Genomic DNA, 42,807 nt, shown 5'->3' on the forward strand with positions numbered 1-42,807 from the left:
GAGCGCAACCTTGCCAAGGTTGAGGTCATCGGTTCGAACCCGATGTATCGCTCCAGCTTTCTTCTAAAAAGCTATTAAGACTCTTTAAACCACCGTGTTTTTCTTTAGATCACAGAGTTTAAAGACGACCTTAAGGGTCACGCTCTTTCTTTAATGCTGCGAAGCATAATCCCCCCAAAAAGCAAATAATCCTCCATCATGGTGGATATTTTTTTGTCTTAAATTTTTCTTAGCAACTGGAATGCTAGTAAACATCAGGTCTCTGAAGCAGATACTTGAGGTTTTTCATATCTATAAACAGACTTATCCACAAAATGTTAGGTGTGGATAACTTGGTTGATAAAGTTATTTCAGTCTTAATTCTTTATATATCCCTAAAAGATCTTTCTTGTTTTCAATATATTAGCTGAATCGTAGCGATCGTAACTTATTGTTTTTTATCAAGTTGAATGCTTATCTTGAATTTAACAAAAGATCGTTAACTTGTTGTTTTTTGATCTTAATCATTTATCGGTACTGTGTTTAACTTTGTGAGGGTGTCGGAAGTTTACGAGAAATCTGAATTTTTTCCACATTGTTAAAATTGAGAACAAGGTCAAACATTGTTCTAAAATTATGTGCAACGGGTTGTCTTAAATGTTGGACTGCTGATGTGGTGTAACTAGACAACCCTTGATACTTAAAGGGCTAGGCATCTCTTGGAAGGCCTTTCTCAACAATACGTATCAATCTGTGCTTTTTCGTGGCGATTTTGCTGCTATTTTTTTGCACACAGTTATTTTTCTGCATAGAGCTATCTTGTTGCACACTGCTAACGTTAGGTAACTGCTGTAGTTGTTTATTCAAAGCCCACTCAATATGCACATCCAACATATCGCTTTTCCCTTGATGAGATTCCAGTGTTTCAACAATGCGTTGTTGAAATGGTGCATTGCCCATCGCAACAAATATATTGCGTAACCACTGGGTGTGGCCAATACGTCTGATTGCTGAGCCTTCCATCTTCTTTAGAAAGGTCGCTTCATCCCAACTTGAAAGCAAAACCAGATCGGCTTCTTGGAAATCTTCTCTGCGGTGAAAGTCTGTTTGCTCTGTGAGTTCAGCATGGCGATTCCACGGGCAAACTAACTGGCAGTCATCACAACCGTAGATACGGTTACCAATGGCGTCTCTAAATTCTTCCGGGATCACACCATCGTATTCAATGGTTAAGTACGAAATACATTTTCGAGCATCCACGACACCATCAGCAATAATGGCGCCCGTGGGACAAGAGGTGATACATGCGGTGCATTTGCCGCACTCATCGACACTAGGTTCATCCACAGGAAGCGGGATGTTAACTAAGAGCTCCCCTAGGAAGAACCAAGAGCCAGCGTCTTTATCAAGAATTAACGAGTGTTTACCTGTCCAACCCAACCCCGCTTTTTGAGCGAGCGGTCTTTCCAAAATAGGCGCTGAATCGACGAAAGGACGTGAGTCTAAACCTTCGACTTCCTTCTCGATTCTTTGTCCTAGCTTTTTCAATTGGTTACGGAACAATTTATGATAATCGCGGCCTAAAGAATAACGGCTGATATAACCTTGAGTGGCATCGCTTAGGTTAGAGGCAAACTGCGCTTCTGGTGGTAGGTAGTTCATTCGGGCGCTGATCACTCGAATGGTGCCAGGATGAAGCTCATTAGGGCGAGCTCGCATCATTCCATGTCGAGCCATCCAATCCATTTCGCCGTGATTACCAGCATCTAGCCATGCTTGAAGAGGAGCTTCGTGTTCACTTAAATCAACATCGCAGATGCCAACTTTTTGAAAGCCTAACTCTTTTCCCCAGATTTTAATTTTTTCAGCAAGATGGTCTAGATTCATGGCTTAATTCTTATTTTCTCTGTTTTACAATTAGAGATAAGGCTAATTAAAATTAGGTTCGGCAAAAATGGGGGCGGATCTTAACGGATCTTAGTGGTATTGACCAGAACAGACGCGTTTTAAGCAGTATTTTTCATAGAACTTACACTTGAGTGCTTGTCTCCCAAAAGCATCACGGTTTACTATTCTTGTTCTTTTGATTTTTATATAGTCAACGATCGATTTTTTAGAGAACGTATTCATGAGCACGAAACAATTTACTTTGAAAGATGAACAGGCAACGATTCAACTAGGAACGGAGCTGTCCAATCTTTGCTCACAGCAGACGACTATTTATCTGCATGGTGATCTTGGCGCAGGTAAAACGACTTTTAGTCGTGGCTTTGTAAAAGCACTTGGCCATCAAGGAAATGTAAAAAGCCCAACGTATACTCTAGTTGAACCTTATCAACTTGCCGATTGGCAGGTGTATCACTTCGACCTATATCGCCTAGCCGATCCTGAAGAACTCGAGTTTATGGGGATTCGTGATTACTTTACGCCAGATGCTATCTGTTTGGTTGAATGGCCTGAGAAAGGCTATGGGATGCTACCAGAAGCGGATTTGGACATTGATATTCGTTACCAAGACGATCACCGTATTGTTTCTTTAACCGCTAATAGTGAATACGGGCAGCGCTTACTTAGTCAGTTGGAGTTATGTTGATTTCTAAACGCCTTATTTCAGCAGTGGCCATGATGGCTGCTGTTTTTTCTATACTGTTTTCTTCACTTGTTTCTGCAAACTCATTGAAAAGTTTAAGGGTTTGGCCTTCTCCAGAAGAAACTCGTGTGGTTATCGACTTAAAATCAGAAGCGGACTTTAGCTATTTCACCCTGAGTAGCCCGAGTCGTTTAGTGGTCGATTTAAAAAATACCAACCTTGCGACTAAGTTACCGGTCGTGGTGAAAGATAGCCCTGTTCTATCTAAGATTCGTAAGAGCTCACCGCCAGACAAAAGCACCTATCGCTTGGTTTTTGAGTTAAAGAAGTCGTCTAAAGCAGAGTTGTTCAAACTGAGCCCGACTCCGGGTGGTCAGTATGGACACCGCTTGGTGATCGACTTACCTCATGGCGCTGCAAGTAAAGCGACACCGACGCCGAGTAAGCCAACGGTAAACAAAGACATTAATCAGGTGAAGCGTCAGAAAGACATTCTGATCGTGATTGATCCTGGACACGGTGGCGAAGACCCTGGTTCAATCGGTCCATCTCGTAAATATGAAAAGAATGCGACTCTCAGCATTTCGAAAAAACTCGCCGCCCAGTTGAATGCCGTCCCGGGGATCAAAACTCGTATGACACGTAATGCTGACTACTTTGTAAACCTGAATCGACGTGTTGCTATTGCTCGTGAGAATGAAGCTCACTTGTTGATCTCTATTCACGCAGATGCGTTTACGACACCACAACCAAGAGGTGGTTCGGTGTTTGTGTTGAACACTCGACGTGCCAATACTGAGATTTCGCGTTGGATTGAGAATAAAGAGAAACAGTCAGAGTTGCTCGGTGGCAGTGGTGCTGCGTTCACTGGCAATATTGATGATAAGAACGTAAACCAAACCCTGCTTGATCTGCAGTTTAGTCACTCTCAAAAAGAGGGTTATAAACTGGCAACGGCGATTCTATCTGAAATGGGTAAAGTGGCGAAGCTGCATAACAGTAAGCCGATAAACACCAGCTTAGCGGTATTACGCTCACCACAAATTCCATCGGTGTTGGTCGAGACGGGCTTTATTTCAAACCCGACGGAAGAGAAGCTTCTTTTCCAACGTTCGCACCAAGACAAGCTGGCTCGTGCTGTGACTAAAGCCGTTGTTAAGTATTTGAAAGCTAACCCGCCAGAAGGGATTATCTTGTCTAATGCAACGTCATCAACGGGCAGCGTGAGCCAGCATAAAGTGTCTCGTGGTGAGTCTTTATCGGTGATTGCGAGCAAATATGGCACCTCGACGCAGGCCTTGATGAAACTGAACAATCTGAAATCAAGCAGCCTAGCAATTGGTCAAGTGCTTAAGATTCCAGGCAGCGCTTCAAGTTCATCATCAAGCAGTGCTGTTAAAACTAAGACCATGACTCACACGGTTAAGTCTGGAGAGTACCTAGGTAAGATCGCCAGCCGCTATAAAGTCTCGGTGGCTGATATTAAACGTGAAAACCGCTTAAAATCAGAAACGGTGAGAGTGGGTCAGAAGTTACGTATTACGGTTGAAGTAAAAGACATACCTCTGCGCAAACACAAAGTCGCAAGAGGTGATTACCTAGGTAAGATAGCCTCTAAGTACGGTGTGAGTGTTGATGGTATCCGTAAAGCGAATAACCTACGTTCTGACAGCCTAGCGGTGGGGCAGGTGTTGATTATTCCGCACAAATAAGCTTTTTAACGCAGACATGTTTCCATCAATGGCAGTAAGGTAGCTATAAATATGACGATCAAAATACTGCCAGCTCGATTAGCTAACCAAATCGCAGCGGGTGAAGTGGTAGAAAGACCGGCTTCTGTTGTGAAAGAGTTGGTTGAGAACAGTTTGGATTCCGGCGCGACACGTATCGATATCGATATCGAGAAAGGTGGCGCTAAGATGATCCGCGTTCGTGACAACGGCAAGGGCATTGTAAAAGATGAGCTTGCCTTAGCGTTGAGCCGTCATGCTACCTCTAAGATCCACACCCTTGATGACCTCGAGGCGATCGTCAGCCTCGGTTTTCGTGGTGAAGCGCTCGCGAGTATTAGCTCTGTTGCGCGTTTAACCATGACTTCACGCCCTGCGACTCAAGATCAAGCTTGGGCAGCACACAGTGAAGGCCGTGACATGCAGGTGAAACTGCAGCCTGCGGCGCATCCCATTGGCACCTCGGTTGAGGTGTTGGATCTGTTCTTCAATACGCCAGCACGCCGCAAGTTCTTACGCACCGAGAAAACCGAATTCACGCATATCGATGAGCTGCTTAAACGCATTGCATTGAGTCGCTTTGATGTGACGATTAACCTTCGTCATAACGGCAAAATGATTCGTCAGTACCGAGCTGCCAAAACACAAGTTCAAGCAGAAAAACGCATCGCTGCGGTATGTGGCAATCCTTTTGTTCGTCATATGCTTAAGATCGAGCTAGAACATCAAGGCCTAAAACTTCATGGCTGGATCACCACGCCTGAAGGAGCAAGGCAGCAAAGCGATCTGCAATACTGCTATGTGAATGGTCGTATGATGCGCGACAAGCTGATCAATCATGCGATTCGCCAAAGCTATGAGACCAGCCTTCGTCCAGATCAATTCGCAACGTATGTGCTATTCATTGAACTCGACCCGCATCAAGTGGATGTGAATGTTCACCCTGCTAAACATGAAGTGCGTTTTCATCAAGCGCGTCTTGTGCATGACTTTATTTACCAAGCCTTGAGTGATGGTTTAGCACAGAGCAAGCAGATCCATGCTGCGCCATTAAATCAGTCGGCTTTTCATCAGTCAGAAGTGACACGTCATCAACAAGATAGTACGAGCTCTGCAGTTGATGGTGTTGCAAGTTTCACTGAGCCTGAAAACTCGCTACCTAGTAGCGCGGATCAAAGTCAGGTCTCGGAAAGGGTGCGACACGCTATTGAGCAAACGCCAACTTACCCAAGAAAAGCCGAATCAGAACAGGTTTATGATAACCCTCAACACTGTGTTAATGATGGTGGGCGACACTATGTTTCATCAACTAGCCCAAGCTCATCAACAGGCCGAAGCTCGTCTGCTAGTGAAAGCAACTTTACAGGCTCTCCTCGCCAAGAGTGGATAGAGTCTCGACCTGAACCGAAGAAAGAAAAAGAGCCCCATCAGCATCATGGTGAACCTGCGCCCTCAAAGCGCGAAGTTAAGGCCTATAAAGAACTTTTAAAAACGCCAGACTTTGATAAACCCACTGTGGATCTCATCCCTCCTCAAGAACAGGTGACAGAAGCAGAGGTGGTTCAACAGAAACCAATCCACTCGAAACCACGAACACCCGTGACGGACTTAGGGAAAGCGGTCTCGATTGTTGAGCGTCAGTATCTCGTGATGGGCAATAAGAACGGCAGCGTATTGGTTTCCTTGGCTAAGGCTGAGTTATTGCGTGTTGTTGGGCAGCTTGATACTCGAGGTGGCGCGTTAAAAAGCCAACCGTTATTGGTTCCGTTATCTATCAAGCTTGGTAGTGAGTTGGTTGAGGTTGCGAAGGCGCTGAATCCAACATTGGCACTGCTGGGTATTGAGCTTAAAGCTCGAAACAGTGAAGCCGTGATGGTGATGGGCGTGCCTTCCCCTTTAAGGCAGCAAAACTTACAAATTTTGATCCCAGATCTGTTATCTTACGCGGCTTCATTAAACGCTCAGATAGTTGATAATCACTCGGCTAATGCTTCCAGCGACCTGTTGCCATCATTGGTCAACTGGATCGGGATTCAAACGGCACAAGTAAAAAGCGACTACACTTTATCTGAAGCGGTTCAACTAGTTGGGGAACTTGAACAACTTTGGCATGGTCTACTTCCATTAGATGATCCAGAGTTTGTTAATCCTATCGACTTTTCAGCGACTATAGCCGCGTTTACGGTTTAACTTTTTGCGACGACATTGATCTTCGCAACGATACGTATTTTTGCGACAAAAAAAGCCCTTTGCTATAAAGCGCTATAACAGAGAAACCAATACAAAATATCATGACTGAAAAATTACCTTTAGCGTTGTTTTTAATGGGCCCAACGGCGTCAGGCAAAACAGATTTAGCTATCCGCTTACGTCAGAAGTATCCGGTAGAGATCATCAGTGTCGATTCGGCATTGGTCTACAAAGACATGGATATCGGCACCGCTAAACCGGATGCGGAAGAGCTTGCGCTCGCGCCTCATCGCTTGATTGATATTCTTGATCCAAGCGAAGCGTATTCTGCGGCAGATTTTCGTCGTGATGCGATCAATGAAATGAATGCCATTGTAGCGGAAGGTAAAATCCCGCTACTTGTTGGTGGCACAATGCTTTACTACAAGGCATTGTTGGAAGGTTTGTCGCCATTACCTGCGGCGGATCAAGAGATTCGTAAGCAGATTGAAGCGGAATCTATCGAACAAGGTTGGCAGGCATTGCACGATCAATTAAGAGAGATAGATCCCGTATCCGCTGAAAGAATACACCCAAATGATCCACAAAGGCTTTCAAGGGCATTGGAAGTTTACCGAATTTCGGGTAAAACATTAACAGAGCTAACTCAAACGAAAGGCGATAGCCTGCCATTTCGTGTAAAACAATTTGCAATAGCTCCCAAGGAAAGGACTGAACTCCATCGTCGTATTGAACTGCGTTTCGAGAAGATGATAGAAGCGGGATTTGAAGATGAAATGAAGGCGTTGTACGCCAGAGACGATCTTCACCCTGAACTTCCATCGATCCGATGCGTTGGTTATAGGCAGATGTGGGATTATTTAGACGGTAATTGTGATTTAGACGAAGCGGTTTTCCGTGGTGTCTGTGCAACCCGTCAGTTGGCCAAGCGACAAATCACCTGGTTGCGCAGTTGGGATGATTTAACTTGGTTAGATAGCGAAAACATTGATCAAGCGTTAGAAACTCTTTCAGATGCAATAGCATCTGATTAGTATTGCTGTGTATAATGTGATCGCTTTTGCGTGAATATACTCTGGAAAGGATCCGTTATTGAGGCTTTTAAAAAATCACAGCCTTTCAATAACAACGGAGTTTTTTTATTCATTTAGCTCAGATGCAAGGCCGCACCTTTTTGTGCACCACTAGCTAAATAATTACAACAAAATACAAATAAGGAAAATAAAATGGCTAAGGGGCAATCGCTACAAGACCCATTCCTAAATGCACTCCGTCGTGAGCGCATTCCAGTCTCTATCTATCTTGTTAACGGCATTAAGCTGCAAGGTCAGATCGAGTCTTTCGATCAATTCGTGATCTTATTGAAGAACACAGTAAACCAAATGGTTTACAAGCATGCGATTTCTACTGTGGTACCTGCTCGTGCAGTTAGTCACCACAGCGGCGAGCAACGCACGCCATCTGATCGTCCAGAGAAGACTGAAGATTAATCGTTCAATTGATACAGCTTGCGCTGTAATAAGGAGTTGGTTGCTTGTTTGACCGTTATGAATCCGGCGAGCGAGCCGTACTTGTTCATATCAACTTCACGCAAGAGGGAGAATGGGAAGACCTAAGCGAATGTGAAATGCTGGTCTCCTCAGCGGGGGTAGAAACGCTACAAGTGATTACTGGTAGCCGACAATCCCCACTCCCTAAATACTACGTTGGAGAAGGTAAAGCCCTAGAAATCGCACAAGCTGTTCAGCTGACCGGTGCTGAAATTGTGATTTTTAACCACTCCCTCTCTCCTGCCCAAGAGCGAAACCTCGAACAGTTGTGTAAATGTCGTGTGATTGATCGCACGGGTTTGATCTTAGATATTTTTGCACAACGTGCGCGAACTCATGAAGGTAAGCTACAAGTTGAGCTCGCTCAGCTTCGTCATATCTCTACTCGATTGATTCGTGGTTGGACTCACCTTGAAAGGCAGAAAGGTGGTATTGGTCTTCGTGGTCCAGGTGAAACTCAACTGGAAACCGATCGACGTTTGTTGCGTGACCGTATAAAAGCAATACTGCGTCGTTTAGCGAAAGTGGCTAAGCAACGTGAACAAGGACGACGTGCTCGTAATCGAGCTGAAATCCCAACAATTTCTTTGGTTGGTTATACCAACGCAGGGAAATCAACACTTTTCAATCGCATCACAAGTGCTGGTGTTTATGCGGCAGACCAACTGTTTGCAACCCTAGACCCAACATTACGTAAGATTGATTTGGCAGATGTCGGGCCTGCAATTCTCGCAGATACCGTAGGTTTTATCCGTCATCTACCACACGACTTAGTCGCTGCGTTTAAGGCAACATTACAAGAGACGCAGGAAGCTGACATTTTGTTACATGTTGTTGATGCCAGTGATGACCGTTTTCGTGAGAACATTCAGGCTGTTCATGAAGTATTAGAAGAAATTGATGCTCATGAAGTGCCAACCCTTGTAGTCATGAATAAGATTGACTGCATGGAAGACCAAAAACCTCGAATTGAAAGGGACGAAGAGGGCGCACCTCGCGCTGTTTGGGTTTCTGCAATGGAAGGAGAAGGTATTGAACTGCTGTTTGAAGCTTTAACCGAGCGTTTAGCGAGTCAGATGGTTCAATTCCGGTTGTGTATTCCACATCAACATCAGGGCCGTATTCGTAGCTTATTCTTTGAGATGAAATGTATTCAACAGGAAGAATATGATGACAATGGTAACTTGTTGATAGATATTAGAATGCAACAAATAGATTGGTCTAAACTCGAAAAAAGAGAAGGGGCGCTCTTAGGTGACTTTATCGTTACCAAAGAGACTGCTACAGTATAACGTCATATCAATGATGGAGTTTTCTAATGGCGTGGAATGAGCCTGGAAATAACAACAACGGCGATAATAACGGCCGCGATAACGACCCTTGGGGTAAGAACAATAATCGCGGCGGCCGAGATCAAGGACCGCCAGATCTAGACGAAGTGTTTAGTAAACTAAGTCAAAAGTTAGGTGGCAAGTTTGGTAAAAAGGGTGGTAGCGGTAACGGACCATCTATTGGTGGTGGCGGTGCAATTGGCTTTGGTGTCATTGCCGTTATTGCGATTGCTATCTGGTTCTTCGCTGGTTTCTACACTGTTGGCGAAGCAGAAAGAGCAGTAGTACTTCGATTGGGTCAGTTTGACCGTATCGAAGAGCCTGGTCTTAACTGGCACCCACGCTTCATTGATGAAATCAAAGATGAACAACTGGTAAACGTTCAAGCGATTCGTTCTCTACGTGCTGCTGGCACGATGCTAACGAAAGATGAAAACGTTGTGACCGTTGAAATGGGTGTTCAATACCGTGTTTCTGACCCATACAAGTACTTGTATCGTGTAACGAATGCAGACGACAGTTTACGCCAAGCAACCGATTCTGCGCTTCGTGCGGTAATTGGTGACTCACTAATGGATAGTATCCTAACAAGTGGTCGTCAACAGATTCGTCAAAGCACTCAAGAAACGTTGAACCGTATTATTGATAGCTACGACATGGGTATTCTGATTGTTGACGTGAACTTCCAGTCAGCACGTCCACCTGAGCAAGTGAAAGATGCATTTGATGATGCTATCGCGGCTCGTGAGGATGAAGAGCGTTTCGAGCGTGAAGCTGAAGCTTACCGAAATGACATTCTTCCAAAAGCAACAGGTCGTGCTGAGCGTTTGAAGAAAGAAGCGGTGGGTTACTCAGAGCGCACAGTTAATGGTGCTCTAGGTCAAGTGGCTCAGTTCGAGAAACTGCTACCTGAATACCAAGCTGCTCCTGAAGTAACACGTAACCGTATGTACCTTGATACAATGGAAAAAGTGTACTCAAGCACATCGAAAGTCCTGATTGATTCTGAATCAAGCGGTAACTTGCTATACCTACCAATTGATAAGCTAGGCGCACAAGGTGGTTCTCAGTCGGGCTCTCGCCCTGCAAAAGCATCATCAACTTACGATCAAATTGAGTTAGAAACTCAAGCGGATCCTAAGCCTAGCACTCAAACTCGTTCAGACAGTTCACGCCAAGGGAGATACTAATAATGCGTAAATTAATGATCCCTGTATTAGTTGTGACGATTGCCCTTCTATTGATGTCACTATTTGTGATTCAAGAAGGTGAGCGTGGCATGGTAATTCGTTTTGGTCGAGTTCTCGATGACAACGGCGTATCACGAATCTATGAACCAGGCCTGCACTTTAAACTGCCTATGTTTGATCGCGTAAAAGTACTTGATGCTCGTATTCAAACGATGGATGGTCGTTCCGACCGTTTCGTAACATCAGAGAAAAAAGACGTTCTAATTGATACCTACGCAAAATGGCGTATTGCTGATTTTGGACGTTTCTATCTGAGTACCGGTGGCGGTAATATCATGACGGCAGAAGCACTTCTTGAGCGTAAAGTGACAGATGTTCTTCGTTCTGAAATTGGTGCTCGTGAAATTAAGCAGATCGTGTCAGGTCCTCGTAATAAGGACATCCTGCCAGACTCTGCTGATAGCGAAGTCGTCACAACGGTAGCGGCTGCAGAAGCTCTAGAAGTTGATGGCGAACGCGACAAGATCATGGAAAACGTTTTGTCTGGAACGGCAGAAAGTGCGATGGCTGATTTAGGTGTTGAAGTTGTTGATTTCCGAATGAAGAAGATTAACCTTCCTGACGAAATCAGTGAATCTATCTACCGCCGTATGCGTGCAGAACGTGAGTCGGTTGCTCGTAGACACCGTTCTCAAGGTCGTGAGAAAGCAGAAGTTATTCGTGCTCAAGCTGAGCTAGAAGTGGCAACAGTTCTTGCTGAAGCTGACCGTACAGCTCGAATCACTCGTGGTGATGCAGATGCAGAAGCAGCTAAGATCTACTCTGATGCGTTCAGCAAAGATCCTGAGTTCTATGGCTTCATGCGTTCATTGCAAGCTTATGAGACATCATTTAGCGATAAGAGCGACATTCTAGTACTGGATCCGAAGACTGACTTCTTCCAATACATGAATCAAGCAAGCGGCGCGCCAGCAAAATAAGCTGATGCGTTAGCGAATGCTTAGCTCAATAAGCAAAATACGTTAAAACTTAAAAGGCTCCCATTGCGGGAGCCTTTTTGTTTTCTATGACTTATTTCAGGACGAGACATGCTTGCAGACTCACTATTAGGGCGCGAAAGAAGGCGCTTAACAGAGTGGTACTTATAAACAGATTAGTACTTATAGAAACTAACGGTAGGTCATGAAAGCGATAACGGCGCCAGCGACCACAAGACAGCCGCCAATGCGGCGCAGTTGCGTGTCTGGTTGTTCGCTCAGTTGCGCAACCATGTTTCTCCAGCCATTGGGTGCAATCAAGGGGCCAAGCCCTTCAACAATAAGTACGAGCCCAATAGCGAGCCAAATTGATTGAGACATGCTTCTGCCTTTTGTCTGTAAAAAGGCAATGATATCAGTATCTTTACACATTCGCCTTCAGTTGTTGGTGGTTTATTTTTGTACAGCATTAACGTTTATGAACAAAAAGTGACTGCAAGAAGTGTGATTCAGTGCTAGAATCCATTTTTAATTAGCAACAGAAATTGGAAAGATGGGAAATAACGTAGTCGTTCTAGGCACCCAATGGGGTGATGAAGGTAAAGGTAAAATCGTTGACCTTTTAACTGAAGATGCAAAATACGTGGTTCGCTACCAAGGCGGTCACAATGCAGGTCACACACTTGTAATTGACGGTGAAAAAACCGTTCTTCACTTAATTCCATCAGGTATCCTACGCAATAACGTTAAATGTGTTATTGGTAACGGTGTAGTATTATCGCCTGACGCACTTCTAAAAGAAATGAAGCCTCTTGAAGATCGCGGTATTCCAGTACGTGAACGTCTTTTCATCTCTGAAGCTTGTCCTCTAATTCTTCCGTACCACATTGCTATCGACAACGCGCGTGAAATCGCTCGTGGCGCTAAAGCTATCGGTACAACGGGTCGTGGTATCGGTCCTGCTTACGAAGATAAAGTTGCTCGTCGCGGTCTACGCGTTGGCGACCTTTTCGATAAAGAAGCATTCGCTGAGAAGCTAAAAGAAGTTATGGAATTCCACAACTTCCAACTAGAGCACTTCTACAAAGCTGAAACAGTAAGCTACGAAGAAGTTCTTGAGCAAGCGATGAGCTACGCAGACATGTTAACTGCGATGGTTATCGACGTAACTGACGAACTAGACGCAGCACGTAAGCGCGGCGACAAGATCATGTTCGAAGGTGCTCAAGGTACGCTACTAGATATCGACCACGGTACTTACCCATACGTAACGTCTTCTAACACGACTGCTGGTGGTGTTGCTGCAGGTTCTGGTTTTGGTCCTCGTCACATCGGTTACATCCTTGGTATTACTAAGGCTTACTGTACTCGTGTTGGTTCAGGTCCATTCCCAACTGAGCTATACGATGGCCTTGATAAGCAAGACCCAGTTGGTAAGCACCTAGGCGATGTTGGTCACGAGTTTGGCGCAACGACTGGTCGTCTACGTCGTACTGGTTGGTTCGATGCTGTCGCTATGCGTCGTGCAATCCAAATCAACTCTCTATCTGGTATGTGTCTAACTAAACTAGACGTTCTAGATGGCCTAGAAGAACTAAAAATCTGTACTGGTTACAAGATGAAAGATGGTTCTATCCTAGAAGTTTCTCCAATGGCTGCTGAGTCATTCGAAGAAGCGACGCCAATCTACGAAACAATGCCTGGTTGGTCTGAAAACACATTTGGTGCTAAATCTATCGACGCGCTTCCACAAGCTGCTCTAGATTACATCAAGCGTATCGAAGACCTAACTGGTGTTCCAATTGATATCGTATCAACTGGCCCAGATCGTAACGAAACTATCATCAAGGTTCACCCATACGGCGCGTAATGCCTGTTGAGTGATTACCACAGCACGTAAAGTGCTTGATAATTAAATCGTTTCTAAAAGCCGACTTTCTTAAGTCGGCTTTTTAATACCTGCAATTTAGCCACTCACTCTTTGATGGTGATCTTTTAAGCGTCATCAGGCAAAATATTGCCCATTAGCGGCAAGTTTTGTCTAAAGCCATCAAGGTTGTTGCCGATACAGATATCATGGAAAGTGAAGTTCACCCTATTTTTTGCGTCTACCTCGGTAGCCAATAAGAAATAGATAACTTTAGCGACAAATAATTGAGTGCAGGTATGAAGCTACGAATTGTGGCAGCTTCATTAATAATGGCGCTGAGCTCACCCTTGAGTCATGCAAATTTGGCTGATGTGGGAGAGCCCGTTCCAATATATACAGAAGCTGAACTGATTAAATTAATCGAAAATAATCGACATCTAGAGCGTGTGAAAGCGGATAAGTGCCAGCTAGTAGAAGATATCGTTGCTCGTGCAACGCGTATTAGTTTGCCTTCTTATGAGTTTTTATACGGTGATATGCTGGCGTGGGGTGTGTGTGTTCCACAAGATGTAGAGCTTGGTCTTTACTATATGGAAAACGCAGCGCATCAAGGTTTACCCGCAGCACTAGAGCAACTGGGTCGTTATTATTCTCGTGGAACCTTGGTTCAACAAGACAAAGAGCGTGCAATTCCGTACCTACGCGAAGCGGCTTCTATGGGTAACTTAAGTGCGAGCATCCACTTAGCAGAACTCTTGTTACGTGACTACGGCAGTCCGTTGGATTATGAAGATGCTTACCGTTGGTTGTATAACTCGGTAACCGCAGACCAAAGACAGCACAGGCGTATCACTGTGCTTCGCAGCGGTCTGGAGCAGAGAATGCCAGACAATATTATTGCTCGAGCGAAACGTCGAGACGTGTTCTGGTAATTACGAATATAAATTAAGGTTGATGGCTAACGACTGCACTCGTTAATCATCTATCTTGATCTTGAAAGATATCGATATAAAAAGGCCTCGTAGGTAAATACCTATGAGGCCTTTTTTGATCTGAACTGCTTTAGATTTAACAGAAAGCGCAGTGATTTATAGTCCTAGCCGTTATTGAACAACTTCACCAGATTCAATCACCGTTTTACGAACGACCTTGGTGAAATCGAGTGCTTCCTGGCGGATCTCATCTTCGTCTACCGTTAGCATGTCGCGATCTTGCATGATGATCTTGCCATCAACGATGGAGTGGCGAACGTTACCAGAGTTAGCTGAGTACACTAAAGCTGAGTATGGGTTATAGACCGGAATCATGTTTGGCGCTTTTGTGTCGATCACTATGATGTCGGCAAGCTTGCCTGCTTCAAGAGAGCCGATCTTATCTTCCATATGTAGTGCTTTTGCTGCGCCCATTGTCGCCATGTCGATCACTTTGATCGGCGGCATTGCTGCACGATCTTTGTTTACTAGTTTGTGAACTTTAGCCACTTGGTTGAATTCATCAATGGTGCTCAATGTGTTACCTGACATTGGACCATCGGTACCCAGACCAATACGCACGTCTTCGTCATACATCTTAAGGGCAGGGGATACGCCTTTCGCTGATTTGATATTGGCACTCATGTTATGAGCGACACCCATGTCTGACTTTTTCACCAGTTCGATATCATGGTCATCAACCAAGATCATGTGTGCACCCACCAAGTTTTTGTTCAATGCGCCAATGCTGTCCATGTATTGAACCGGTGATAGCCCATCTGAACGCTCTGCGATTTTCTCTTCTTCACGGTGCGATTCTGCAAGGTGAATCATTACTGGTACATCTAACTCTAAAGAGAGTTTGGAAATTTTCTGCAGGATCTCAGTCGTATTTGTGTAAGGCGCATGTGGGGCAAACGCTGGCGTGATTCGCGGGTGATCTTTGTATTCTTCAATGAAGTTCAATGCGTACTTAATGCCCTCTTCAGCGTTGGCTGCGTCAGCGACTGGGAACTTAATCACGGTTTCACCAAGAATGGCACGCATACCGATCTTATCGACGGTTTTCGCTACTTCATCTTCAAAGTAGTACATGTCGGCATAAGTGGTTACACCGCCTTTTACCATTTCGACGTTACCTAGGTTGGCACCAATACGTACCATGTCTCGTGACACCAATTTCTTCTCTAGAGGGAAGATGTAACGGTGAAGGCGATCTGGCACATCATCTGCCAAGGAACGGAAAACTGTCATTGATACGTGAGTATGAGTATTGATGAGACCTGGCATAACGATATCGCCATCAACGTCCAACACTTGTTTCGCTTGGTACTGCTTCTCTAGTGAAGCATCACCTACCGCAATGATTTTGTTGTCTTTCACGACAACCGTCCCGCTCTCATAAACCGTTTTATCTTGGTTCATGGTGAGAACCATCGCATCGGTAATCATCAGGTCGGCTTTTTCCATTGCTGAACTTGCAAAGGGAAATAGAGCTAGGCTTGCCATTGCTGAAGCCAATAAGGTGCGTTTTAGTTTCATATCAATACTCAGAACAGGAGTTGGTAAAGTGCGTGGATAATAGTGTATTTCATTCATGGCGCAAACGTTTGTTTTATCGTTTGCGTGAAATTTTGATGATAGTCCGCGGCTATGAAGTGATGTTTCATTAGATGAAAATAGTTATCAATCTGATGTTATTTGAGGGTTTTCCAAAGCATATCTGTAGGTTACCCCTAGCATCAGATATACTAGGGGTATATACCTTCCTTGCTTAAGCAGGCCCGCCTATGTCAAAAAACACACCAACGTCAGAAAACACGACAGCGACAACCACTGTTGATCCTTTTGCCGACCGAGAGTCGAAAAATTACGAAAACCCAGTACCAAGCCGAGAGTTCATTATTTCGTTTCTAACAGAAGCGAATATTCCAATGAACCGTAACGATCTATTCGAAGCTTTGGGTCTGGCTGGAGAGGAACAATACGAAGGGCTGCGTCGTCGTTTACGTGCAATGGAGCGTGATGGACAGCTTATCTTTACTCGTCGTCAGTGCTACGCATTGCCTGAGAAGATGGAACTGATCAAAGGCTATGTGATTGGTCATAAAGACGGTCATGGTTGGGTTCGTCCAGACGGTAGTGTGGGTAAAGACAATGATATCGTGCTGCCGCATCACCAGATGAAAACCATCATGCACGGTGATTACGTATTGGTTCAACCTACTGATAACAGTAAACGTGGTCGTCGTGAAGGTCGTTTGGTTCGTGTTCTTGAAGAGCGCACAACTCCACTTGTTGGTCGTTTCTTCTTAGAATATGGCCATTCTTACGTGGTTGCTGATGATTCACGTATTAGTCACGACATCCAGATCCCTACTGAGCATAAAGGCGGTGCTCGAATGGGTAATGTGGTTGTGATTGAAATTACGGATCGCGGTGGTCGTTCTCGTAACATGATGGGTAAAGTGACCGAAGTGCTTGGTGAGAACATGGCACCGGGTATGGAAACGCAGATTGCGATCCGTACTCACCAGATCCCACAAGAGTGGCCTGAAGCGGTAGATAAGCAAATCGAAAACCTCGGTGAGCATGTTCCTGAAGAAGCAAAAGAAGGACGTGTTGATCTACGCAAACTACCATTGGTTACGATTGATGGTGAAGACGCGCGTGATTTCGATGATGCGGTTTACTGTGAAGCGAAGAAAGGCGGTGGCTGGCGTTTATGGGTAGCGATTGCTGACGTAAGTTACTACGTTCGCCCAGATACAGCGCTAGACAAAGAAGCGATTAACCGTGGTAACTCGGTATACTTCCCGTCACAAGTAGTCCCAATGCTGCCAGAAGTGCTTTCAAATGGTTTGTGTTCATTGAACCCTCAAGTCGACCGTTTGTGTATGGTGTGTGAGATGACTATCTCAGACAAAGGTAAACTGTCGGGTTACAAGCACTACGAAGCGGTAATGAATTCTCATGCTCGTCTTACTTATAACAAAGTAGGTGCGATTTTAGATGGCAATGAAGAATTACGTGAGCGTTACGAACCAGAAGTGCCACATCTTGAAGAGCTTCATAAGATGTACAAGGTGCTTAAGAAAACGCGTGACGAGCGTGGTGCGATTGAATTTGAAACGGTAGAAACTAAGTTTATCTTCAATGCGGATCGTAAGATTGACCGTATTGAGCCGGTAATTCGTAACGATGCACACAAGATCATCGAAGAATGTATGATTCTTGCGAATATCGCCTCGGCATCTTACGTAGAAAAAGCCAAAGAGCCTGCGCTGTACCGTGTTCACGATACTCCGGGTGAAGAGCGCTTAATGGGCTTCAAGAGCTTCTTAAGTGAATTAGGTTTAACGCTGGAAGGTGGCCTGTCGCCATCTCCGGTCGATTATGCACAACTGATGCAACAGATTAACGAACGTGAAGACCGTGAGTTAATCCAAACAATGCTGCTGCGCTCAATGAAGCAAGCGGTATACAACGCGGATAACGCGGGTCACTTTGGTTTAGCTCTTAAACGCTATGCTCACTTTACCTCGCCAATTCGTCGTTACCCAGATTTGCTATTGCACCGTGCGATTAAGTACCTTATTGCGAAAGAAGAAGGTCGTAACAGCGAACGTTGGACGCCAACCGGTGGTTACCACTACACTTTCGATGATATGGACTTCTACGGCGAGCAGTGTTCAATGACTGAACGTCGTGCTGATGACGCTACACGTGAAGTGAACGACTGGCTGAAATGTGAATACATGCAAGACCATGTCGGTGAAGTGATGGATGGCGTGATTGCCAACGTGACTGGCTTCGGCTTCTTTGTACGTCTAACTGAACTGCACATCGATGGTCTGGTACATATTTCTGCGCTAGCGAATGACTACTATCAATTTGATGCTGTTGGTCAGCGTCTGGTTGGTGAAAGCTCAGGTAATATCTACCGCTTGGGTGATTCGGTCAAAGTGAAGGTTTCGGCGGTTAATTTAGAAACTCGTCAAATCGACTTTGATTTAGAAGACACCGATCGTCAGCCGCGTGGTAAAGGTAAAACCGCCAAGAAGCGTGCAGCTGAAGCGATGAAAAAGGCGAAAAGCAAAAAGCGTTCAGCGGTGAAGAGCAATAAGCCGGGTGTCGCTGCAACGCCTTTAGTTGAGCCAACTAAACGACCAGACGGAAGTAGCGAAAGCTCAGCTAAGAAGAAAAAGCCCGCGAATAAAACCGGTGCTGCTAAAGCTCGTGCTAAGAAAAAGCGCGCAGCAAGCCGTAAGCCAAAGGCTGATAAGTCTTAAGTTATCGTTTTATAATGACAGCAAGGCTTAACGTCTAACGGATTTAAATGCGAGAGTATCAGGCGGAAGATGCATGCTCTCGGAATAAACAACACAGAGGTGGGTGCATCGGGTTTGATGCCTTCATCTCTGAGCAATAAGAGTAACCAGAGACAATGAGTAACGAATTTATTTACGGTATTCACGCGGTGAAAGCCGTACTAGAAAAAGATCCAGCGCGCTTTATTGAAGCGTACGTGCTTAAAGGCCGTCAAGACGATCGCCTTCTTCCATTACTGAATCAACTGCAGCAATTTGGCGTGTCGATTCAACAAATGGGCCGCAAGCCGCTTGATGAAAAAGCACAAGGTGCGAATCACCAAGGTCTTATTGCTAAGGTGAAGCCTGCTAAGCAGCTTAATGAAACACACCTAGACGATATCCTTGCGCAGCACGAACAGCCTCTGCTGTTGGTTCTAGACGGCGTAACAGACCCTCACAACCTAGGTGCTTGCTTACGTAATGCAGATGCCGCAGGTGTGGCCGCTGTTATCGTTCCTAAAGACCGTTCTTCTCCGCTAACGGCAACCGTAAGTAAGGTTGCTTGCGGCGCAGCAGAAACGGTTCCGCTAGTACGAGTGACTAACCTGGCTCGCACAATGCGTGCACTGCAAGAACAGGGTGTATGGTTTGTGGGTACCGCAGGTGAAGCGACACATGATATCTACCAAGCGAAGCTAACAGGCCCTCTTGCAGTAGTTATGGGCGCAGAAGGTGACGGTATGCGCCGTCTAACGCGTGAAACCTGTGACGACCTGATTAAGATCCCAATGGCAGGTAGTGTGTCGAGCCTAAACGTTTCGGTAGCGTCAGGCATCTGTCTGTTCGAAGCGGTACGTCAGCGCCTAGCTCAATAGTGTTAAGCTGAGTCAAAAGACAAAACGACTTTAAGTCTATGAATTTATTAGCGCTCACCACTTGCTGGTGGGCGTTTATTTTTAGGCTGTAATAGCAAAATCCATCGGTTTGTCGGATGGCTAGATGGCGACAGAAAAACTGTTTCATTATTAGCCAAATACCGCTTGCCAATATCGGGTTCTTTCTATAATATTTGCCGTCCTTAAAACTCGGTCATTTTTCTTTAGTTCCTTGCTTCCCTTGGACGACCGAGCCTTTCGTGGAAGCTAATAATCCGTAAGGAGCAACCAAATGCGTCATTATGAAATCGTATTCATGGTTCACCCTGATCAAAGCGAGCAAGTTGCTGGCATGATCGAGCGTTACACTGGTTCAATCACTGAAGCTGGTGGTACTATCCACCGTCTAGAAGACTGGGGCCGCCGTCAAATGGCTTACCCAATCAACAAACTTCACAAAGCTCACTACGTTCTTATGAACGTTGAAGCTGGCCAAGAAGTGATGGACGAGCTAGAAACTGCTTTCCGTTTTAACGATGCAGTTCTACGTAACATGATCATGCGCACTAAAGGCGCTGTGACTGAGCAATCTATCATGCTTAAGCAAAAAGAAGAGCGTGCAGAGCGTGCTCCTCGTCGTGATGACCGTGAAGAACGTGCACCACGTCGTGAAGAAGAAGCTAAGCCAGAAGCTGCTGCTGAGTAATTCTTTTTTGGCCTTTTAGGTCATTAAATTTTATTCAACTCGTTTAGGTATTCTCACTACAAGCATTTGCTTAGACTTATTTATAAGTTCGTGTGAGTACCGCATTATTAAATTTAGATCAGGAGATAGCCCATGGCTCGTTTCTTCCGTCGTCGTAAATTCTGCCGTTTTACTGCAGAAGGCGTACAAGAGATTGACTACAAAGACGTAGCAACTCTAAAAAACTACATCACTGAAGCTGGTAAAATTGTACCTAGCCGTATCACTGGTACAAGTGCTAAATACCAACGTCAGCTAGCTCGCGCTATCAAGCGTTCTCGTTACCTAGCACTACTACCGTACACTGACAAGCATCAGTAATCGGTAATAGTTAATAATAGTTTAAGAGGACTAAGATAATGCAAGTTATTCTACTTGATAAGATCGGTAACCTAGGTGGCCTTGGCGACCAAGTAAACGTTAAATCTGGTTACGCTCGTAACTTCCTTATCCCACAGGGTAAAGCAGTTATGGCAACTAAAGACAACGTTGCTATGTTCGAAACTCGTCGTGCAGAACTAGAAGCTAAAGTTGCTGAGCAACTAGCTGCTTCAGAAGCTCGCGCTGAGAGCGTTAACACTCTAGAAGGCGTTACAATCGCTTCTAAAGCTGGTGACGAAGGTAAACTATTCGGTTCTATCGGTACTCGTGACATCGCTGACGCTATTACAGCGGCAGGTGTTGCAGTAGCTAAGAGCGAAGTACGCCTACCTGAAGGCGCTCTACGTAACATCGGCGAATTCGAAGTAAGCATCCAACTTCACTCTGAAGTTTTTGCTACTGCGAAAATCGCTATCGTTGCAGCTGAGTAATTTCAGTACCAAGACGAATTCTTTCTTTTGAAAGTTTTAAACACCAGCTTCGGCTGGTGTTTTTTTATGTCTGGAATATAGGAAAATATAGGGAAGGGTTATGGTAAGTAAAAAGCTTACGGTGATCCATAAGCTCTTATTGCTGAACGGACAGTGCCGTTAAGAATGGAATTGCTCTTAAGGTTAGAATTAGTCTTAAGGTTAGAACTGGAAGAGCAGGTTAATCGACAGCACAGAGTCTTCTTTGCTTAACCCTTCAGGCACCTTATCGTGGTACTGGCGAGAATGAGCGATCTTAAGTGCGATATTGTCAGTAATATCGTTGATGGCTTCGAGTTCGGTATCAAACTTTAAGTTACTGTGGCCAGACACTAGCGTCACGTCTGCCTTGAGCTGCAAATTCTTCAACACCTGCCAAGACGTATTCACGTTACCACGGAAAATTGCTTCTTCAACAATATCTGGGAAGATGATGTCATCATCGTCTATTTCATCGAGGTTTGGCTCTTGGTAACGAAAACCTGGGCCCATTTCGACTTCCAACACAAACTCTTCGGTATTTGAAAACTGGTAACCCAGACCACTCGAAATTGTATAGTCCTTAAAGTAAGCACTGTATCGAGAGTCGACTCCTTTAAAGCTGCCGTAAAGGTAGGTTTTAGGGCTTAACTTGTAGTCACTCTGAGCCGAGTAAGTTGATTGCCTTTTGTCTTCTTCACCATCTTTATAGAGGTTATAGTATTTCCATTCACCACTGGTTCTATGACGACCAGCCGTGTACTCACCGTTCAGGCGTGCGTTAAGCGCTCGTGAATCAGAATTACCAGTATGCGACTGATATCCAAATTCGACTTCCGTTTTTAGCGGGCTCGGCAGTTCTGTATCACTCGTATCACTCGGTGCGATATCCAACTCTTTTTCTTCAGGTGTTGGCGCAACGACGACCGGCTCTGCAGTAGGTTCTGGTACTACTATAGAGTCGAGGATTGCATCAACAGAGGCTTTAGCATCATCAGCTAAGGCTAACGGAGTGCTCAGGAGACCGATGCTTAGAAGACTAGAGCTTAGAAGACCAGTGCTCAGAGCCAATAATTTGGACACGCATACCTCAGTTATACAGTGAATGAATGGCGGGATCGTAATGCTACCCTTGGTTAATTCCGTCAGCAATAAGTAAATTCTTCCTGAAGAATAAAACAAACTCATAGGATCGGATTACAAACGGATGTTCTTGGGTATAATGAACGATCATTATTAGTTATTGAGTGTAGTCATAGTGGATACCAAAAGTCAGAAATCAGCCAACGATCAGGTGGACGCCATCAAGGTCCCGCCACATTCATTAGAAGCTGAGCAATCTGTTATTGGCGGTTTGTTATTGGATAACGAACGCTGGGATACAGTTGCCGAAAAGGTTGTGGCCAAAGACTTTTATAGCCGTCCTCACCGTCTGATCTTTGAAGCGGTAAAGGATATCCTTGAAGAAAGCTCTCCTCTGGACCTTATTACACTCTCTGAACACTTAGAGCTACGCGAGCAACTTGAAGAAGTGGGTGGCTTTGCTTACCTAGCTGACCTAGCTAAGAACACACCAAGCGCGGCTAACATCAATGCGTATGCAGATATTGTGGCGCAACGTGCACTCGTTCGTAGCCTGATTGGTGTCGCGAATGAAATTGCTGATTCTGGTTATGATCCTCAAGGTCGTACATCGGAAGAACTTGTTGATCTGGCTGAAAGTAAAGTCTTCGCGATTGCTGAAGGCCGTGCAAGTGAAAATGAAGGTCCACAAAACGTTGATAGCATTCTAGAGAAGACACTAGAGCGTATCGAGATCCTGTACAAAACGCCGCAAGATGGTGTGACAGGTGTCGACACTGGCTTCAACGACCTCAATAAGAAAACAGCAGGCCTACAAGGTTCTGACTTAATTATTGTTGCTGCTCGTCCATCGATGGGTAAAACCACGTTTGCGATGAACTTGTGTGAAAACGCAGCGATGAAGCAAGACAAGCCGGTTCTGATCTTCTCTCTTGAGATGCCAGCCGAACAGCTGATGATGCGTATGCTTGCGTCACTTTCTCGTGTAGACCAAACCAAGATTCGTACCGGTCAATTGGATGATGAAGATTGGGCGCGTATTTCATCGAGTATGGGTATTCTTATGGATAAGAAGAATATGTATATCGATGATAGCTCGGGTCTGACACCAACAGAAGTACGCTCTCGTGCTCGACGTATTGCTCGCGAGCATGATGGTATCTCTATGATCATGATAGATTACCTTCAATTAATGCGTGTACCTTCGTTATCTGATAACCGTACTCTTGAAATCGCCGAGATTTCTCGCTCATTGAAAGCGCTCGCAAAAGAGCTCAACGTGCCGGTAGTGGCACTTTCTCAGCTTAACCGTTCCCTAGAGCAACGTGCTGATAAGCGCCCAGTTAACTCGGATTTGCGTGAATCAGGTTCGATTGAGCAAGATGCCGATTTGATCATGTTCATCTATCGTGATGAGGTTTATAACCCAGACAGTTCACTGAAAGGCATCGCTGAAATTATCCTTGGTAAGCAGCGTAACGGTCCTATCGGCTCGGTTCGTCTGACATTCCAAGGGCAACACTCCCGATTTGATAACTATGCAGGCCCTGCATTTGATGATGAGTAATCGCTAATGACTTACATGAAAGCGGCGACGGCGAGCATTGACTTAAACGCGCTCGAACATAACCTGAACCAGATAAAGTCGAAAGCGCCTCAGTGCAAGGTAATGTCTGTTGTGAAAGCCAATGGCTACGGACATGGCTTATTGCATATCGCCAAACATTCAAAAAATTCTGATGCTTTTGGTGTGGCGCGTATTGAAGAAGCATTACAGCTTCGTGCTGGTGGTATAGTTAAACCTATTTTGTTGCTGGAAGGTTTTTACTCTTCGGGTGACTTACCAATTCTAGTGACCAATAACATTCAAACCGTGGTGCATTGTGAAGAGCAATTAAGCGCGCTAGAGAATGCCGATTTGGAAACACCCGTTGTGGTATGGTTAAAAGTCGACAGTGGTATGCATCGTTTAGGTGTTCGTCCTGAGCAATACCAAAACTTTGTTGAGCGTTTGCATCAATGTGCGAATGTAGCTAAACCTCTTCGTTACATGAGCCACTTTGGTTGCGCTGATGAGTTGGATAGAAGCACGACCGTTGAGCAGACTGAGCTTTTCTTATCTCTTACCGATGGTTGTGAAGGGGAGCGTTCACTTGCTGCTTCTGCGGGTCTATTAGCTTGGCCTGATAGCCATCTTGATTGGGTTCGCCCCGGAATCATCTCTTATGGTGTTTCTCCGTTTGTTGATAAATCAGCGCAAGAGCTGGGCTTTTTGCCGGTGATGACTCTGACTTCACACTTAATTGCGGTTCGTGATGTGAAGGCTGGTGAAAGTGTGGGTTATGGTGGTAACTGGACCAGTGAGCGTGATACCAAGGTTGGTGTTATCGCAATTGGTTACGGCGATGGTTATCCTCGCACTGCACCTAACGGCACCCCAGTATTCGTTAACGGTAGAAAAGTACCAATCGCAGGGCGTGTCTCCATGGACATGCTAACGGTTGACCTTGGTCCTGATGCTACGGATAAAGTGAGTGACGAAGCGACGCTATGGGGTAAAGACTTACCTTCAGAAGAAGTGGCTGAACATATTGGCACTATCGCTTACGAACTCGTGACTAAACTGACGTCTCGCGTGGCGATGGAATACGTAAAATAGATATGTTCAAGCGAACTTCTCGATACTGGTTAATGTCAGCAATGGCATTACTCGGTGTTAGCTTTTCTTCTTCTGTTCTAAGTGAAGAAAAAGACTCCGCTTTTGTTCCTTTCTATTTCAGCACCGAAACCATGGGTAATACCTTTGGGGTTGCTGGTGTCGCAAAGGGCGTTTGGCAACCTCAAGCTGCTCTGTTTGGTATGGCGCTTTATTCAGACAAAGACAGTTACGTCGGTTTTCTATCGGCCTTTAATTATGCCTTGTCTGAGAATGTCTTGTTTAGTACTCAGATGTACCAAGCGCGCTTCAACGACAATCCTTATTATATTGGCTCTCAAGGCGATAACGATTCATCTATCGATAACAAAACCATTGCCGATGGCTTAGAGCAGAATTATCAGTTTGAATTTAAGTATCTGCTGCCTTGGGGCAATGTTGCAGAGCATGGCTTACTCGGCGCGTTTCAGCCAATCAAAGATGTCAGTTTTGCTTCGCCAGTTGAATCGGGTGTCAGTTCGATTGTCTTTACGCCTTTTTATACCGCTCGTGAGCTGGAAGGTTTAAATAATACCGAGGAGGCGACCGGTTTTAGTTTGGCGTTCGATTGGGATAATCGTGATAGTACACGTAACCCAACCAAAGGCTCTCATACTAACCTTGAGTTCACCACCGGTGCCGATAGTTGGTCTAACGACGATTTGTGGCTGAAATGGACTTTTCAAAACAGTCAGTACTTCGCTTTAGGTCCTCTAGGGGACTTGTTCGACCAACAAGTTGTGGCACTCGATTTCTATACCGCTGATACACCAACCTGGGATAACTGCTCTGGGCAGGATTGCGCTCGTCCACCGGAAACAGAACAAGCTCGGCTCGGTGGTTTGTATCGTTTACGTGGCTATACTGGAGGTCGATATCATGGGCGATCTGCGGTTCACTATTCTGCAGAGTATCGAGTGCTCCCAGATTGGCAGCCACTCGGTGATATTCCGCTAATCAACTACTACGACCTGCCTTGGTGGCAATGGGTCGCATTCGCCGAAGTAGGGCGTGTGGCTGATGAGTACGATATCAAAGAATTGCACACAGACATGAAATGGAGTTTAGGCGGCGCGGTTCGTTTTCAAGTGGAAGGCATTGTTGTTCGTGCCGAATTAGCGCGAGGCGGTGATGAAGGGACCTTTAGGGTTATGATAAACCAGCCCTTCTAAAGCTTTCGGCCTACAGTAGGCCAAATACTATCTTGATAAGAGTGGTCGTGGAAACACACCACTCTTTTTGTATTAAAAAAGCATTGTTTTTATTAATAAAATCTTGCTTTCAGATTGTCTACTCACCTTGAATAGTCGCAATCACTGTGCGGCTGCCACCACAATCACGGTGTTCACCCAAGTATATGCCCTGCCATGTTCCCAAAGCTAAACGACCGTTGGTTATCGGAATTGTCACACTGGTGCCAAGTGTCGATGCTTTAATATGAGCAGGCATGTCATCATCACCTTCATAGGTGTGTCTGTAATAAGCGGCTCGCTCGGGTACGAACTTATTGAAGTGTGATTCCATGTCGCGGCGAACCGTCGGATCGGCGTTCTCATTGAGTGTGAGGCTGGCAGAAGTATGTTGAAGAAAAAGATGTAATAAACCAACAGATAGAGAATTGATATCGTTTATCTGTTGTTCAATTTCATCAGTAATGAGATGAAATCCACGCTTTCGTGCATTTAGGTGTATAGTCTTCTGAATCCACATACGCCATCCTTTATAATGTGTTTGGAAAAAAAGTGGTTTAACGCTATCTTTTGAACTTGAATTTATCAGCTATCGCTCACATTTAATTATGTTAGAGCCTGAGTCAGCATCGATCTCTCTATCAGGAAATCGAATCCTGATTTATCTCAAGGTGGCGCTCTTCATATACGGCATAATACGTCGTGAAAAAAAATTACAAAGAATCTTTCAGTGGTGATGCGGTCTGGTCATCATAGAAAAATATAAACTTTCGCCTAATCGGGGGTTCTATTCATCACTTAGGTGACGTCTAGAATAAAACCTACAGTAATATCGGGATAGATACCATGTTGAAAAATATCAACCCAACGCAAACACAAGCGTGGAAAGCTCTAACTGCACATTTTGAGTCTGCTCAAGATATGGATATGAAAGAACTATTTGCTCAAGATGCAAAGCGTTTCGAGAGCTTTTCTACTCGTTTCGGTTCGGACATCTTAGTGGATTACTCTAAGAACCTTATCGACGCTGAAACGATGCAGCACCTATTTGCTCTTGCAAATGAGACTGAAGTTAAGTCTGCAATTGAAGCTATGTTTAGCGGTGATGCAATCAACAAGACTGAAGGTCGTTCAGTACTTCACACTGCTCTACGTAACCGTAGCGATAAGCCAGTAATGGTTGATGGCAAAGACGTAATGCCAGCAGTTAATGCAGTACTAGCAAAAATGGAACTGTTCACACACCGTATCGTTTCTGGTGAGTGGAAAGGTTACACAGGTAAAGAGATCACTGATGTTGTCAACATCGGTATCGGCGGTTCAGACCTTGGTCCATACATGGTGACTGAAGCACTAACGCCATACAAAACGCGTCTAAACATGCACTTTGTTTCGAACGTAGATGGTACTCACATTGTTGAGACACTTAAGCCTCTGAATCCAGAAACAACGTTATTCTTAGTGGCATCTAAAACATTTACCACTCAAGAAACAATGACGAACGCGCACTCTGCACGTGATTGGTTCTTGGCTGAAGCAGGTGACAACGCGCACGTTGCTAAACACTTCGCTGCACTATCAACTAACGCAACTGCGGTCGCTGAGTTTGGTATTGATACTGACAACATGTTCGAATTCTGGGACTGGGTTGGTGGTCGTTACTCACTATGGTCTGCGATTGGTCTGTCTATCTCTCTTTCTATCGGCTTCGATAACTTCGTTGAGCTATTAGATGGTGCTCATGAGATGGATAACCACTTTGCTTCAACTGAATTTGAAAGCAACATTCCTGTTATCCTTGCGCTTATCGGCGTTTGGTACAATAACTTCCACGGCGCTGAGTCAGAAGCGATTCTACCTTACGATCAATATATGCACCGTTTCGCTGCATACTTCCAGCAAGGCAACATGGAATCGAACGGTAAGTTTGTAGACCGTGAAGGCAACCCAGTAGAATACCAAACTGGTCCTATCATCTGGGGTGAACCAGGTACAAACGGTCAGCACGCTTTCTACCAACTGATTCACCAAGGCACTAAGCTGATCCCATCTGACTTTATTGCTCCTGCTATCAGTCACAACCCAGCATCTGATCACCACCAGAAGTTGATGTCTAACTTCTTTGCTCAAACTGAGGCGCTTGCTTTCGGTAAGACAAAAGAGACAGTAGAAGCTGAATTCCTAGCGGCGGGCAAAACAGCAGAAGAAGCAGCTGAACTTGCGCCTTTCAAAGTGTTTGAAGGTAACCGTCCAACGAACTCAATTCTTGTTAAGCAAATCACTCCTCGCTCTTTAGGTAACCTAATCGCGATGTACGAGCACAAGATTTTCGTTCAAGGCGTAATCTGGAACATCTTCAGCTTCGACCAATGGGGTGTAGAGCTTGGTAAGCAACTAGCAAACCAAATTCTTCCAGAGCTTGCTGACGATGCTCAAGTAACCTCTCACGACAGCTCAACAAACGGTCTAATCAATGCATTTAAAGCGCTTAAAGCTTAATTGAGTTGATAGCCTGAAAAGAAGCGCCAACCTTCGGGTTGGCGTTTTTGTATCTGTAGAGCAAGCAATGGTTAAATCGCAGGTAATAAAAAAGGCTGACGTATCTGTCAGCCTCTTAAATACAGTGTTAGCCTTCTAAATATTTACAGTGGCTACTTCTATTCGAAACAGATCTCGATGAAGGCATTACCCCATTGAGATGAGAAAGGCATGATGATGATTGCTCCTTCACATTTGTGACGGATAGTATGTCCTTTGCCTGAAACGACGATTGGCGTGGCCATATCGAAGTCAAAGCCGCTTTCTGCAAGAATACGTTTTGCACCGCCAGTCACCATGTTGGTGATTTCACCGACCATATCAGTGACTTCTTCGTTCAAGCCGTTTGGTCGTTCACCTAGCATGTTTTCCATGATTTCAAGAGCGAGACCTTCATCGAAGGTGATCGACATTGAACCACGAGATTGTGTACCCACCATGCCAATTAGGCCGGATACATCACCACGAGCGATCTCATCTTTCTTAACTCTTGGTTTTTGTGGCTTTAATTCTAGAGAAGCCATCGTTTTTAATACGTTCATCAAAGAAGCTAAAAACGGGTTTACAAATTCAGCGCGCATAATGTTCTTCTATAATCTTATTCTTTCATATCGGAGGAGCAAGTCTGGCAAATGCCATGCGATTCAATGACTTGATTTGTCAATTGAAAACCGTGCTTCTCAGCGTTACTAGCGAGTAGAGTAACAAGCGCATCGTCTTGCAGTTCTACCACTGTGCCACATTTATCGCAGATCAGTAGTTGAGAGAAATGTTTATGGGCATTGCAAGAACAGCAGCATATAAAGCTATTGGTTGACTCAACTCGGTGAATGAAACCTTGTTCCAGCAAGAAATCCAAAGCGCGATAAACTGTAGGTGGCTTGGCTTGCGGTTCACTGACTTTCAATTGCTCTAATAATTCATAAGCACTGGAGGCTTTTTTATTAGAGAAAATGAGCTCAAACACTCGCTTTCTCTGAGGCGTTAATCTAACTCCTCGCGATGCGCATATCCCTTCAACTTGCTCTATTAATGTGTGGTCCAAATTTTTCACCATTCAATCGGACATCCCTAATCAAACCTTGTTTCTAGGTTACTACGTTTTGGGAGCCAATGATTTCTATTAAAGTCAGGTACAGAGCGTATTGTGACCCACGACTTTGAATAAGACAAGGTAACTCAAAATGACAGTGTGACTCAAGGCATAACTGATTAATGAGGCTGAATTAGAGGTCTGGTGAATAGGTTTATAAAAAAGTGTGAGGCAAAGTTCATATCGTGTGATGTATGTTGGTGTGCAATGTGTTTTTTCACTCGGATTTTAGATTATCGAGACAAATGTACCGTGTGATATAAAAAAGGCCCAATAAATGTTGGGCCTTACATAAAATAGCGTTAGTAAAAAATAGTTAATTTACTGGGGTGCTATCCCAGCGGGTATTGTATTTTACAGATTCTTGGTAACGGCTATCCGTCTTGCCAATAAAGCTATAAACACTATTTGGAGTTAACGTCAGGTAATGAGGAAAGGTAATTGAAGCATTACCCATAGCATCATTGAAACACTGGTTGCTCCCCCAACCCCACCAATAACTAGCTTCGGCACCGTCGCTTAACCAAAAGTTCTCAAAGTTATCTTCAAGCACTTCACAGGTAACAGCATCACCATTCATTGCGTTTTCAAACTTAATGATGGCTCTAGAGTCAGTCAAACTGATACTAACCTGACCGAGCTGAGACTCGTATTCTTGTTCTGTCGGTAAGTAAAAATCAAAAGTGTTTTCAGTTTGATTATTTGAGCTTGATTGAGCATTTAGGCGCTCTTCTACCGCACTTTTATCTGTAAAGTGAGCTTTGCGAGAGCCATGAGCAATAACTGATAGAGCGCCCGATGAGAGGTCACTGGCATCTCCAATTACGGTATAAATTGTTGAGTAAGTGTCAGCTTGAACAACCATTACTGAGTTATCTTCATCAATGGTATATTTACCTACCTCAATCAAGTCAGCATCTGTGGGGCAAGTGGTATTGTTCGATGGATTACGTTTATTCCAGTAGTAAATGCCATCTTCAAATTTGACTGCATCACACCATACAACGCTATGCTCTAAAGATTCCCCATCACCAGTAGATGACCCAGATTCTGTCATATAGAACGTTTTGCCGTCCAGTAAGTTTGGGTCAAGGAGCTCTGGTAATGTTGGCGTAGGCTTAGGTTGTGTTGAGCTTGGGTCCCAAATCGCATTGATACTACGCAATAATGATTCATCGGGTGATTCGAGAACAATATCTACCTTTTCTCCGTCTTCATCTCCATGCTGAGCAACAAGAATTCGTAATTCACCATCATTAAATTGGCGCATATATTGTTGTTCGTAGTCGGCAAAGTTCATTCCTTTGTAAGTCAATAGCTCTTTACCATCATCTGACGTTGAAATTTCCCAAGTACCAGTCCAAATCATTGGCAATAAATCATCATCATAGGCTTCTAACTCACGAGCAGTAAAGATTCCTGACTTTGTCACGTCTGCAGCATAAATATTCTGTTGATTAACTGTGAAGTTTGCACTGCGTAAGCGTAGTGCTACATCAGAGTCGTTTTCCCAATCAATGCTTTGATAAACGGTGTTATCCATCGCAGGGACAGGTAGCATCGCGCTGAATGGCAAATCTTGTGTGGAGTCTAACCAATACAAACCACCTCCAAGTTCATAAACAATTTGGTAGTCCCCATTGTTTTCTGATGTATAAACAGGTGTGTAGGTATCTCCGTCACCAAGTAATGTGCCATCCGACTGGATTTCAATAGGCCAGCAATGCTCGCTATTTGGATCGATAACAAGTGTTTTATTTTCAGGCAACTCTAGTTCAGCAAGTTCTTCAGGAGTCTTAATATCCTTGCTTTTCTCCCAGCAGAAGTAGTGCTGATCTTGGTCTTTCATCAGCGAAGCCCAACCCATCTCTAGGTCATGCTCATCTTCACCAATCTCACCCATGCGCCACTCACCGCCAATAAAATGCTTCTCTTCAAAGCGAGGGGTTGGAGCGGGTACTACTGGGTCTGTAGGTTCAGAGGAATCCTCTTCTGCCACCGGTACATCAAATTCGGCCAAAACTAGGTCATGCACACCATCATCAGCAGAAATATCGAGATCAGCATTACCTTGAGTCGTAGGAGTGCCTATTAGTGAAAGAGTTGTCCCGTTAATTGTTGTATTAACACCTTCGATAGTGTTTTGCGCTGTCAGGGTTAATGCATCATCATCACTAAACAGTTGGTCGAGACTAATATTGCTATTCACAGCTTTACCAACCTGCAAATTAAGTTCTGTTAGCTCATCTGCTATGCGCTGTTGCTCTTTTTTGTTTAACTCAGGAATAGTATTTAGCGCTTGCGCAACATTTAGATTCAGCTCTGTGCTAACTGAAGGGTGGTAACCATCATTCGCAGTAACGTTGAATGTAAATGTACCTTCTTGTTCTGGTGTTCCAATAATATGCAGCTCAGCGCTTTCGTTATCAGCGTTGATACTCAAACCATTCCCCGTGAGGTCTGTTACGTCGTAAGTCAGTTCGTCGTTGTCTGCATCGATAAACAAGTCGTTAATCGATACACGTTCATCAACACTTTGGGTTGCTGTTAGATTTAAAGCATCAAGGTCGGACTGTACGGTATTGTGCTCATTCAAGATTGGCGCAGCATTTGGTGTTGTTGCTGATACATTTAGCACTAATGGGTAAGAACGAGATGCTTCATCAGATGCATAGATCAACACATCGTATACACCAGCTTGAGTGGGAGTAACCGTTAAAGTTGTACCACCGTTCGTAATATCAGCGCCTGCTTCTGCTTGTGCGTCAACGGTATACACTAAGGAGTCGCCATCAGCATCAATGAAAAGTGCACTTAATTCATAGTTGCGTGATTGACCAAGTTCGAAGGTGACTGGTTGAATGTTGGTGTCTTCAGCTTGGGTAGGGCGATGGTTAGTCTCAATACCTTCATAGCCGTTCTCACCAGTATGAACGATCGGAGAATAATCATCACTTAGCTCCTGGGTCTCATCGGCAATAATGTCTGACGTTTCTTGTGAAATATCTGAAACAACATTTAGCTGCTCTTCAACGTCAAGCACGTCGTCATTGTCAACTAACGTTTCACCAACAACGTTGACCGCTTTAGCTTTTTCTGCTTCTTCACCTTCACCTTCAGCCACTGCAACGTAATCGCCAAAGATATCTTCAGAGGTATAAACCACATCATCATTAGTATTGAAAGATTCAACAACAGCTTGTTCTGCTTCTTCTTGAGTCATTTCGACGCCATTTTCTTCGGCATGCTCAATTTGTTCAACAACGAGGTTAGTCATTGGACTGACAACCACAGGTTCGTTAGCACTTTCTGGTACTGAAGGAGCCGCAAGGGTAAATTCATCAACAACAACGCCGCGGGTCATATCAATCGTTTCATTTGCAATGGCTTTAATGCACACTTTTTGATCGACAATGTCATCAGTAAGATCGAGTGTCAGTTGACCACTTTGATTGGTTCTACCTACAAACGAGTCACAGTTGTCTCCAATATAAACTTCGGCATTATTTAGGTAGCCATCAATGGCTGTGATTGTGAACTGTGGTGTTGGTGTTGGTGTTGGTGTTGGTGTTGGTGTTGGAGAAGAGTTTGAGTCATCGCTCCCACAACCTGTTAACGCCATTGAAACTGCCGCTGCCAGCAAGCTGATTTTTTTCATTACTCGTACGTCCTTCGTAGGTGAGCCTTTAGTGTTTGGTTTATCAGGATTTAAATGAAATATAACCATTTAATAAGATCGCGAAGTCTACGTTTTTGAGGGTGAAATTTGGCACTATCAAATATAAATAACTTTATATCTATCTGGAGGGAATTCAGCCTGTGAATTTTGGAATATAGCTTTTGGTTGATGCAGTCGAGGAGGGAGCAATAAGACACAGATTGTTAATTGACTAACTAAATCAGCGTGGTGTAACGAGTTGAAAGTGAATGAAGTCAACTTTCTGAAGGGGCATTACTGATACAATTAAATATAAAAATATTTATATTAATAATCCATATGAATTTTAATGAGTACTATTTGCTGGCTGTTTTTGCCGCGGTAGTGGAAGAGAGACAATATACCAATGCGGCGAAGCGGTTAGGGATAACTCAGCCATCGGTGAGCCAAAGCATTTCAAAGCTGCGAGATATCTATAACGATCCACTTTTCATTAGGGAAAAGTTAGGCGTTAGACCGACAGCTTTTGCGTTAGAAATTTACCCAGATATTGCTGATGCAATTTTAAAGTTAGATGCACTATCTGCGACGAGGACTCGATTTGATCCTAGTTTGAGTAAGCGTGTATTTAAAATATCAACCATTAGTCTATTTGAGCACACTTTAATCCCCGAGATGTTTAAGGAAATTGAAGATGAGGCGCCGAATGTGACGATTTTAGTTGATAATCACAGTACAAAAGAAACCAAAGACATGCTGAGACAAGGTACTATTGATCTCTCAATAGAAGGGTCTTCTGATACTGAATCATCAATACTTTCCCACATGATTTATGATGATGAGTTAGTTATCGTCTGTCGGGAAAATCATCCTGCATTTTCTGAAAGTACGATCAGTAAGAGTGAGTTTCTAGAACATCAACACGTTACACTTTCTAGTTTCTCCGGTAATCATAGTTTCTTCGAGAGTTTATTACCCTCGAGCGTCCAACTGCTGCAAAAGCGAAAAGTGAAAAGGCAAGTTGCGAGTTATTGGGGGTTACTATCTTCTGTTCAAAGTAGCAATAACCTGGCTATTTTTACTCGTAAAATGGTGGAAAAAAACTCGGACGTATTTAATTTAAAAATTTTGGATAACAATTTTTTAGAGCAGAAAGTTGAGGCTTGTGTGTATTGGTCAAAAGCTAGGAACCTTGACCCATCTATTATTTGGTTGACGGAAAAGGTTAAGGCTGCCGCTATTAATGCCTTATCTTGTTAGTTGGTGGTACTGCGATTGTGCCAGTGATATTCGTGTAGATAGAAATTATCGAGACTATTTAGGAACTCATGATTTGGTAATTAGACCTAGGATGAAAGGGAACGTGCCAAGCCTGCTTATGATTGAAGCAATGCTGGTAGGGCTGTATAATCCCCCGCCTTATGTTGATCAGAGGGTGATCACTCATTCTCTCAACACTAAGAACAGCTAACACGTAAAGCGGTGTGCTATGAGCTATATCGTTGAATTTCTAAGAGGTATCAAGTATGCATCCATCATCCCGCTTATCCGTTGCTCCAATGCTCGATTGGACTGACCGCCACTGTCGTTACTTTCACCGTTTGCTTTCTCAGCAGACTCTTCTGTACACGGAAATGGTAACAACGGGCGCGATCTTACATGGTAAGGGCGACTTCCTAGAATATAACGAGCAAGAACATCCTCTTGCACTTCAACTCGGTGGTTCAAACCCGGTTGATTTAGCTGCTTGTGCCAAGCTTGCTGGTGAACGTGGTTATGATGAAGTAAACCTTAACGTAGGTTGTCCTTCAGACCGAGTTCAGAATGGTCGCTTTGGTGCTTGCCTAATGGCTGAGCCTGAGCTGGTGGCAGATTGTGTGTCGGCGATGAGAGAAGTCACAGATATTCCAATTACCGTGAAAACGCGTATTGGTATCGACGACCAAGATTCTTATGAGTTCTTAACTAAGTTTGTTTCGACGGTTTCTGAAAAAGGCGGCTGTGAGCAATTTACTATTCATGCTCGTAAAGCATGGTTGAGTGGCCTTAGCCCGAAAGAGAACCGAGAGATTCCACCGCTAGATTACGATCGCGCATACCAAATCAAGAAAGATTTCTCTGATCTTGTGATTGCCGTGAATGGTGGCGTTACTACTCTTGAGCAGACTAAAGAGCACTTGCAACACCTTGATGGTGTGATGATCGGCCGTGAGGCTTACCATAGCCCGTTTATCTTGGCTGAAGTCGATCAGCAGATCTTTGGTTTAGACACGCCAATCAAGAAGCGCTCACAAGTGGTTGAAGAAATGTACCCGTACATTGAACGTGAGCTTTCAAATGGTGCAAGCTTAGGGCACATCTCTCGTCATATGCTTGGTTTGTTCCAAAGCATGCCGGGCGCAAGACAATGGCGTCGTTACATCAGTGAAAACGCACATAAAAAAGGTGCGGGTATCGAAGTGATGCAGACAGCATTGGCTAAGATCCCTAAAGAGCTAAACGTATAACCTCCCACGAGGTGGAAAGTTCGAGCTTAAAAGCCTAAGCTTAAAAACTTAAGGTTAAATTCGCCATCAGAGGCTAAATTTACCATTGATAGTTTCTTAAAAAGCCACGCATTAATATATGTGGCTTTTTATTTGCCTGATAAGTAAGGGTTTTATTGATTTTATTAACTTGGTATGGAAGCTGCAATGTTAGAAAGTAGGAAAGATAGGTCATTAACTCATTAGGGAGACCATTATGTTTGAATTAATCTTTGTTCTTATTTTCGTTGCCACTCTACTTGTCACTGGTATTACGTTTATGACGGTATTGGCTGCAACCGGAGTCGCGTTAGCTGTCATGTTGGTCTTAGGGATGATGGGGGTTGTGTTTAAGTTGCTGCCTTGGCTAATTGTGATTGCATTGGGTATCTGGTTTTTCAAAAACTTTGTACACAGTTCTAACCAAAGACGTTACTAAGGTCATGGTGTCGTCAAATCTTTGATCGTCAGCGGTTTATCGTTTGAGAATTTAAGATGTGTGATAGAATTTTCCCCAATAATCTATGAATGTGCATACAATTAGCACAACGATATGGAATTGGAGCTATCTCAAATGAATAAAATGCCATTAATTGCTTTAGTGGGAATGCTATCTTTAAGCTCGGCAGTGTCTGCTGAAGAAGAGTTTTCTTACACGGCTAAAGTCGGTGCCGATATGTGGTGGGGAAGTACAAAGCTAAACGAAGTTAGACAAGATGATGATTCTAACTCACCTTCGTTGTATTTCGCATTTGAGCATAATGCCCCGATGCTACCAAACGCTAGCTTTCGCTATACTTCTGTCGATGCGGATTCATTGGCCTTCGATAAGTACGATTACACCTTCTATTACACGTTGTTAGATCACAAGCTGATGAACTTCGATGCGGGTGTGACGTTTACTCAGTATTCAAATTCGAATTACATCGAACCGAAAACAGGTGGCGCTCAAACAAGCTTTGATGAATTTACTTGGAGCTTTTACGGTAACGCAGAGATCAACGTTCCTGACACTAACTTCGATATCATCGGTACGATGGAGTTCGGTGATAGCAGTGGTATTAAGAGCACTGATTTGATGGCGGGTGTCCAGTACCGAATTCCAGTATCAGAATCTGAAATTGCCCTGCGTGGTGGTTACCGTGTGATCGACCTTGATTCGGAAGAGTTATTCTCTTCAGAGGTTGGCAAAGAGTTTGTCATGGTTGATGGCTGGTTTGCTGGCGCTGAAGTGCGCTTCTAGGCCATATAAAGCAAATTTAGAACGAATTTTGAGAGCGCCACTTTATTAAGTGGCGTTTTTTTATATCTATTGGTTATATCCAAGTGGCTTCAAGATGCTGGATTCAGAGCGTTGTCATTGAGCCCCTAATTACCGAAAGTAAGTAAGGAAAACGACGCAGCGTAATAGCTGGCTCTTTCCAAGTTGTTTGACGCAGCAATCGGTTCAATGACACGCTCCCAAAGGGCGAGTTGCCTTGGCTTGTATACTTTGTTGTCGATTCTTGATTTAGGCCCACTAGACCTTTAAATCGTCGCCGCGTCTACAAACCAAGTCATTCTCGCTGAACCAAGCATCTTGAGGTTACTTGGGTATATATCTTTCTGGAATTAGTTAGCACATTCATCACTTTCGACCATCCTTTATACAGAGAGCTAATTAGCGTCTATTCTTATAAGGTCTATGTTGTGAGGTCAAAGCAAGGGATGGAATATGACACTCAATGAATTACGAAATTTATATAGAGAAAATCTGTTAGTTGAAGCGATCATAGAGCCCTCAATTCAAGAAGGGTCTTGGGTTGTGGAGTTTCGCCATATGGGAGGTGGCTTTGTTCTGCTTACTGATGTTCATGGTGAAGAGTGCCATTACGCGGATTTAGACTTAGCATCTAAATCGGCAATGGCGGTTGGCTTTCAGCAAGTGCGTATTGAAAACCAGTAAGTCAATTTAGGTTTCAATCGGTTTTTACTTCCAAAAAGTTATAAAACATACTTTTCTATTCTTTCTTGTTATTAAAAGGAGTGGTTAATCTATCGTCACGCAATGATTAGGGATGTCGTGACCATGTCTTTAAATAAGAAAGAGTCTTCACAAAATAATAATGCACAGCCTGGGGCTAATGAGTTACCTGGGCTAGCAGCACCACTTAATGACCAACAATTGGGTCATCTTCAACACACTGTTTCTGAGTTATCTTCACAACAACTGGCATGGGTCAGTGGTTACCTTTGGGGAGTTAGCCAAGCTCAGCCTGTCGGTGCAGCTGCGCCAATCGCTCAAGCGGCTGCTGCAGTAGCGGCTAAACCAGCGGGTAAGCTCAGCATTATCTTCGCATCTCAAACAGGTAATGCTAAAGGTGTCGCTGAATCGCTTGAGGCAGAAGCTAAAGCCTTAGGTATTGCTGTCGAGCTTTTCGATGCAAGTGATTATAAAGGTAAGAACCTAGCCAAAGAGACACACGTCATTTTTGTGGCTTCAACCAATGGTGAGGGCGAAGCCCCTGATAACGCTATTGAGTTGCATGAATTCCTACAATCGAAGAAAGCGCCAAAATTATCAAACCTACAATACGGTGTGATTGGTTTAGGTGACTCAAGCTATGAGTTCTTCTGCCAAACGGCTAAAGACTTCGATAGCTTCCTCGCTAAGCTTGGTGCTAAATCGTTTGTCGACCGTCTTGATTGTGATGTTGATTACGAAGAATCAGCAACGGAATGGCGCGCTAAAGCATTAGAGCAAGTAAAAGAGACGCTATCGACAGGCACTGAAGCCGATGTGGTTCAATTACCAGTCGGTCAAGCGGCTGCCGGTCATTCGCAATACACCAAACAAAACCCATACACCGCGACACTATTGACGAGCCAAAAGATCACCGGCCGTGATTCGGGCAAAGATGTTCGTCATATCGAGATTGATCTTGATGAGTCGGGTATTACTTACCAACCGGGTGATGCGCTAGGCGTATGGTTTGAAAACAGTTCAGAACTCGCTAATCAGATCCTTTCTAAGGTTGGGTTATCTGGTATCGAAAGTGTTGATGTCGATGGTGACAACTTATCTGTCCACAGCGCACTCGTTAGTAAATTCGAGATTACATCTTCAAACCCTCAACTTGTGTCTAAGTTTGCTGAGCTATCGGGCAGCAAGAAGTTGATCAAGCTGGTGGAAGATAAAGACAAGCTTCGTGAATATGCGGGTAACACTCAAATTGTCGATGTGCTAGCAGAGAAGAAAACCAAGCTATCAGCTGATGAGCTAATCGGTCTTCTACGTAAGTTAACTCCACGTCTCTACTCTATTGCATCAAGCCAAGCTGAAGTGGATGAAGAAGTTCACTTGACGGTTGGTTTGGTTGAATACCAAAAAGGCGATGAATCTCGTTTAGGCGGAGCTTCTAGCTTCTTAGCTCAACGTCTTGAAGAAGGCGGTGAAGTGAAGGTGTTTGTTGAGAACAACAATAACTTCAAATTACCACAAGACGACAATACACCAATCATCATGGTCGGCCCGGGTACCGGTATCGCACCGTTCCGCAGTTTTGTTCAAGAGCGTGAAAACAATGATGCTGAAGGCAAAAGCTGGTTGTTCTTCGGTGACCGTACCTTCACTCAAGATTTCTTATATCAAGTTGAATGGCAGAAGTACCTTAAGTCTGGTGCGCTAACCAAGCTTGATGTTGCCTTTAGTCGTGACCAAAAAGAAAAGGTTTATGTTCAAGATCGCTTAATCGAACAAGCAGCTCAGGTTTGGCAATGGCTTCAAGAGGGCGCGTACCTTTATGTATGTGGCGATGCGACTCGAATGGCGAAAGATGTTCATGAAGCGTTAGTTACAATTGCAGAAAAACATGGCAATCAGAGCCGCGAGCAAGCTGAACAATATATTAATGATTTACGTAAAGCGAAACGTTACCAAAGGGATGTGTACTAATGAGCAAGCAAGTAATAGAGCAAGAAGTGCTAGGTCAAGTACTGGGACCTTTGGCTGACAACGAGCGTTTGAAGCGTGAAAGTAAAAATCTTCGCGGTACGATTGAACAAGATCTCCAAGATAGAATTACGGGTGGTTTTACTGCTGATAACTTTCAGTTGATTCGTTTCCACGGTATGTATCAACAAGACGACCGTGATATTCGTAATGAACGTACCAAGCAAAAGCTAGAACCTTTACATAACGTCATGCTGCGTGCGCGTATGCCTGGCGGGATCATCACTCCTAAGCAATGGTTAGCGATTGATAAATTCGCAGATGAAAGCACCTCTTATGGTTCTATCCGTCTAACGACACGTCAAACCTTTCAGTTCCACGGCGTGTTGAAGCCGAACATTAAGTTAATGCACCAAACACTCAACAGTATTGGTATTGATTCCATTGCGACGGCGGGTGACGTAAACCGAAATGTTTTGTGTACGACAAACCCGGTTGAGTCCGAGCTCCATCAAGAAGCCTACGAGTGGGCGAAAAAGATCAGTGAACATCTATTACCTAAGACTCGTGCTTATGCCGAAATCTGGTTAGATGGTGAAAAGCTAGCAACAACGGATGAAGAACCTATCCTAGGTAGCAACTACCTACCGCGTAAGTTCAAGACGACGGTTGTAATTCCTCCGCAAAATGACGTAGATGTTCATGCTAACGATCTTAACTTCATCGCGATTGCTAAAGACGGAAAGCTGGTGGGCTTTAACGTATTAGTGGGGGGCGGTCTTGCAATGACACACGGCGATACTTCTACTTATGCACGTAAAGCTGACGATTTCGGTTTTGTGCCATTAGAGAAAACGTTAGATGTAGCGGCGGCGGTGGTAACGACTCAGCGTGATTGGGGTAACCGTTCGAACCGTAAGAATGCTAAAACCAAGTACACACTAGACCGTGTTGGTATTGATGTATTCAAAGCAGAAGTAGAAAAACGTGCAGGCGTTGAGTTTTCTGAAAGCCGTCCTTATGAGTTTACTGGCCGTGGCGATCGTATCGGTTGGGCGGAAGGTATTGATGGTAAGCACCACTTAGCGTTATTCATCGAAAATGGTCGTTTACTTGATTTCCCGGGTAAAGCTCTGAAAACAGGTGTTGCTGAAATAGCGAAGATCCACAAAGGTGACTTCCGTATGACAGCGAACCAAAACCTCATTGTTGCTGGTGTACCTAAGAGCCAAAAGACAAAAATTGAAAAGCTGGCACGTCAATACGGTCTGATGGATGATGCCGTTTCCGAGCAGCGTAAAAACTCAATGGCTTGTGTGGCATTCCCAACATGTCCTTTAGCAATGGCAGAAGCTGAGCGTTTTCTTCCTGAGTTTGTAACGGATGTTGAAGACATTCTGAAGAAACATGGATTACCAGAAGAAGATAACATCATCCTTCGTATCACGGGTTGTCCAAACGGTTGTGGTCGTGCAATGTTGGCTGAACTGGGGTTAGTCGGTAAGGCGCCGGGGCGTTACAACATGCACTTAGGTGGCAACAAAGCCGGAACTCGTATCCCGAAGATGTATAAAGAGAACATCACTTCAGCTCAGATCTTAGAAGAGATTGATTCGCTGGTGGGACGTTGGGCTACGGAACGTAACGACAGTGAAGGGTTCGGTGATTTTACAATCCGAGCTGGCATCATCGAAGAGGTGATAATTTCAAAGAGGGATCTGCATGCATAATTCTGTCGCTTCAAAACTGAAGTTAGCAGAGCTACTCGCGTTGACTAAGACGGAGCAAATACTTCGTCTTGGACAAATCAATGCTGAGTTAGAGCAGCTAACCGCATTAGAAAGAGTTAAGTGGGCACTAGAACATTTAGAAGGGACACATGTTGTGTCTTCTAGTTTCGGAATCCAAGCGGCGTTGATGCTGCACTTAGTGACTCAAGCAAAACCAGATATTCCGGTTATTCTTACGGACACTGGGTATCTATTCCCGGAAACGTATCAATTTATCGATGAGTTAAGTCAGAAGTTGACTTTAAACCTTCAAGTTTTTCGTTCTCAGCAGAGCCCTAATTGGCAAGAAGCGCAATATGGCAAACTTTGGGAGCAAGGTATAGAAGGGATAGAGAAGTACAACAAGCTTAATAAAGTTGAACCGATGAGAAGAGCGCTGGATGAACTCGAGGCTGGCACTTGGTTTTCTGGGTTGAGAAGAGAGCAATCTCAATCGCGTGCAAACTTGCCTATCTTATCTATCCAAAATGGTGTGTTTAAGTTCTTGCCAGTAATTGATTGGACAAATAAAGATGTTCATTATTACTTAGAAGAGCATGGTCTCAGTTACCACCCACTTCGCGAACAGGGGTACCTTTCTGTTGGAGATACTCATACGACTAAGAAATGGGAACCGGGTATGACTGAAGAAGAAACCCGTTTTAATGGTCTAAAACGAGAATGTGGTCTCCATGAAGACGATGGAGAGCAATATGGCTCTGGGATTTAGACTCATTGCCATTTAAAAAGCTGCCTCAAGGCAGCTTTTTTAGTTTCTAGGATGAAAATTAGAGCAATTGTGGATAAGTCTGTGGTTATTCTGTAAGTACTTTGTAGTTAAACTTGCATAAATAAGGCTTTGAGTGTTTATTCGTCATCTAACCGTTGTTTTTACATTTTTCGGTAATAAACACTTGCCAATGTGAGGAACATCTCTATAATGCCGCCTCACTGACACGGTAGACGCCACAAGGCTTCAGCGAAGAATGTTAGTAAGGCAACTAGCTTTAAGCGATTATTCGCTTCTACTTTTTAAAAGTAGAAATTAATTTTCAAAAGTGTTTGACACTGAGAATTAAAACGCTAGAATGGCCGCCTCTTCCGAAGTGATGTAAGTCACAACGAAGATAAGCTCTTTAACAATTTAAACCTATCAATCTGTGTGGGCACTCGTTGATGAATAT

35 protein-coding genes are annotated in these 42,807 nt (G+C 44.2%); 27 read left to right on the top strand and 8 right to left on the bottom strand.

Going from position 1 to position 42,807, the window contains the following annotated elements:
• Positions 1–687: 687 nt before the first annotated feature.
• Positions 688–1,866 carry a tRNA epoxyqueuosine(34) reductase QueG gene (gene queG / locus OQJ75_RS20265; protein WP_265974734.1) on the bottom strand — a complete coding sequence of 393 codons (1,179 nt, stop codon included), beginning with the start codon at positions 1,864–1,866 and terminating at the stop codon, positions 688–690.
• Between the two features lie 241 nt (positions 1,867–2,107).
• Between queG and tsaE the strand changes: the two genes are divergently transcribed.
• The 8 genes from tsaE to hflC all read left to right on the top strand — a co-directional run bounded on the left by tsaE (position 2,108) and on the right by hflC (position 11,540).
• Entirely contained in the window at positions 2,108–2,572 is a 465-nt protein-coding gene (gene tsaE / locus OQJ75_RS20270) for a tRNA (adenosine(37)-N6)-threonylcarbamoyltransferase complex ATPase subunit type 1 TsaE (RefSeq protein WP_004735870.1), read from the top strand.
• On the top strand, positions 2,566–4,281 hold the full coding sequence (locus OQJ75_RS20275; RefSeq protein WP_265974731.1) for an N-acetylmuramoyl-L-alanine amidase: 1,716 nt from the start codon (positions 2,566–2,568) through the stop codon (positions 4,279–4,281). The genes tsaE and OQJ75_RS20275 overlap by 7 nt, the downstream gene beginning before the upstream one ends.
• Before the next feature lie 51 nt (positions 4,282–4,332).
• Entirely contained in the window at positions 4,333–6,489 is a 2,157-nt protein-coding gene (gene mutL, locus OQJ75_RS20280; RefSeq protein WP_265974730.1) for a DNA mismatch repair endonuclease MutL, read from the top strand.
• A gap of 101 nt (positions 6,490–6,590) precedes the next feature.
• Entirely contained in the window at positions 6,591–7,523 is a 933-nt protein-coding gene (gene miaA, locus OQJ75_RS20285) for a tRNA (adenosine(37)-N6)-dimethylallyltransferase MiaA (RefSeq protein ID WP_265974728.1), read from the top strand.
• A gap of 192 nt (positions 7,524–7,715) precedes the next feature.
• On the top strand, positions 7,716–7,979 hold the full coding sequence (gene hfq / locus OQJ75_RS20290; RefSeq protein ID WP_017059927.1) for an RNA chaperone Hfq: 264 nt from the start codon (positions 7,716–7,718) through the stop codon (positions 7,977–7,979).
• A 44-nt stretch (positions 7,980–8,023) separates the two neighbouring features.
• Positions 8,024–9,331, top strand: a complete 1,308-nt coding sequence (hflX, locus tag OQJ75_RS20295) for a ribosome rescue GTPase HflX (RefSeq protein ID WP_248373777.1) — start codon at positions 8,024–8,026, stop codon at positions 9,329–9,331.
• 26 nt (positions 9,332–9,357) lie between these two features.
• The gene (hflK, locus tag OQJ75_RS20300) at positions 9,358–10,560 is read left to right on the top strand and encodes an FtsH protease activity modulator HflK (protein WP_265974725.1); all 1,203 of its coding nucleotides are present in this window, start codon (positions 9,358–9,360) and stop codon (positions 10,558–10,560) included.
• A gap of 2 nt (positions 10,561–10,562) precedes the next feature.
• Positions 10,563–11,540, top strand: coding sequence for a protease modulator HflC (gene hflC / locus OQJ75_RS20305; RefSeq protein ID WP_248373781.1), 978 nt, complete (start codon positions 10,563–10,565; stop codon positions 11,538–11,540).
• 189 nt (positions 11,541–11,729) lie between these two features.
• On the opposite strand, the gene OQJ75_RS20310 is transcribed toward hflC, so the two are convergent.
• Positions 11,730–11,918 carry a DUF2065 domain-containing protein gene (locus tag OQJ75_RS20310; protein WP_010434105.1) on the bottom strand — a complete coding sequence of 63 codons (189 nt, stop codon included), beginning with the start codon at positions 11,916–11,918 and terminating at the stop codon, positions 11,730–11,732.
• Between the two features lie 172 nt (positions 11,919–12,090).
• Here OQJ75_RS20310 and OQJ75_RS20315 point away from each other — a divergent pair, with 172 nt between their 5' ends.
• Entirely contained in the window at positions 12,091–13,407 is a 1,317-nt protein-coding gene (locus OQJ75_RS20315; RefSeq protein ID WP_248373783.1) for an adenylosuccinate synthase, read from the top strand.
• 296 nt (positions 13,408–13,703) lie between these two features.
• Positions 13,704–14,339, top strand: a complete 636-nt coding sequence (gene motX / locus OQJ75_RS20320; RefSeq protein WP_248388837.1) for a flagellar protein MotX — start codon at positions 13,704–13,706, stop codon at positions 14,337–14,339.
• A 171-nt stretch (positions 14,340–14,510) separates the two neighbouring features.
• Here motX and OQJ75_RS20325 read toward each other — a convergent pair whose 3' ends face one another.
• Complete coding sequence (locus OQJ75_RS20325) at positions 14,511–15,920, bottom strand: amidohydrolase (RefSeq protein ID WP_265974723.1); 1,410 nt, start codon at positions 15,918–15,920, stop codon at positions 14,511–14,513.
• Between the two features lie 248 nt (positions 15,921–16,168).
• Between OQJ75_RS20325 and rnr the strand changes: the two genes are divergently transcribed.
• From rnr to rplI, 5 genes are all read left to right on the top strand, one after another.
• A complete protein-coding gene (gene rnr / locus OQJ75_RS20330; protein WP_265974722.1) occupies positions 16,169–18,670 on the top strand; it encodes a ribonuclease R in 2,502 nt (833 codons plus the stop codon).
• A gap of 155 nt (positions 18,671–18,825) precedes the next feature.
• Positions 18,826–19,566 (top strand): 23S rRNA (guanosine(2251)-2'-O)-methyltransferase RlmB, encoded by a 741-nt coding sequence (gene rlmB, locus OQJ75_RS20335; protein WP_009847889.1) that lies wholly within the window; start codon positions 18,826–18,828, stop codon positions 19,564–19,566.
• Between the two features lie 292 nt (positions 19,567–19,858).
• Positions 19,859–20,272 (top strand): 30S ribosomal protein S6, encoded by a 414-nt coding sequence (gene rpsF / locus OQJ75_RS20340; RefSeq protein WP_004735855.1) that lies wholly within the window; start codon positions 19,859–19,861, stop codon positions 20,270–20,272.
• Between the two features lie 132 nt (positions 20,273–20,404).
• On the top strand, positions 20,405–20,632 hold the full coding sequence (rpsR, locus tag OQJ75_RS20345) for a 30S ribosomal protein S18 (protein WP_000090472.1): 228 nt from the start codon (positions 20,405–20,407) through the stop codon (positions 20,630–20,632).
• A gap of 38 nt (positions 20,633–20,670) precedes the next feature.
• Positions 20,671–21,123 (top strand): 50S ribosomal protein L9, encoded by a 453-nt coding sequence (gene rplI / locus OQJ75_RS20350; protein WP_009847890.1) that lies wholly within the window; start codon positions 20,671–20,673, stop codon positions 21,121–21,123.
• 201 nt (positions 21,124–21,324) lie between these two features.
• On the opposite strand, the gene OQJ75_RS20355 is transcribed toward rplI, so the two are convergent.
• The gene (locus tag OQJ75_RS20355) at positions 21,325–22,224 is read right to left on the bottom strand and encodes a DUF481 domain-containing protein (RefSeq protein WP_248388843.1); all 900 of its coding nucleotides are present in this window, start codon (positions 22,222–22,224) and stop codon (positions 21,325–21,327) included.
• Between the two features lie 175 nt (positions 22,225–22,399).
• On the opposite strand from OQJ75_RS20355, the gene OQJ75_RS20360 reads away from it, so the two are divergent.
• From OQJ75_RS20360 to OQJ75_RS20370, 3 genes are read left to right on the top strand one after another with little or no spacing between them, the layout of a single operon-like run.
• The gene (locus OQJ75_RS20360) at positions 22,400–23,791 is read left to right on the top strand and encodes a replicative DNA helicase (RefSeq protein ID WP_016767560.1); all 1,392 of its coding nucleotides are present in this window, start codon (positions 22,400–22,402) and stop codon (positions 23,789–23,791) included.
• A 6-nt stretch (positions 23,792–23,797) separates the two neighbouring features.
• On the top strand, positions 23,798–24,883 hold the full coding sequence (gene alr / locus OQJ75_RS20365; RefSeq protein ID WP_248373793.1) for an alanine racemase: 1,086 nt from the start codon (positions 23,798–23,800) through the stop codon (positions 24,881–24,883).
• Positions 24,884–24,885: 2 nt separating this feature from the next.
• Complete coding sequence (locus OQJ75_RS20370) at positions 24,886–26,091, top strand: BamA/TamA family outer membrane protein (RefSeq protein ID WP_265974686.1); 1,206 nt, start codon at positions 24,886–24,888, stop codon at positions 26,089–26,091.
• Positions 26,092–26,209: 118 nt separating this feature from the next.
• Here OQJ75_RS20370 and OQJ75_RS20375 read toward each other — a convergent pair whose 3' ends face one another.
• Complete coding sequence (locus OQJ75_RS20375; RefSeq protein WP_010434207.1) at positions 26,210–26,629, bottom strand: secondary thiamine-phosphate synthase enzyme YjbQ; 420 nt, start codon at positions 26,627–26,629, stop codon at positions 26,210–26,212.
• Between the two features lie 326 nt (positions 26,630–26,955).
• Here OQJ75_RS20375 and pgi point away from each other — a divergent pair, with 326 nt between their 5' ends.
• On the top strand, positions 26,956–28,608 hold the full coding sequence (gene pgi / locus OQJ75_RS20380; RefSeq protein ID WP_265974685.1) for a glucose-6-phosphate isomerase: 1,653 nt from the start codon (positions 26,956–26,958) through the stop codon (positions 28,606–28,608).
• Positions 28,609–28,766: 158 nt separating this feature from the next.
• On the opposite strand, the gene OQJ75_RS20385 is transcribed toward pgi, so the two are convergent.
• From OQJ75_RS20385 to OQJ75_RS20395, 3 genes are all read right to left on the bottom strand, one after another.
• A complete protein-coding gene (locus OQJ75_RS20385; RefSeq protein ID WP_009847897.1) occupies positions 28,767–29,228 on the bottom strand; it encodes a chemotaxis protein CheX in 462 nt (153 codons plus the stop codon).
• Between the two features lie 17 nt (positions 29,229–29,245).
• The gene (gene zur, locus OQJ75_RS20390; protein ID WP_010434215.1) at positions 29,246–29,704 is read right to left on the bottom strand and encodes a zinc uptake transcriptional repressor Zur; all 459 of its coding nucleotides are present in this window, start codon (positions 29,702–29,704) and stop codon (positions 29,246–29,248) included.
• Positions 29,705–30,056: 352 nt separating this feature from the next.
• The gene (locus OQJ75_RS20395) at positions 30,057–33,398 is read right to left on the bottom strand and encodes a putative Ig domain-containing protein (RefSeq protein WP_265974684.1); all 3,342 of its coding nucleotides are present in this window, start codon (positions 33,396–33,398) and stop codon (positions 30,057–30,059) included.
• A 360-nt stretch (positions 33,399–33,758) separates the two neighbouring features.
• Here OQJ75_RS20395 and OQJ75_RS20400 point away from each other — a divergent pair, with 360 nt between their 5' ends.
• The 8 genes from OQJ75_RS20400 to OQJ75_RS20435 all read left to right on the top strand — a co-directional run bounded on the left by OQJ75_RS20400 (position 33,759) and on the right by OQJ75_RS20435 (position 42,353).
• A complete protein-coding gene (locus tag OQJ75_RS20400) occupies positions 33,759–34,658 on the top strand; it encodes a LysR family transcriptional regulator (RefSeq protein WP_265974683.1) in 900 nt (299 codons plus the stop codon).
• Between the two features lie 266 nt (positions 34,659–34,924).
• Entirely contained in the window at positions 34,925–35,905 is a 981-nt protein-coding gene (gene dusA / locus OQJ75_RS20405; protein WP_265974682.1) for a tRNA dihydrouridine(20/20a) synthase DusA, read from the top strand.
• A 235-nt stretch (positions 35,906–36,140) separates the two neighbouring features.
• Positions 36,141–36,362 carry an envelope stress response protein PspG gene (gene pspG / locus OQJ75_RS20410; RefSeq protein WP_017108630.1) on the top strand — a complete coding sequence of 74 codons (222 nt, stop codon included), beginning with the start codon at positions 36,141–36,143 and terminating at the stop codon, positions 36,360–36,362.
• Between the two features lie 135 nt (positions 36,363–36,497).
• Positions 36,498–37,166 (top strand): TIGR04219 family outer membrane beta-barrel protein, encoded by a 669-nt coding sequence (locus OQJ75_RS20415; protein ID WP_265974681.1) that lies wholly within the window; start codon positions 36,498–36,500, stop codon positions 37,164–37,166.
• Between the two features lie 471 nt (positions 37,167–37,637).
• Positions 37,638–37,868 carry a hypothetical protein gene (locus OQJ75_RS20420; protein WP_004735813.1) on the top strand — a complete coding sequence of 77 codons (231 nt, stop codon included), beginning with the start codon at positions 37,638–37,640 and terminating at the stop codon, positions 37,866–37,868.
• A gap of 123 nt (positions 37,869–37,991) precedes the next feature.
• A complete protein-coding gene (locus tag OQJ75_RS20425; protein ID WP_265974679.1) occupies positions 37,992–39,857 on the top strand; it encodes an assimilatory sulfite reductase (NADPH) flavoprotein subunit in 1,866 nt (621 codons plus the stop codon).
• The gene (cysI, locus tag OQJ75_RS20430; RefSeq protein WP_265974678.1) at positions 39,857–41,584 is read left to right on the top strand and encodes an assimilatory sulfite reductase (NADPH) hemoprotein subunit; all 1,728 of its coding nucleotides are present in this window, start codon (positions 39,857–39,859) and stop codon (positions 41,582–41,584) included. Before OQJ75_RS20425 ends, cysI begins: the two co-directional genes overlap by 1 nt.
• The gene (locus OQJ75_RS20435; RefSeq protein ID WP_017073463.1) at positions 41,577–42,353 is read left to right on the top strand and encodes a phosphoadenylyl-sulfate reductase; all 777 of its coding nucleotides are present in this window, start codon (positions 41,577–41,579) and stop codon (positions 42,351–42,353) included. Before cysI ends, OQJ75_RS20435 begins: the two co-directional genes overlap by 8 nt.
• Positions 42,354–42,807 lie beyond the last annotated feature (454 nt).

The sequence above is a fragment of the Vibrio sp. 14G-20 genome, assembly GCF_026241515.1.
In the GTDB taxonomy this organism is placed as follows: Bacteria; Pseudomonadota; Gammaproteobacteria; order Enterobacterales; family Vibrionaceae; genus Vibrio.

Excerpts from the sequence above, each read along its gene's own strand:
- queG (WP_265974734.1), bottom strand. The coding sequence starts at position 1,866 with ATGAATCTAGACCATCTTGCTGAAAAAATTAAAATCTGGGGAAAAGAG.
- tsaE (WP_004735870.1), top strand. The coding sequence starts at position 2,108 with ATGAGCACGAAACAATTTACTTTGAAAGATGAACAGGCAACGATTCAA.
- OQJ75_RS20275 (WP_265974731.1), top strand. The coding sequence starts at position 2,566 with ATGTTGATTTCTAAACGCCTTATTTCAGCAGTGGCCATGATGGCTGCT.
- mutL (WP_265974730.1), top strand. The coding sequence starts at position 4,333 with ATGACGATCAAAATACTGCCAGCTCGATTAGCTAACCAAATCGCAGCG.
- miaA (WP_265974728.1), top strand. The coding sequence starts at position 6,591 with ATGACTGAAAAATTACCTTTAGCGTTGTTTTTAATGGGCCCAACGGCG.
- hfq (WP_017059927.1), top strand. The coding sequence starts at position 7,716 with ATGGCTAAGGGGCAATCGCTACAAGACCCATTCCTAAATGCACTCCGT.
- hflK (WP_265974725.1), top strand. The coding sequence starts at position 9,358 with ATGGCGTGGAATGAGCCTGGAAATAACAACAACGGCGATAATAACGGC.
- hflC (WP_248373781.1), top strand. The coding sequence starts at position 10,563 with ATGCGTAAATTAATGATCCCTGTATTAGTTGTGACGATTGCCCTTCTA.
- OQJ75_RS20310 (WP_010434105.1), bottom strand. The coding sequence starts at position 11,918 with ATGTCTCAATCAATTTGGCTCGCTATTGGGCTCGTACTTATTGTTGAA.
- OQJ75_RS20315 (WP_248373783.1), top strand. The coding sequence starts at position 12,091 with ATGGGAAATAACGTAGTCGTTCTAGGCACCCAATGGGGTGATGAAGGT.
- motX (WP_248388837.1), top strand. The coding sequence starts at position 13,704 with ATGAAGCTACGAATTGTGGCAGCTTCATTAATAATGGCGCTGAGCTCA.
- OQJ75_RS20325 (WP_265974723.1), bottom strand. The coding sequence starts at position 15,920 with ATGAAACTAAAACGCACCTTATTGGCTTCAGCAATGGCAAGCCTAGCT.
- rnr (WP_265974722.1), top strand. The coding sequence starts at position 16,169 with ATGTCAAAAAACACACCAACGTCAGAAAACACGACAGCGACAACCACT.
- rlmB (WP_009847889.1), top strand. The coding sequence starts at position 18,826 with ATGAGTAACGAATTTATTTACGGTATTCACGCGGTGAAAGCCGTACTA.
- rpsF (WP_004735855.1), top strand. The coding sequence starts at position 19,859 with ATGCGTCATTATGAAATCGTATTCATGGTTCACCCTGATCAAAGCGAG.
- rpsR (WP_000090472.1), top strand. The coding sequence starts at position 20,405 with ATGGCTCGTTTCTTCCGTCGTCGTAAATTCTGCCGTTTTACTGCAGAA.
- rplI (WP_009847890.1), top strand. The coding sequence starts at position 20,671 with ATGCAAGTTATTCTACTTGATAAGATCGGTAACCTAGGTGGCCTTGGC.
- alr (WP_248373793.1), top strand. The coding sequence starts at position 23,798 with ATGACTTACATGAAAGCGGCGACGGCGAGCATTGACTTAAACGCGCTC.
- OQJ75_RS20370 (WP_265974686.1), top strand. The coding sequence starts at position 24,886 with ATGTTCAAGCGAACTTCTCGATACTGGTTAATGTCAGCAATGGCATTA.
- OQJ75_RS20375 (WP_010434207.1), bottom strand. The coding sequence starts at position 26,629 with ATGTGGATTCAGAAGACTATACACCTAAATGCACGAAAGCGTGGATTT.
- pgi (WP_265974685.1), top strand. The coding sequence starts at position 26,956 with ATGTTGAAAAATATCAACCCAACGCAAACACAAGCGTGGAAAGCTCTA.
- OQJ75_RS20385 (WP_009847897.1), bottom strand. The coding sequence starts at position 29,228 with ATGCGCGCTGAATTTGTAAACCCGTTTTTAGCTTCTTTGATGAACGTA.
- zur (WP_010434215.1), bottom strand. The coding sequence starts at position 29,704 with ATGGTGAAAAATTTGGACCACACATTAATAGAGCAAGTTGAAGGGATA.
- OQJ75_RS20395 (WP_265974684.1), bottom strand. The coding sequence starts at position 33,398 with ATGAAAAAAATCAGCTTGCTGGCAGCGGCAGTTTCAATGGCGTTAACA.
- dusA (WP_265974682.1), top strand. The coding sequence starts at position 34,925 with ATGCATCCATCATCCCGCTTATCCGTTGCTCCAATGCTCGATTGGACT.
- pspG (WP_017108630.1), top strand. The coding sequence starts at position 36,141 with ATGTTTGAATTAATCTTTGTTCTTATTTTCGTTGCCACTCTACTTGTC.
- OQJ75_RS20415 (WP_265974681.1), top strand. The coding sequence starts at position 36,498 with ATGAATAAAATGCCATTAATTGCTTTAGTGGGAATGCTATCTTTAAGC.
- OQJ75_RS20420 (WP_004735813.1), top strand. The coding sequence starts at position 37,638 with ATGACACTCAATGAATTACGAAATTTATATAGAGAAAATCTGTTAGTT.
- OQJ75_RS20425 (WP_265974679.1), top strand. The coding sequence starts at position 37,992 with ATGTCTTTAAATAAGAAAGAGTCTTCACAAAATAATAATGCACAGCCT.
- cysI (WP_265974678.1), top strand. The coding sequence starts at position 39,857 with ATGAGCAAGCAAGTAATAGAGCAAGAAGTGCTAGGTCAAGTACTGGGA.
- OQJ75_RS20435 (WP_017073463.1), top strand. The coding sequence starts at position 41,577 with ATGCATAATTCTGTCGCTTCAAAACTGAAGTTAGCAGAGCTACTCGCG.